At 71.3% G+C, this 55,892-nt stretch carries 57 protein-coding genes and 1 tRNA gene (1 of these 58 cut by a window edge); 27 read left to right on the top strand and 31 right to left on the bottom strand.

Going from position 1 to position 55,892, the window contains the following annotated elements; all coding sequences use genetic code 11:
- Positions 1-544: 544 nt before the first annotated feature.
- Positions 545-1,111, bottom strand: a complete 567-nt coding sequence (locus tag Q9R26_RS13115; RefSeq protein WP_145954455.1) for a hypothetical protein — start codon at positions 1,109-1,111, stop codon at positions 545-547.
- A 439-nt stretch (positions 1,112-1,550) separates the two neighbouring features.
- On the opposite strand from Q9R26_RS13115, the gene Q9R26_RS13110 reads away from it, so the two are divergent.
- Positions 1,551-2,453, top strand: a complete 903-nt coding sequence (locus Q9R26_RS13110; protein WP_111042540.1) for a hypothetical protein — start codon at positions 1,551-1,553, stop codon at positions 2,451-2,453.
- A 5-nt stretch (positions 2,454-2,458) separates the two neighbouring features.
- Here the strand turns inward: Q9R26_RS13110 and Q9R26_RS13105 are convergent, their stop codons facing one another.
- On the bottom strand, positions 2,459-3,028 hold the full coding sequence (locus Q9R26_RS13105) for a helicase associated domain-containing protein (RefSeq protein ID WP_079238205.1): 570 nt from the start codon (positions 3,026-3,028) through the stop codon (positions 2,459-2,461).
- Positions 3,029-3,572: 544 nt separating this feature from the next.
- Between Q9R26_RS13105 and Q9R26_RS13100 the strand changes: the two genes are divergently transcribed.
- Together Q9R26_RS13100 and Q9R26_RS13095 are read left to right on the top strand one after the other, a co-directional pair.
- Positions 3,573-4,382 carry a hypothetical protein gene (locus tag Q9R26_RS13100; RefSeq protein WP_111042539.1) on the top strand — a complete coding sequence of 270 codons (810 nt, stop codon included), beginning with the start codon at positions 3,573-3,575 and terminating at the stop codon, positions 4,380-4,382.
- Positions 4,379-6,202, top strand: a complete 1,824-nt coding sequence (locus tag Q9R26_RS13095) for a hypothetical protein (RefSeq protein ID WP_145954453.1) — start codon at positions 4,379-4,381, stop codon at positions 6,200-6,202. The genes Q9R26_RS13100 and Q9R26_RS13095 overlap by 4 nt, the downstream gene beginning before the upstream one ends.
- Before the next feature lie 240 nt (positions 6,203-6,442).
- Here Q9R26_RS13095 and Q9R26_RS13090 read toward each other — a convergent pair.
- A tRNA-Gln gene (locus tag Q9R26_RS13090) sits at positions 6,443-6,514 on the bottom strand.
- Positions 6,515-6,593: 79 nt separating this feature from the next.
- On the opposite strand from Q9R26_RS13090, the gene Q9R26_RS13085 reads away from it, so the two are divergent.
- A complete protein-coding gene (locus Q9R26_RS13085; RefSeq protein WP_182066176.1) occupies positions 6,594-7,088 on the top strand; it encodes a MarR family winged helix-turn-helix transcriptional regulator in 495 nt (164 codons plus the stop codon).
- A 47-nt stretch (positions 7,089-7,135) separates the two neighbouring features.
- Positions 7,136-7,612 carry a VOC family protein gene (locus Q9R26_RS13080; protein WP_311227520.1) on the top strand — a complete coding sequence of 159 codons (477 nt, stop codon included), beginning with the start codon at positions 7,136-7,138 and terminating at the stop codon, positions 7,610-7,612.
- 6 nt (positions 7,613-7,618) lie between these two features.
- Here Q9R26_RS13080 and Q9R26_RS13075 read toward each other — a convergent pair whose 3' ends face one another.
- From Q9R26_RS13075 to glp, 8 genes are all read right to left on the bottom strand, one after another.
- A complete protein-coding gene (locus Q9R26_RS13075) occupies positions 7,619-9,466 on the bottom strand; it encodes an ABC-F family ATP-binding cassette domain-containing protein (protein ID WP_311227519.1) in 1,848 nt (615 codons plus the stop codon).
- Between the two features lie 178 nt (positions 9,467-9,644).
- Positions 9,645-10,319, bottom strand: coding sequence for a hypothetical protein (locus Q9R26_RS13070; protein WP_209133192.1), 675 nt, complete (start codon positions 10,317-10,319; stop codon positions 9,645-9,647).
- A gap of 2 nt (positions 10,320-10,321) precedes the next feature.
- Positions 10,322-10,720, bottom strand: a complete 399-nt coding sequence (locus tag Q9R26_RS13065) for a PLDc N-terminal domain-containing protein (protein WP_182066172.1) — start codon at positions 10,718-10,720, stop codon at positions 10,322-10,324.
- Positions 10,717-11,394 (bottom strand): hypothetical protein, encoded by a 678-nt coding sequence (locus tag Q9R26_RS13060; RefSeq protein WP_311227518.1) that lies wholly within the window; start codon positions 11,392-11,394, stop codon positions 10,717-10,719. Before Q9R26_RS13060 ends, Q9R26_RS13065 begins: the two co-directional genes overlap by 4 nt.
- Positions 11,391-11,831, bottom strand: a complete 441-nt coding sequence (locus Q9R26_RS13055) for a molybdenum cofactor biosynthesis protein MoaE (RefSeq protein ID WP_259580482.1) — start codon at positions 11,829-11,831, stop codon at positions 11,391-11,393. Before Q9R26_RS13055 ends, Q9R26_RS13060 begins: the two co-directional genes overlap by 4 nt.
- Complete coding sequence (locus Q9R26_RS13050; protein WP_311227517.1) at positions 11,828-12,340, bottom strand: molybdopterin-binding protein; 513 nt, start codon at positions 12,338-12,340, stop codon at positions 11,828-11,830. The genes Q9R26_RS13055 and Q9R26_RS13050 overlap by 4 nt, the downstream gene beginning before the upstream one ends.
- Positions 12,337-12,825, bottom strand: a complete 489-nt coding sequence (moaC, locus tag Q9R26_RS13045) for a cyclic pyranopterin monophosphate synthase MoaC (protein WP_311227516.1) — start codon at positions 12,823-12,825, stop codon at positions 12,337-12,339. The genes Q9R26_RS13050 and moaC overlap by 4 nt, the downstream gene beginning before the upstream one ends.
- Positions 12,822-14,054, bottom strand: a complete 1,233-nt coding sequence (gene glp / locus Q9R26_RS13040; RefSeq protein ID WP_311227515.1) for a gephyrin-like molybdotransferase Glp — start codon at positions 14,052-14,054, stop codon at positions 12,822-12,824. Before glp ends, moaC begins: the two co-directional genes overlap by 4 nt.
- Positions 14,055-14,160: 106 nt before the next feature.
- On the opposite strand from glp, the gene Q9R26_RS13035 reads away from it, so the two are divergent.
- The 8 genes from Q9R26_RS13035 (at position 14,161) to Q9R26_RS13000 (ending at position 23,352) form a co-directional block, all read left to right on the top strand.
- Positions 14,161-15,078, top strand: a complete 918-nt coding sequence (locus Q9R26_RS13035; protein WP_311227514.1) for an MTAP family purine nucleoside phosphorylase — start codon at positions 14,161-14,163, stop codon at positions 15,076-15,078.
- Entirely contained in the window at positions 15,075-16,145 is a 1,071-nt protein-coding gene (locus Q9R26_RS13030; protein ID WP_182066165.1) for an NAD(P)-dependent oxidoreductase, read from the top strand. Before Q9R26_RS13035 ends, Q9R26_RS13030 begins: the two co-directional genes overlap by 4 nt.
- A 384-nt stretch (positions 16,146-16,529) precedes the next feature.
- Positions 16,530-17,279, top strand: coding sequence for a glycosyltransferase family 2 protein (locus Q9R26_RS13025; RefSeq protein WP_311227513.1), 750 nt, complete (start codon positions 16,530-16,532; stop codon positions 17,277-17,279).
- Positions 17,276-17,941: a DUF2064 domain-containing protein gene (locus Q9R26_RS13020; RefSeq protein ID WP_311227512.1), complete on the top strand. Its 666-nt coding sequence runs from the start codon at positions 17,276-17,278 to the stop codon at positions 17,939-17,941. The genes Q9R26_RS13025 and Q9R26_RS13020 overlap by 4 nt, the downstream gene beginning before the upstream one ends.
- Positions 17,938-18,600, top strand: coding sequence for a bifunctional 2-polyprenyl-6-hydroxyphenol methylase/3-demethylubiquinol 3-O-methyltransferase UbiG (locus Q9R26_RS13015; protein WP_071406012.1), 663 nt, complete (start codon positions 17,938-17,940; stop codon positions 18,598-18,600). The genes Q9R26_RS13020 and Q9R26_RS13015 overlap by 4 nt, the downstream gene beginning before the upstream one ends.
- Before the next feature lie 126 nt (positions 18,601-18,726).
- Positions 18,727-18,972, top strand: coding sequence for a hypothetical protein (locus Q9R26_RS13010; RefSeq protein WP_209133177.1), 246 nt, complete (start codon positions 18,727-18,729; stop codon positions 18,970-18,972).
- Positions 18,973-19,116: 144 nt separating this feature from the next.
- The gene (pgm, locus tag Q9R26_RS13005; protein WP_209133176.1) at positions 19,117-20,736 is read left to right on the top strand and encodes a phosphoglucomutase (alpha-D-glucose-1,6-bisphosphate-dependent); all 1,620 of its coding nucleotides are present in this window, start codon (positions 19,117-19,119) and stop codon (positions 20,734-20,736) included.
- 222 nt (positions 20,737-20,958) lie between these two features.
- Positions 20,959-23,352, top strand: a complete 2,394-nt coding sequence (locus tag Q9R26_RS13000; RefSeq protein ID WP_311227511.1) for an MDR family MFS transporter — start codon at positions 20,959-20,961, stop codon at positions 23,350-23,352.
- A 106-nt stretch (positions 23,353-23,458) separates the two neighbouring features.
- On the opposite strand, the gene Q9R26_RS12995 is transcribed toward Q9R26_RS13000, so the two are convergent.
- Entirely contained in the window at positions 23,459-23,965 is a 507-nt protein-coding gene (locus Q9R26_RS12995) for a hypothetical protein (protein WP_311227510.1), read from the bottom strand.
- A gap of 79 nt (positions 23,966-24,044) precedes the next feature.
- Positions 24,045-24,938: a site-specific DNA-methyltransferase gene (locus Q9R26_RS12990; protein WP_182066158.1), complete on the bottom strand. Its 894-nt coding sequence runs from the start codon at positions 24,936-24,938 to the stop codon at positions 24,045-24,047.
- A 93-nt stretch (positions 24,939-25,031) separates the two neighbouring features.
- On the opposite strand from Q9R26_RS12990, the gene Q9R26_RS12985 reads away from it, so the two are divergent.
- Positions 25,032-25,322 (top strand): GNAT family N-acetyltransferase, encoded by a 291-nt coding sequence (locus Q9R26_RS12985; RefSeq protein WP_027465074.1) that lies wholly within the window; start codon positions 25,032-25,034, stop codon positions 25,320-25,322.
- Positions 25,323-25,359: 37 nt separating this feature from the next.
- Here Q9R26_RS12985 and Q9R26_RS12980 read toward each other — a convergent pair whose 3' ends face one another.
- The 3 genes from Q9R26_RS12980 to Q9R26_RS12970 all read right to left on the bottom strand — a co-directional run bounded on the left by Q9R26_RS12980 (position 25,360) and on the right by Q9R26_RS12970 (position 27,907).
- Positions 25,360-25,689: a hypothetical protein gene (locus Q9R26_RS12980; protein WP_182066156.1), complete on the bottom strand. Its 330-nt coding sequence runs from the start codon at positions 25,687-25,689 to the stop codon at positions 25,360-25,362.
- Positions 25,690-25,856: 167 nt separating this feature from the next.
- Complete coding sequence (locus Q9R26_RS12975; RefSeq protein WP_259580467.1) at positions 25,857-26,906, bottom strand: biotin/lipoate A/B protein ligase family protein; 1,050 nt, start codon at positions 26,904-26,906, stop codon at positions 25,857-25,859.
- A 131-nt stretch (positions 26,907-27,037) separates the two neighbouring features.
- Positions 27,038-27,907, bottom strand: coding sequence for an alpha/beta hydrolase (locus tag Q9R26_RS12970; RefSeq protein ID WP_182066154.1), 870 nt, complete (start codon positions 27,905-27,907; stop codon positions 27,038-27,040).
- A gap of 87 nt (positions 27,908-27,994) precedes the next feature.
- Between Q9R26_RS12970 and Q9R26_RS12965 the strand changes: the two genes are divergently transcribed.
- Genes Q9R26_RS12965 through Q9R26_RS12955 form a run of 3 tightly spaced genes read left to right on the top strand, consistent with a single transcriptional unit; the run spans position 27,995 to position 30,437 of the window.
- Complete coding sequence (locus Q9R26_RS12965; RefSeq protein WP_209133172.1) at positions 27,995-29,155, top strand: inorganic phosphate transporter; 1,161 nt, start codon at positions 27,995-27,997, stop codon at positions 29,153-29,155.
- An 11-nt stretch (positions 29,156-29,166) separates the two neighbouring features.
- On the top strand, positions 29,167-29,436 hold the full coding sequence (locus Q9R26_RS12960) for a hypothetical protein (protein ID WP_311227509.1): 270 nt from the start codon (positions 29,167-29,169) through the stop codon (positions 29,434-29,436).
- Between the two features lie 59 nt (positions 29,437-29,495).
- On the top strand, positions 29,496-30,437 hold the full coding sequence (locus tag Q9R26_RS12955) for an acetamidase/formamidase family protein (RefSeq protein WP_311227508.1): 942 nt from the start codon (positions 29,496-29,498) through the stop codon (positions 30,435-30,437).
- 180 nt (positions 30,438-30,617) lie between these two features.
- On the opposite strand, the gene Q9R26_RS12950 is transcribed toward Q9R26_RS12955, so the two are convergent.
- The gene (locus tag Q9R26_RS12950; RefSeq protein ID WP_311227507.1) at positions 30,618-31,370 is read right to left on the bottom strand and encodes an SDR family NAD(P)-dependent oxidoreductase; all 753 of its coding nucleotides are present in this window, start codon (positions 31,368-31,370) and stop codon (positions 30,618-30,620) included.
- A gap of 95 nt (positions 31,371-31,465) precedes the next feature.
- On the opposite strand from Q9R26_RS12950, the gene Q9R26_RS12945 reads away from it, so the two are divergent.
- Complete coding sequence (locus Q9R26_RS12945; protein ID WP_182066149.1) at positions 31,466-31,876, top strand: MarR family winged helix-turn-helix transcriptional regulator; 411 nt, start codon at positions 31,466-31,468, stop codon at positions 31,874-31,876.
- Between the two features lie 5 nt (positions 31,877-31,881).
- Positions 31,882-33,210, top strand: coding sequence for an MFS transporter (locus tag Q9R26_RS12940; RefSeq protein ID WP_396136830.1), 1,329 nt, complete (start codon positions 31,882-31,884; stop codon positions 33,208-33,210).
- Between the two features lie 194 nt (positions 33,211-33,404).
- Here the strand turns inward: Q9R26_RS12940 and Q9R26_RS12935 are convergent, their stop codons facing one another.
- On the bottom strand, positions 33,405-34,298 hold the full coding sequence (locus Q9R26_RS12935; protein WP_311227505.1) for an alpha-E domain-containing protein: 894 nt from the start codon (positions 34,296-34,298) through the stop codon (positions 33,405-33,407).
- A 132-nt stretch (positions 34,299-34,430) separates the two neighbouring features.
- Here Q9R26_RS12935 and Q9R26_RS12930 point away from each other — a divergent pair, with 132 nt between their 5' ends.
- Both Q9R26_RS12930 and Q9R26_RS12925 read left to right on the top strand, forming a co-directional pair.
- The gene (locus tag Q9R26_RS12930; protein ID WP_311227504.1) at positions 34,431-34,949 is read left to right on the top strand and encodes a MarR family transcriptional regulator; all 519 of its coding nucleotides are present in this window, start codon (positions 34,431-34,433) and stop codon (positions 34,947-34,949) included.
- Between the two features lie 10 nt (positions 34,950-34,959).
- Positions 34,960-35,163: a hypothetical protein gene (locus tag Q9R26_RS12925; protein WP_311227503.1), complete on the top strand. Its 204-nt coding sequence runs from the start codon at positions 34,960-34,962 to the stop codon at positions 35,161-35,163.
- Positions 35,164-35,285: 122 nt separating this feature from the next.
- Here Q9R26_RS12925 and Q9R26_RS12920 read toward each other — a convergent pair whose 3' ends face one another.
- From Q9R26_RS12920 to Q9R26_RS12895, 6 genes are all read right to left on the bottom strand, one after another.
- Entirely contained in the window at positions 35,286-36,122 is an 837-nt protein-coding gene (locus Q9R26_RS12920; RefSeq protein WP_311227542.1) for an NAD(P)-dependent oxidoreductase, read from the bottom strand.
- Between the two features lie 73 nt (positions 36,123-36,195).
- Positions 36,196-36,816, bottom strand: a complete 621-nt coding sequence (locus Q9R26_RS12915; RefSeq protein WP_311227502.1) for a M23 family metallopeptidase — start codon at positions 36,814-36,816, stop codon at positions 36,196-36,198.
- A gap of 337 nt (positions 36,817-37,153) precedes the next feature.
- Positions 37,154-37,510, bottom strand: a complete 357-nt coding sequence (locus Q9R26_RS12910; RefSeq protein ID WP_182066143.1) for a hypothetical protein — start codon at positions 37,508-37,510, stop codon at positions 37,154-37,156.
- Between the two features lie 135 nt (positions 37,511-37,645).
- Positions 37,646-38,392, bottom strand: a complete 747-nt coding sequence (locus tag Q9R26_RS12905; RefSeq protein ID WP_209133158.1) for a 1-acyl-sn-glycerol-3-phosphate acyltransferase — start codon at positions 38,390-38,392, stop codon at positions 37,646-37,648.
- Between the two features lie 86 nt (positions 38,393-38,478).
- On the bottom strand, positions 38,479-40,347 hold the full coding sequence (gene recQ, locus Q9R26_RS12900) for a DNA helicase RecQ (protein ID WP_311227501.1): 1,869 nt from the start codon (positions 40,345-40,347) through the stop codon (positions 38,479-38,481).
- Positions 40,348-40,399: 52 nt separating this feature from the next.
- The gene (locus tag Q9R26_RS12895; protein WP_311227500.1) at positions 40,400-41,518 is read right to left on the bottom strand and encodes a type II CAAX endopeptidase family protein; all 1,119 of its coding nucleotides are present in this window, start codon (positions 41,516-41,518) and stop codon (positions 40,400-40,402) included.
- Between the two features lie 36 nt (positions 41,519-41,554).
- Between Q9R26_RS12895 and Q9R26_RS12890 the strand changes: the two genes are divergently transcribed.
- On the top strand, positions 41,555-42,478 hold the full coding sequence (locus tag Q9R26_RS12890; protein ID WP_259580446.1) for an EamA family transporter: 924 nt from the start codon (positions 41,555-41,557) through the stop codon (positions 42,476-42,478).
- Between the two features lie 259 nt (positions 42,479-42,737).
- On the opposite strand, the gene Q9R26_RS12885 is transcribed toward Q9R26_RS12890, so the two are convergent.
- Entirely contained in the window at positions 42,738-43,175 is a 438-nt protein-coding gene (locus tag Q9R26_RS12885) for a GNAT family acetyltransferase (RefSeq protein WP_311227499.1), read from the bottom strand.
- A gap of 94 nt (positions 43,176-43,269) precedes the next feature.
- Between Q9R26_RS12885 and Q9R26_RS12880 the strand changes: the two genes are divergently transcribed.
- Entirely contained in the window at positions 43,270-44,079 is an 810-nt protein-coding gene (locus tag Q9R26_RS12880; protein ID WP_259580444.1) for a class E sortase, read from the top strand.
- A complete protein-coding gene (locus Q9R26_RS12875; RefSeq protein ID WP_156463787.1) occupies positions 44,076-44,252 on the top strand; it encodes a hypothetical protein in 177 nt (58 codons plus the stop codon). Before Q9R26_RS12880 ends, Q9R26_RS12875 begins: the two co-directional genes overlap by 4 nt.
- 11 nt (positions 44,253-44,263) lie before the next feature.
- Here the strand turns inward: Q9R26_RS12875 and Q9R26_RS12870 are convergent, their stop codons facing one another.
- The 4 genes from Q9R26_RS12870 to Q9R26_RS12855 form a co-directional block, all read right to left on the bottom strand.
- Positions 44,264-47,266, bottom strand: coding sequence for an SMC family ATPase (locus Q9R26_RS12870; RefSeq protein ID WP_311227498.1), 3,003 nt, complete (start codon positions 47,264-47,266; stop codon positions 44,264-44,266).
- A complete protein-coding gene (locus Q9R26_RS12865; RefSeq protein WP_311227497.1) occupies positions 47,266-48,429 on the bottom strand; it encodes an exonuclease SbcCD subunit D in 1,164 nt (387 codons plus the stop codon). The genes Q9R26_RS12870 and Q9R26_RS12865 overlap by 1 nt, the downstream gene beginning before the upstream one ends.
- A gap of 71 nt (positions 48,430-48,500) precedes the next feature.
- Positions 48,501-49,688, bottom strand: a complete 1,188-nt coding sequence (locus tag Q9R26_RS12860) for a S24/S26 family peptidase (RefSeq protein ID WP_311227496.1) — start codon at positions 49,686-49,688, stop codon at positions 48,501-48,503.
- A 69-nt stretch (positions 49,689-49,757) separates the two neighbouring features.
- Positions 49,758-50,357: a hypothetical protein gene (locus Q9R26_RS12855; protein WP_311227495.1), complete on the bottom strand. Its 600-nt coding sequence runs from the start codon at positions 50,355-50,357 to the stop codon at positions 49,758-49,760.
- A 208-nt stretch (positions 50,358-50,565) separates the two neighbouring features.
- Here Q9R26_RS12855 and Q9R26_RS12850 point away from each other — a divergent pair, with 208 nt between their 5' ends.
- Both Q9R26_RS12850 and Q9R26_RS12845 read left to right on the top strand, forming a co-directional pair.
- The gene (locus Q9R26_RS12850) at positions 50,566-51,144 is read left to right on the top strand and encodes a MarR family transcriptional regulator (protein ID WP_311227494.1); all 579 of its coding nucleotides are present in this window, start codon (positions 50,566-50,568) and stop codon (positions 51,142-51,144) included.
- A gap of 36 nt (positions 51,145-51,180) precedes the next feature.
- A complete protein-coding gene (locus tag Q9R26_RS12845) occupies positions 51,181-51,690 on the top strand; it encodes a mycothiol transferase (RefSeq protein ID WP_182066133.1) in 510 nt (169 codons plus the stop codon).
- A 143-nt stretch (positions 51,691-51,833) separates the two neighbouring features.
- Here the strand turns inward: Q9R26_RS12845 and Q9R26_RS12840 are convergent, their stop codons facing one another.
- Positions 51,834-53,903 carry a DEAD/DEAH box helicase gene (locus Q9R26_RS12840; protein ID WP_311227493.1) on the bottom strand — a complete coding sequence of 690 codons (2,070 nt, stop codon included), beginning with the start codon at positions 53,901-53,903 and terminating at the stop codon, positions 51,834-51,836.
- Between the two features lie 268 nt (positions 53,904-54,171).
- Positions 54,172-55,026: a PPK2 family polyphosphate kinase gene (locus Q9R26_RS12835; RefSeq protein WP_262136943.1), complete on the bottom strand. Its 855-nt coding sequence runs from the start codon at positions 55,024-55,026 to the stop codon at positions 54,172-54,174.
- 152 nt (positions 55,027-55,178) lie between these two features.
- On the opposite strand from Q9R26_RS12835, the gene Q9R26_RS12830 reads away from it, so the two are divergent.
- Positions 55,179-55,892, top strand: partial view of an alpha/beta hydrolase gene (locus Q9R26_RS12830; protein ID WP_182067204.1) — the 5' portion only. 303 nt of this gene lie beyond the right edge of the window; 714 of the gene's 1,017 nt are visible here — the first part of the coding sequence; the start codon lies at positions 55,179-55,181; its stop codon lies off the right edge, out of view.

Here is a 55,892-nt window from a genome sequence, read left to right as displayed (position 1 = left end):
TGCACCGTGAGAAGCGCGGGATCTGGGCTGCGCGCGTCCGGTAGCCGATCGGCTAGTGAGACGGTCCGCCGCCTGTCGTGCGACTGCTCAGAACGCCCTCGACGATCCAGCACACCAGGCCGATCACGATCAGCGCACTACCGATCCAGATCGGGGTGGGGCGGCCACACTCCCGTGGGCTTCTAGGCAGATCAGCGGCTGCCATTTCCGCCGCCGGCCGACAGCACTCGCCGAGCCGCGGAAGCCTTGGCGGCAGACAAACAAGGAGCGGAACAGACAGTTTGAGGCACTTCGAGACACTTTCGCTCCCCTCTTCACAACAACAACAACCCTGCCTTCTGCCGCAAGCCGACGAACCGCGAGAACATCCCGTGGAACGCCATCGCGATGGTGTGGGTTGGGCCGACAGATCGCTCTGCCCGCAGCCGATTCGGGTAGCCGCTCCCCCGCTGGCGGCAGGTTGCAAGCCTCGCCGTCGCTCACGACGAGCCCGGTGCTGACACGTTGAGGCGAACGAGTAGTGGGGCTGCGGTCGACGGCGCAGCTAGCGGGTCTCCGCGCTGCGCGGGGTCCGCTTCCGTCCGGTGGTCGTCCCTGCCGGGCGGTTCCGCCACTGGCCTTCCTCTGACTTCTTCTTTGACCGCGGTGCCGAGCGGTGAGATGTGAGGGCGCAGTTGGGGCAGCCGGTCGCGTATTTGGAGGTGTGGTTGTCTGGGCGGACTGAGAATGCTCCGTGTTCGCTACAGTTCACGGTCACGTCGGTTCGCGCGTCCAAGTACACGACATCGGTGTAGTCGTACCGGTCGCCGTGCGTGGCCAGAGCCTTCGCAACGAATCGCTCGCGACGAATCTCCGCCTGAGCGTTGAACCCTTTGCAGTCTCGGCAACCCTGGCCACGCTGTGGGCCCCAGGGCGTTTCGCGGACTCGGCGGTGCTCGCGCGGGGTCTGCTCGAAGGGCCCATGGTCGGGGCAGATGATGGTGACCTTGGTGTCGCCGTTGACGTAGCCGAGCGGAACGTGCGCGTAGTCGTATCGGCCGTCGTGCAGCTTCGTCGCGAAGTCGATGAACTCGGCGGCTCGTTCTTCACGGGTAGCGGTGCGGTAATCCAAGGGGTCCTCCAGGAGTCGTTGTCCTGGAGCTATGCCGGCACGCCCGAACCAGCTGGGGAAGTTGGCTAGGAGCGGTCCTTGAGGGCCGTGTCGGTCTACTTCTCGGCGTTCCTCACGTCAGGGTCCGGCCGTCGGGCATAGCCGTGGCATGCCTTCGCTCCCTGCCGCCGTTCGAGCGGCGCTCCGCTCACCTCGTTCTACCGAGCACCGCGTCGTGCCGCACCAGGAGACCGTCACGTCTGCGACTGCCCTGGGGCGGCCGATGGGCGCCGCCTTCGGTCGTCCGTTCCCACGTCGAGGTCTCGTCGAGCACTGCTCGCACGTCCAATGTTGGGAACCCGAGCCGCTCATCCTCGGGGACTCAACGCTCGGGGCCCGAAGCTCGAACGCAGACAAGGGGACGCTTGTCCCGCAGCTTCGCCCAGAACCCCTCCACGCGATGCGGAAGTACCGGAACCAGTCGGTTCCCGCCGACCGGTGGGCCAACATCGAGCCGTTCGTACTGGACGCTGTCGCGCTCGTCGCACCCGCGTGTGCCTACCTTGCTGAGCGGCTGATGGTCGCGGTAACGCCGTACGTTGACTGGGTCGTTCACGTCAACGGGATGCAGAAGGTCGCGAACGTGTTCCACCCGGTGCTAATCCGCCGGTACATCTCCCGCGACGACCTAAACCTCAAGGACAAGACGCTCCGCGACTACCGCTCCTTCCTGCTCCGGATCTCGGAGGTCGTCCTCCCCGAAGAGGGTCCGATCGAGTTTGCGCCGTTGAACGGGCAGTCTGTCACTGCCCCGTACACCGACCTCGAAATGAACCTGCTCGAGACCTGGGCGCTTGGGCAGTCGACGGCACTGCGACGTCGAGGTGCTGGCGCAGTCCTCGCCCTGGGAGCAGGTGCTGGGCTTGACCCGTGGGAGATGCAGCAACTGCGGCGGAGCGACGTGCGCGTTGACCGTGACGGAGCGCTCGTCGACGTCCAGGGCGGAAGGCTGAGGTCGGTACCTGTGCTCGAACGATGGGAACAGCTCCTCATCGACTCCCTCGCGGACGTGCCGGACGACGCATGGGTGCTTGGCGGGGAGGACAGAAAGGCGACCTACAACTTCGTCACGCCGTTCATCAACCACACCGACTTCGGCAACGAGCCGAAGCCAGTCCCCACGCGAATGCGCGCTACGTGGATCACTACGCAGCTCGCTGGCGGCACGCACGTCGGGGAGCTCATGGCTGCCGGCGGACTGCGCAAGCCGGAGCACTTGGTCACGTCTCTGCGGCACATTCCGACGATGGACGCTTCCGAGCATCGTCGACGGATCCTCGCTGAGGCTCGCGAAGTTCGGTAACGCCGTCAGAGGACCCGGAACCGTGCTGCCCGGAGCTGCTGTTCGCGTTCGGGCAGCAGGCGGCCGCGGGCGTGCTGGGCGCGTTGCTGGGCGACCCACCGTCCGATCGTCACCTCGGCAGGGTCGGTCGCGCGACGACGCGGCGGTCGCTGATGATTGACCCAGAACTGCTGGTGCGCGGCGAGCATCGCGGACCACTGAGCGTCCCGGGGGTTCCATGCGAAGCCCGGCACCGCTTCAAGTCGTCGAACCTGGTACGAGCAGTAGCCGCCCGCAGCGCCGATCTGCCGGAAGTACGTAAGGGTGTCAACGAGGGTCTGTTCGGCGGTCGCAGGGCGGGGACGGGTCGAGTCGGCGCGGGGCATCCGTCCGTGCTTGTCGACGAAGTCGTCGAGGTCGTGCACTCGGTCGGTCCAGCGTCGTACGAAGGATTCAACCTCGACGGAGTCATCGGTGTCGGCGAGGTAGAACGCGACGCCGCGCCGTTGGTCGAGGGTGAGCGTCAGGGCTGGCTGCGTTGCGTGGTCGGAGTACTCGGCGTGGAGCGCTGCGAGCGCCGTGGTCGGGGTGGGCATGTGGTCCTCTCCGAGGCCGGCGGTCGGCCTCGGAGGGGGTATGCGCGGAACGGGCGTGATCTTGGAGGACGCGCGGGTCGCGGACGAGCGGGGTCCGCAAACAGGACCAATCCGGACGCGAAGATCACTACGTTTTCTGAGTCCCCGAAGCAGAGAGCCGCCCGGATCGCATGCACATCGCGAGCGTCACGCGTACGACGCCGACGTCACCGTCGTATGCGCGGGCAAGCGGCGACACGCCCGGCAGGGCGCGTCCGTTCGCATCGGCGGCGGTACCCACTGATCCGCGCAGTCATGGGGATCGGCAGGCAGCGAGATCAGAATCTGGAGCGCTTTCCCACAGCTCATCTCACTGCGTCTGCATAGGGCGGGCATGTATCGCCAGATCCTCCGCTCGTTGCGTCAGTACATTGCCGCGATGCTCCGTGCCGTCCTGTCGTTCCTCAGGCGCGGAGGAACACCGGTGAAGTACGTCCCGACGTTCGCGGAGGACAGGTGGAGCGTTGTCCGGGCCTTCGTTGTCAGCGCAGTGGCTGACGCGGCAGTGTCCATTGCTCAGCCCGCCGACCGGCTCATCGTTGTCGCGGCACCGTTCGTCGACTGGGTCATCAACGTCAGCGGATACCCGGCGAAGACCGCCGTCGTCTTCCACCCCGTCATCATCCGGCGCTACATCACCCGGACCGACGTCACCTGGTCGGACACCACGCGTCGCACGTACCGGTCCGCTCTGATGCGCATGTCCGAGGTCCTCGTCGGCGAGGTGCCGCTGGAGTTCGCGCCGACGGCTCCGCAGAACACCGCAGCACCGTACGACGACCTCGACCTGCACCTCCTTGAGAGCTGGGCGACGGGCCAGTCGACCGCGGCACGACGGCGCAGCGCCGGCGTCGTCCTCGCGCTCTGCGCTGGAGCGGGGCTCAAAGCGAACGAGCTCCTCCAGGTCCGCCGCCGCGACATCGTCGCTGACGCCGAGGGTGTCCTCGTCACCGTCTCGGCGGGAGCCCGGACCGTTCCGCTCCTGGCCCGATTTGAGACGCTCCTGCTCAACTCCATTGCCGAGGTCGAGCCGGAGCACTGGGTATTCGGGTCGCCGAAGCGGGTCAAGCACGGCATCAGTACGCTCACCACGTTCCTCTACGACACCGACCGCGGCAACGAACCAGGTCCCGTCACCACCCGCATGCGGAACACCTGGCTCATCACCCACCTCATCGCCCGCACCGACATGCGCGCTCTCATGACCGCCGCCGGCGTCACGAAGTTCGAACACCTCGACCAACTCGTCGCCCATGTCCCGGCACTGGACACCGACTCCTACCGCAGCCAGCTCCGCGCGGAGGTGGCACGATGACCGCGCCGCTTCCCAAGCACCACGACTACGAAGATGCTGAGCGATTCATGCTCGAAGCCTTCGGTGTGCCTATGGGGAAGTACATGCGCGTCGGCGAAGTGGTTCCACTCGAACTCGCTGTCCACGAGGCGGTTCTCCTGTTCAGCCGCGCACCGATTGAAGAACGAGTGCTGGAGTGGCGGCGTGAGGAACGTCGCTCGAATCGAGGACGTCGCGCACTCTTCTCAGAAGCAAGCCTTCTGAAGTTGATGTTCGTGACGATGCGAGCTCGACGAAGCGTCAGCATCAAGAAGATGACCGAAGTCGCGATGTCCTTGACCGTTCGGCAACGCGAAGCCGTTGGCATCCTTCATTTCTCTCCGCACCAGGCTACGCAGTACCGCCGCCTCTGGGAGGCGATCCAGCGCCTGCGAACCCTCACTGACCGACACCCCGGCAAGCGGGGCGAGCGAACGCTGAAGAAGGACTACGACCTCCTCGTCGCGAGTCGAGAGCGTAAGCAGATGGCCAAACGGCACGCGCGAATGCTCGAGCTCACGAACCTCCTCATTGACGGCTCGGTCAACTTCCTGCCGAGGGACGTCCGCCGACGGTTCAAGGGCGCTGTCGCCATCGACGCCACCTTTGCGGAGGTCTCCGGCAGCCAGAAGGGTGACAAGACAATCGGCCCGAACGATACGGTTTCGGTGAACTTCGACTGCGGGTGGTACACGCGCGATGGCGATCACGACGGGTCCGGAGTCAAGAAGAGCAAGCGCAAGTTCGGCTGGGAGGTCGAGTTCGCGGTCATGACTCGCGACCCTGCTGAAAGCGACTTCACATACCCGCTCCTGTTCCTCGCGACCAGCGGGCACAAGCCGGGCAAGACTCGCGGACACGGGCTGCATCTCTACAACTCGATGCGCTCGCGCGGAATCGACGTCAAGACACTCATCGGCGACCGCGCGTACTTCCCTGGCGCCCGAGTTCAGGACCTCCAAGGGCCGCTCGCGAAAGCTGGCGTCAAGGTCGTTATGGACTACAAGACGACCGAACTCGGCATCCAGGCGTCCTACAACAGCAAAGACGGCCGTCACAAGCTCATCATGGTGGGCGGCAACTGGTACATGGCATGCATGCCCTCAACCCTCGTCTTCCTCGAACAAACTCACCAGGCACGACTTGCCGCCATTGAAGAGTTACCGAAAGAAGCGCAAAGCGCCGCTCGCGCTGAGGCCGAGGCACTCGCGACGAAGCGTCGGAACTCGCGCAGCAAGTACCATCTGAAGCCGCGCAGCAACTTCGACCAGACGGGCGCCCGGCAGTACACCTATCCCACGTTCAAGAGCGATGAGGTCGAGTTCGATCCCGAATCCGGCGAAGTCGTGGAACTCAAAGTGCCTGGGAAGACCGTCAAGGTCCCGGGCAACCTCAGCAATCGCCCGGGTGTGTTGAATCAGCGCCACCTGAAGTACCACCAGGAGTTCGAGTACGGTTCCGACGAGCAGCGTGCCTGGTTCGGCCAGCGCAACAATGTCGAGAACGGCAACTCGCGCCTCAAAGACGCCGATCGCGAAGCCCTCGGAGTGGCTATGAAGCGTCGCGTCCGCGGACCCTGGTTTGTCGAGCTCGCTGCCGCATTCGCAGCTGCAAGCGCAAACCTCGCTCGCATCATCGAGTGGCTGAAGGAGCGACTGAGCCTCGCGCCCATCAACCGCATGAACAACACCAGCCCCGCCCTGTTCGAGGCCGGCCTGAGCACCCTGACCCTCGACGAGCACGACTCTCGAAACGGCTTCAACGCAATCGCGCAGCTACCAGAGTTCCAACTACTGGACTGACGAGCCCGCGCCTCCAAACTTCATAGACCCTGAACTCCCCCTCGCCACGTCCGGCAGGGGGTATTCGTCGTTCCTCGAAGCGAACGCAGACCAAGGCACGCGTCGCGGTACGCTCCCCAGCGGTCGTCGGGACAGGACGAGCGACCCTGGGAGCGGAGCTGAGCGCGGTTTTCCACCTCGGCCTGCTGTCACGCCCGAATATTCCGACTGAGATCGCCGAAAACTCCGAACACCCCCCCGCTCCGCCTCCAGGATTCGAACCCGGACCTAACGGCACCAAAGGCCGTCGTGCTGCCATTACACCAAGGCGGAACGCACCCGCAGGTGCTCCTCCATCCTCCCACGACCGACGAGGCTGGCTGTCCGCTCCGGGTTCGGCCAAGATGGAGGGATGCCGCATGAGGACGAGGTCGATCGCATCGTCGCGGCGTGGGGTCGTGAGCGCGCCGACCTCGACTTCGGCCCGCTCGAGGTGCTGTCCCGGGTGGATCGGCTCGCCCGACACCTGGACCGCGCCCGGCGGACGGCGTTCGACGCGAGCGACATGGAACCGTGGGAGTTCGACGTGCTGTCCGCCCTGCGGCGCGCGGGTGAACCGTACGAGCTGAGCCCGAAGACCCTGCTGCAGCAGACCCTGGTGTCGAGCGGCACGATGACGAACCGGGTGGACCGCCTGGCAGCCCGGGGCTTCGTGGGGCGGCGGACCGACCCGAAGGACGGCCGCGGCATCCTCGTCTCGCTGACGAGCAAGGGTCGGGTGGCCGTGGACGCGGCGATCGCGGACCTGTTGTCTGCCGAGCGGGACATCCTGTCGGGGGTGTCCGCCGAAGAGCAGGGCCAGTTGGCCGGGCTGCTCCGCCGACTCATCCTGGGTCTCGGGGACTGACCGAAAGCGTGGCACGGGCCGAGCGGCCCCGGCGTAGCGTGCGGCGCATGCACGCCATCACCCTCGCCGTCGCCGACGTCGCACGATCGGCCGAGTTCTACCGCGCGCTGCTCGGCATCGAGGGCAGCGGCGTCATCGGGACCGAGTACCCCGCCACCGAGACGCAGGCCGGCGGCACCACGGCGATGTTCACCCTCGACGACGGGCTGATCGTCAGCGTCTACGGCCGAGACGACATGACGAAGGACTCCGGCGTGCAGCTGGCCACGGCACCGAGCAGCACGATCGGGCACTTCACGAGCGGTCAGGCCGAGGCCGAGGCGTTCCTCGAACGGGCGCAGGCAGCCGGCGCCACCATGCTCGAGCCGCCGTACACGCGCCCGTGGGGCATGTGGTCCGGCTTCTTCCAGGACCCGGACGGGCACCTGTGGGAGGTCGTGGCGAACCCCGGCGGCGGGGCGCCCCAGGACGCAACACCGACGGACGCAAGCCAGGACGCGGTCGACCCCGCGTCCGTCGAGTAGACCGGCTCAGACCCCGAGCAGCTCCGCGACCTCGAGCCAGCGCTCCTCGAGCTGCTCGACCTCGGCCTCGAGCGCACCGAGCTTCGACTGCAATTCGCCGAGTCCGGCGTAGTCGGACTGGTCGTGCGTCGCGAACTGGTCGAGCAACTTCTTGCGGTCCGCGCCGACCTTCGCGATCTTCCGGTCGAGCGCCGACATCTCCTTCTCGGCCGTGCGCCGGTCCGCGCCCGACAGGGCGGACGCACCAGCGGCAGTGGACCCGGCCACGGCACCGGCCGAGCCGGTCCCGCCGACGGTGTCGGGCCTCCCGGCAGACGCGGCGGCAGCCGCAGAGGCGGTCCCGCCACCGGTGCCGGCCTCGCGCAGCCGCATGTACTCGTCGACGCCCCCGGGCAGGTGGCGCAGGTGCCCGCCGAGCACGGCGTACTGCTGGTCGGTGACGCGCTCGAGCAGGTACCGGTCGTGGCTGACGACCAGCAGGGTGCCGGGCCAGGTGTCGAGCAGGTCCTCCATCGCGGCGAGCATGTCGGTGTCGAGGTCGTTGGTGGGCTCGTCGAGGATGAGCACGTTCGGCTCGTCGAGCAGGATGAGCATGAGCTGCAGGCGCCGCTTCTGCCCACCGGACAGGTCCTTGACCGGCGTGGAGAGCTGCTCCGAGGTGAAGCCGAGCCGCTCGAGCAGCTGCGACGGCGTCATCTCCTTGCCGTCGGCGACGTAGCTCGTCTTCTTGCGCGCCACGACCTCGCGCACGCGGTCGTCGGCGAACTGCTGCAGGTCGGCGAGCTGCTGGTCGAGCACCGCGACCTGCACGGTCTTGCCGGTCTTCACCCGCCCGCTCGTCGGCTGCAGCCGACCCGAGACCAGGTTGAGGAGCGTCGACTTGCCGGCGCCGTTCGGGCCGAGGATGCCAGTCCGCTCCCCCGGGGCGATGCGCCACTCGATGCGGTCGAGGATCTGCGTGCCGTCGAACGAGACGCTCACGTCGAGCAGGTCGACGACGTCCTTGCCGAGGCGTGCGGTCGCCGTCCGGGACAGCGCGACCGTGTCGCGGATGGGCGGGACGTCGTCGATCAGGGCGTTCGCCGCGTCGATGCGGAACTTCGGCTTGCTCGTGCGGGCAGGGGCGCCGCGGCGCAGCCACGCGAGCTCCTTGCGGGCCAGGTTCTGCCGGCGCTGCTCGATCGTGGCCGCCTGCCGGTCACGCTCGACGCGCTGCAGGATGTACGCGGCGTAGCCGCCCTCGAAGGGGTCGACGACCCCGTCGTGGACCTCCCACGTGTCGGTCGACACGGCATCGAGGAACCACCGGTCGTGCGTCACGACGACCATGCCGCCCTGGTTCGACGACCAGCGACGGTTGATGTGCCCGGCGAGCCACTCGATGCCCTCGACGTCCAGGTGGTTGGTCGGCTCGTCCAGGAACAGGACGTCCCAGTCGCCGACCAGCAGCCGCGCGAGCGCAACACGACGACGCTGCCCACCGGACAGGTCGTCGACGCTGACGTCCCACGGGATGTCCGAGACCAGACCGCCGATGATGTCGCGGATCTTCGGGTCGCCGGCCCACTCGTGCTCCTCGAGGTCGCCGACGACGGTGCTGCCGACGGTCGCGCCCTCGGGCAGGATGTCGCGCTGGTCCAGGTAGCCGATCGTCAGGCCGCGGCGGTGCGTGACGCGGCCGCCGTCCGGCTCGAGGCGCTGCGACAGCAGTGCGAGGAGAGTCGACTTGCCGTCGCCGTTCCGACCGACCACGCCGATCCGGTCACCCTCGTCGATGCCGAGGGTGACGTTGTCGAAGACGACCTTGGTGGGGAACTCGAGATGCAGGTTCTCGGCGCCGAGGAGATGTGCCACGCGTCAAGGGTAGGTGGCGCGGCGGGGTGGTGGGTGCGGGGCGGGTGGTCGGGGGCGTGCGCGCTTGTTCGAGTGGTGCGAGGTTGCCCGCTCGGTGCGAGCCTGGAGCGGCACACGGAACGCGCAACCTCGCACCAGCCGACGGACCGCGCACGGTGCGATGGCCTGGAGGCCCGGGTCAGCTCGCGGGGGCTGGCTCGGCTCCTGCGCGGGGCTCGGTCTCCTGCAGGAACGCTCGCCACTGCTTCCGCTTGCTGACGGTCCAGAGCAGCATCGCGAGGAAGAACACGGTGAGGAGCGCGTACAGCAGCCCGAACATCGTCGCCCAGTTGAGCAGGAACTGCGCGAACGCGAACGGCGTCCATCCGAGGGCGAGCCAGAACGTCGATGTCGATTGACCGAGCCGACGGCCGGCGAGTGCGACGAGCGCGGTCCGGTGCTGCGGATCGGCGGGCTGCTGCCCACGAGCCATGCGCTCGATCCGTCGGCGGACGGCACGAGGAAGCCCGAGCATCGGGTCGGACAGCGCGCTCTGGAACTGTCCACCGCCTCGGACGGTTGCGGTGACCCAGCAGACCGGGCCAACGATCATGAGCGGGACGATGACGAAGAACGCCCAGTCCGGCAGGCCACTTCCGGTCGAGGGCAGCTCGAAGCGCGGCAGGTGTTCGGCGCTCAGCCACCCGGCTGCAACCGCGGCGACGACGGCCAGCACGATCCAGATGACCCGCCGGACCATCGAACGGCGGACACGCGGTCCGACTGGCGCCCCCGCGAGACGGTCCTCCACCTGCTGCCAGGTCTCCTCGGAGACCGTGGCTCCGGCGAACTCATGCGGGGCCGGCGTGGACACGATCAGCTCGCGGGGGCGGTGTCGCCCTCGCCCGCGGCTTCCTTCGCGCGCTTCAGGCGGGCCTGCGCCTCCCAGTACTCGATCTCGCGCTCGAGCTCGGCGAGCTCCTGCTCGGTGCCGGTCACGCGCTTCGTGCCGTGGGCGCTGCGGGCCTCGCCGAGGGTGGCGTAGCGGTCCTCGTGGCGGGTGGGCTCGATGTAGCGACCGTGGTTCCGTTCGCCCGGAGCCCAGTCGTGCCCGATGGCGAACCAGACGATGCTGCCGACGACGGGGACCAGGATCACGAGGATCACCCACGCGATCTTCGGCAGGCCGCGGATCTGGTCATCCGTCTTCGTCAGGATGTCGATCAGGGCGAAGACCAACAGGATGACGGTGATCCCGGGCAGCAAGACGCTCATGTTCGCGATTCTATGGATCCGCTTGGAGTCTCGCCATTCCCCGAACGAGCGTCGTGGTTGCGAAGGTGCACAGGGTGGGCGTCGAGGTACCGACGGGCGAGCACGACGGAACGTGCCGTCAAGGCGAACTGCCCCGCGGCGGCGATGCCACCCGCCAGGTAGACGGGCCAGAACGTGAACCCGGAGAACGCAACCGCCGCCCAAACGACGACGAGCCCCACGGTCAGCTGGAGGCCGGTGCCGTCGGCGAGTTCGACGGCTCGAGCTCGAACGATCGCCAGCCGGTCGGCGGGGGCAGCGCGCCGCCCGGTCGCAGCCGCGGTCACCGCGCGCTGCTCGTGTTGCTGCAACGGCGCGAGCACCGGCGCAGGACGAGCTGCCACCCCGTTCCGTCTCCGGCGGATGCCGACCTGCACGGCTTCACCGAGACCGGCCCCGAAACCCAGTGCGGCGACCGCCGCCGAGAGTGCGAAGCGCGCGTCGGAGCCGGCGGGCAGGACGATCGCCCCGACGCCGAGCACGACCAACACCAGCACGATCGCCAGGACGAACCAACGGACCTGCAGGAGCGCACCCGGGGGCTTCGCCGAGACGGCGCGAGCGCGGTCCTCGGACTCGGTCCACCGGCGTTCCACCGCTGTCAGTTCGGCGTTGGACCGTTCGGCAGATGTCACAGCGCCGCGACCCACTCGTCCGTCCCGTCGGTGAACCGCTGGTGCTTCCAGATCGGCACGCGCTCCTTCACCCGGTCGACCAGGGCACCGCACGCGGCGAACGCCTGCGCACGGTGCGACGACGACACCGCTGCGGCGAGCGCGACGTCCCCGATGCCGAGCGCCCCGACCCGGTGCAGCACGGCGATCCGGACGTCGGGGTGGTCCTCGGCGATGGTCCGGGCGACCTCGGCGATGACCTCGCCGGCGCTGGGGTGCCGCTCGTAGTCGAGCGCGGTGACGCCCTTGCCACCGTCGTGGTCGCGGACGACGCCGGCGAAGGTCACCACGGCGCCGTCCTGCTCGGTGGCCACCACGGCTGCGACCTCGTCGACGCTGATGTCGCGGTCGACGACGTCAGCGAGCACGACCCGTGCGGCGGCCTCGGTGACGCTCACGAGGCGCTCCGCCGGGCGTGGCCTTCGCCGTGCACCTGCGCGAGCACGTGTTCGACCAGCCCGTCGAGCACGGCCAGCCCGTCCGCCACCCCGCCGCGCGACCCGGGCAGGGTGACGATCAGGGATCCGCCGCTGCTGATGCCGGCGATGCCGCGGCTCAACAGTGCGGTCGGACCGGCGCCCACGAGCCCGCGACGACGGATCTCTTCGAGGAGACCAGGTAACTCCAGGTCGATGAGGGGCGCGACGGCCTCGGGCGTCCGGTCGGTCGGGGTGACGCCGGTGCCCCCGGTCGTGATGACGATCCGGGCCCCGGCCAGCAGTTCGGCGGTGACGGTCTCGGTGATCGCCCCGCCGTCGGGGACGATCACGGGCTCGGCGACGGTGAAGTCCCGCTCTCGCAGCCAGTCGGCGATGACGGGTCCGGTGCGGTCGAGCGCGGCGTCGGCGGCGGCCTGCGTGGACACCACGACGACGGCCGCCCGGCCCCTGGTCGGCTCGGCGGTCATCGGTTGCTCCAGTCCCCGGAGCGTCCGCCGTGCTTCTCGAGCACGCGGACGTCCGTGATCACGGCCGCTCGGTCGACGGCCTTCACCATGTCGTACACCGTCAGGGCGGCGACGCTCGCCCCGGTCAGGGCTTCCATCTCGACGCCCGTGCGCGAGGTCGTGCGGACCGACACCTCGATCAGCACGCGGTCGTCGGCGCCGGTGATGTCGACCTGCACGCCGGCGATCGGCAGCGGGTGACACAGCGGGATCAGGTCGGAGGTCTTCTTCACCGCCATGATCGCGGCGATGCGGGCGGTGCCGACGACCTCGCCCTTGGGCAGCGAGCCGTCGAGGATGCGTGCGACGACGTCGGGGCGGGTGACGACGGTGGCGGTGGCGGTCGCCGAGCGGTCGGTGACGTCCTTCGCGGAGACGTCGACCATGTGCGCGCTGCCGTCCGCGCGGACGTGCGACAGCTGGTCGGAGGCGGACGGGTCGGTCATCGGAGGCTCCAGACGGTCAAGGGGTCGCCGGGTTCGACGGCGTCGACCCCCACGGGGACGTGCACCAGGTGGGTGGCGGCGGCGTAGTGCACGAGCAGGTGCGAGCTCGGCCCACCGACGAAGTGCACGGCGCCGTCCTGCACCCGGCCGCGGCGGATCTGGTGCTTGCCGGCGGGTGAGCCGGCAGCGGACGCCGCCGGCAGGACCTGCGTGGGGCGGTCCGGCGTGAGCCCGACGGCGGCGGCGAGCAGGGGGCGCAGGAACACCTCGAACGAGACGAGCGCCGACACCGGGTTGCCGGGGAAGGACACGACCGGTACGGCGCGACCGTCTCCGAACACGACGCTGCCGAATGCCTGCGGCCCACCGGGCTGCATCGCGACCGGCGTCACCGCGAGCCCGCGGGGTCCGAGTGCCTGTCGCACGACCTCGTACGCCCCCGCACTGATGCCCCCGGTGGTCAGCACGAGGTCGGCCCAGTCCCCCACGGCCGCATCGAGCGCGCGGTCGAAGGCGGCGACGTCGTCGGGCACCCGGACGGCACGCGGGTCCGCACCGACCTGCGCCAGGGCCGCGCGCAGCGCGATGCCGTTCGCGTCACCGATGGTCGCCGCGTCCGTGTCGGCGCCCTGCAGCTCCGAGCCGGTCGACACGACGAGGACCCGCAGCGGTCGGCGCACCGACACGGTCGTCACCCCCGCAGAGGCCAGCGCCCCGAGCAGCGCCGGCGTGACCGGGGAGCCGGCCGGAGCGAGCTCGGCACCGGTGGGCAGGTCGCTGCCGGTAACCCGCACGAAGGTGCCCGCGGTCAGGTCGGCGGGCACCGTCACCCGCGGCAACTCCAGCGCCGCCGGGAACGCACCGGGCTCGGTCGCCTCGACGGGGAACACCGCGTCGGCACCGGTGGGGATCCGCGCACCGGTCATGATCGGCGCGGCGGTGCCGGATTCGAGCGGTTCGGGCACCACGCCGGCCGGCACCGGTCCGACGACCCGGACCTGCTGCCCGGCCTCGGCGACCCGCACGGCGAACCCGTCCATCTGGCTGTTGTCGAAGGGCGGCAGCGGAACGGGCGACGCGACGGGAGCAGCGAGCACGCGGTGCGCGGATCCGACACGCGCACCCGCACCCACGAGCTCGTCGAGCGACAGTTCTTCCGCTCCGAGGCCTGCCACCACCGGCGCGAGCAACGCCGCCAGGTCGTCGCGGTGCTGACCGATCGTTCGCACAGGTGCCTCCGAACAGGGGTTGGCGGCGCCGCTCCCGGTTCGCCCGGTGGCGCCGTCACTAGCGTATCCAGCGCGCAGCCCGCGCCGACGACCAACCGGAGGACCTGTGGAGAACGACGAAGCCGTGACGATCGGTGTCATCGGAGGCTCCGGCCTCTACCAGCTGTTCGAGGAGGGCACCGCCGACGAGCTCGACGTCCCGACCCCGTTCGGCCCGACGTCGAGCCCGATCAGCATCGGCACGATGGCCGGACGACGGGTCGCGTTCCTGACCCGCCACGGCCGTGAGCACTCCGTCGCCCCGCACCGCATCAACCACCGTGCGAACGTCTGGGCGCTCCGTTCGCTCGGCGTCCGCGCGGTCGTGTCCTCGAGCGCCGTCGGCGGCCTGCATCCCGACTACGCCCCGGGCACCTTCGTCGTGACCGACCAGCTCATCGATCGCACCTGGGGCCGCGCCGACACGTTCTTCGAGGACGACGTGCAGCACCTGTCCTTCGCCGACCCGTTCGACCCGACGCTCCGCCGCGCGGCGATCGACGCCGTCGCCGGGCTCGACGTGCCGTTCCGTCCGACCGGCACGTGCGTCGTCATCCAGGGCCCCCGCTTCTCGACGCGCGCCGAGTCCGTCTGGCTCCGCCAGGCCGGAGGCCACACCATCAACATGACGATGACGCCCGAGGTCCCGCTCGCCGCCGAACTCGGCATCGCCACGGTCAACCTGTCGTTCGTCACCGACGCCGACGCCGGCCTGGCCCCGACCGAGGACGAGGCCGCAGCCGCTGCAGCAGCCAGCAGTCCCGACGTCGACGACGCCGGAGCCGTCGTCACCCACGCCCTCGTCATGGAACGCCTCGCCCGCGCAAACGAGGTCATCGTCCGCGCCATCGGCCGGATCGTCGCCGCCGTCCCCGCCGACTTCACCCCGCGCGAACTCGTCCCGACCAGCGCGAGCGCCAGCATCATGCAGGCCCGGCCCACCGCCGATGCCACCGCCAACGCCACCGCGGGTGTCACCGCATGAGCCGCCTCCTCGTCACCGGCGGCGCGGGCTTCATCGGCTCCGCGATCGTCCGCCGCGCCCTGGCCGACGGCCACGAGGTCCGCGTCCTCGACTCCCTGCGCGACGACGTGCACGGCGACCCCGCCGAGGTCGTCCACGCCCACCAGCAGCAGGGCATCGCGTTCGTGCACGGCGACGTCCGCGACCGGGTCGCCCTCGACGCCGCCCTCGACGGCATCGACGTCGTGTGCCACCAGGCCGCCAAGGTCGGCCTCGGCGTGGACTTCCAGGACGCCCCCGACTACGTCTCGTCGAACGACGCCGGCACCGCCCACGTCCTCGCCGGCATGGACCGGCACGACATCGGCCGGCTCGTCGTCGCCAGCTCGATGGTCGTCTACGGCGAGGGTGCGTACACCACCGCCTCCGGCGAACCCACCCGTCCGCCGGCCCGCCGCCGCGAGGACCTCGACGCCGGCCGCTTCGACCCGATCGGCCCCGACGGTCAGCCCCTGCTGCCCGGCTTGATCGACGAGTCGGCCGCACTCGACCCCCGCAACGTGTACGCGCAGACGAAGGTCGCGCAGGAGCACCTCGCCTCGAGCTGGGCACGCGCCACGGGCGGTCGCGCGATCGCGCTCCGCTACCACAACGTGTACGGACCGGGCATGCCGGCGAACACCCCCTACGCCGGTGTCGCGTCCCTGTTCCGCTCCGCGCTGGCCCGCGGCGAGGCACCCCGCGTCTTCGAGGACGGCGCCCAGCGACGCGACTTCGTGCACGTCGACGACGTCGCCGGCGCGAACGCTGCCTCCATCGCGGCGACCGCCGACCTGCCGTCGGACACGTTCCGCGCGTACAACGTCGGCTCCGGCACCGTGCACACCATCGGCGACATGGCCGCCGCCATCGCCGGCCCCGACGGCCCGCAGCCGGTCGTCACGGGCGAGTACCGTCTGGGCGACGTCCGCCACGTCACGGCGAGTTCGGCACGCATCGCCGCCGAGCTCGGCTGGCACGCCGAGGTCGACTTCGAGGCCGGCATGCGCGACTTCGCGACGGCTCCGCTCCGCAGCGCCGTCCGCTAGCCGGAACGCGTGCGCGAGCGGCGCACCGCAGGCCGTGCCTGAGAACGCGGCCAGCCACCGGACGGGAGGCCCGTGACGGCCCCGCCCCGCGCCTCCCGTCCGGAGTCCCCGCCCCCACGTCCCCGCGGGACGCCGCCGTGTCGGAACCACGCCCCCTGGTGCGCGAGACGCCGCCGTACTCGGCGGCGTCTCGACGACACGACGGCGTCCTGGGACCCCCAGGACGCGATACCCGCGTACCCCTGTCCCCCGTTCTGGGGACCGGACGCGCGTCGAGCGCGCTGAACGACCAGGACCCGGCAGTTTCCTGTACCCCGCAGCGCGTCGTCGTGTTGTGTCGAGTGCATGCCAGGACAGACCCGTCGATCCGACCGACCGCACCGAATGACGGACATGACTGTCGACGTGATCCTGCCGTGCCTCGACGAGGCGGATGCCCTGCCGAAGGTCATCGCGCGCCTCCCCACGGGCTACCGGGCGATCGTCGTCGACAACGGGTCGACCGACGGATCGGCCGACGTCGCCCGCGCCCACGGTGCCCTGGTGGTGACGGAACCCGTCAAGGGGTTCGGGTCGGCCTGTGCCGCCGGGGTCGCCGCGGCGACCGCCGACTTCGTCGCGTTCTGCGACGCCGACGCCTCGATGGACCCCGCCGAGCTCCCGCCCCTGGTCGACCGCGTGGCCAGTGGCCGCGTGGACCTGGCACTCGGCCGTCGCGTCCCGACCGGCCGCGGTGCGTGGGCCCCGCACGCGCGCTTCGCGAACCGCGTCCTCGCCGTCCTCATGCACCGCGCGACCGGCTACCGCCTGCGCGACCTCGGCCCGATGCGCGTGATGCGCCGCGAGGACCTCGTCTCCCTCGACCTGCGCGACCGCCGCAGCGGCTACCCGCTCGAGATGGTCCTGGCCGCCCACGCCGCCGGATGGCGCGTCGACGAGTCCGACATCGGGTACGCGCAGCGCATCGGCGACAGCAAGGTCACCGGCACACTCCGCGGCACGATCAACGCGGTGCGGGACATGTCCCGTCTGCTCCGTGCCTACCGCCGGGAGGCCCGTGTCCGGGTCGTCGCACCGGGACCGCTCCGCCAGGCGTCCGAGTCCACCCCCGTGGTCGAGGAGGTCCGCTCGTGACCGCCACCCACGTCCACGTCGGCGACGCTGCACGCGCTGACGTCACCGTCGCCGTCGTGGCGAAGGAGTGCCTGCCCGGCAAGGTGAAGACCCGCCTGACGCCAGCGCTCTCCCCCGAGGGCGCAGCACGCGTCGCGTCCGCGAGCCTCGCCGACACCCTGGCGACCGTCCGCGCACTGCCAGCGGCCCGTCGGGTCCTGTTCTTCGACGGCGACGTCGTACCGGCGTCGGCCGAGGGGTTCGAGGTGCTGCACCAGCCCGGTGGCGGCCTCGACGAGCGCCTCGGGTTCCTGTTCGACGCCGTCGACGGCCCGCTGCTGCTCGTTGGCATGGACACCCCGCAGGTGTCCACCGCGGACCTCGCACCGGTGTTCGAGGACGCCGGGCGCGATGCCTGGTTCGGCCCGGCCGAGGACGGCGGCTTCTGGTCGCTCTACCTGCGACAGCCCACCGGCGACCTGCTGCGCGGCGTCCCGATGTCGCGCGACGACACCGGAGCCGTGCAGCTCGCACGCCTGACCGACGCCGGACTCGACGTGGGCGTGCTCGGGGAGATGCTCGACGTCGACACGATCCCGGACGCCGAGCGGGTCGCCGACCTCGCACCCGACTCCGACTTCACCCGGGCACTCCGTGCCGAGACCGTGGGGAGCACCCGATGACCATGCACGCACCCGTCTCGTTCGGTGCCGGCGGCGGCGAGCCGTACGCCCGCGCCCTGCGCACCGACGGCCACCTGCGCCTGACCGATGCCGACCGTCCCGACGCCGTCACCACGATGGACGTCGGTCGCTGGAGTGCCGCCGCCGACCGTGTCGACCGCTCGCTGCTCGACGACGTCGACGGCGGTGTCATCGACATCGGCTGCGGCCCGGGCCGGATGCTCGTCGCCGCACGGTCGCGGGGCATCCCGGCGCTCGGCGTGGACGTCTCCGCCGAGGCAGTCGCCATCGCACAGCGCTCCGGCGGCACGGCGCTGCAGGGTTCCGTGTTCGACGCCGTGCCCGACGAGGGCCACTGGGACACCGCGCTCGTGATCGACGGCAACATCGGCATCGGCGGCGACCCCACCGCGCTGCTCGCCCGCTGCCGTGAGATCGTGCGCGCCGGTGGCCGGGTCATCGTCGAGACGAACCCCGAGGTCACGGCTGACCGGGTGTACACCGCCCGGGTGGTCGACGCCGACGGCAACGAGAGCGCCGGGTTCCCCTGGGCCGAGGTCGGCCTCGACGCCCTGCACCGGCACGCGGCGGAAGCCGGGTTGGTCGCGCGGCAGAGCTGGACGGCCGAGGGCCGGAACTTCTGCGAGCTGCTCGCCTGACCTTCCGAAACGCGTTTGTTTTGCATGATGCAAGAAAGACGCGTAGGGTGGTGGTCATCCAGCCGACGGCGTCGCGGTCGCCGGCTCGGTGACCTGCGGACCTCGGCACGACGACGAGGAGCACCCATGCAGAACCGTCAGAACCCCCTGGGCGGCGCCTACGTGACCGGCCTCGAGACGCGCGCCGAGCTCGGCGCCTTCACGGGCGACGCGACCCGCAGCCCGATCGGCAGCTACACGGGCACCGGCGTCGGCCGAGCAGTCGGCCGCTTCGTCGACACGCAGTTCCGCCGCCCCGGCACCGCGACGTCCTCGACGCGCACCGTGACCGGCTCGTTCCGCACGGCGACGGGTTCGTTCCGCACCGCCTGAGGCATCCGCCTCCACAGACCGCGAGCGGCCGTCCACCCCGGGGGTCCCCCCTCAACCCGGGTGGGGCGGCCGCTCGCTCGCGTTCCCCCGCCCCCGGTGCACTTCCCCCGAACGCGCCAGGGCGGCCGATGCCAGGATGGACACATGAACGACCGTGCCGGCACCCCAGCGACCGCAGACGACCTCGTCGACCTCGACGAGCTCCTCGCCGCGTACCACGACCGAGTCCCCGACGTCTCGGTCCCCGAGCAGAAGGTCGTGTTCGGCACGTCCGGACACCGCGGGTCGTCGCTCGACACCGCCTTCAACGACACCCACATCGCCGCCATCACCCAGGCGATCGTGGAGTACCGCCGCGACCAGGGCACCGACGGGCCGCTCTTCATCGGCCGCGACACCCACGCGCTCTCGGCCCCCGCCGAACAGACCGCACTGCAGGTCCTCGCCGCCAACGGCGTGCGCGTGCTCGCCGACAGCGCGGACGGCTTCGTGCCGACGCCCGCACTGAGCCACGCGATCATCCGCTACAACCGCGCCGGCAACCCGGACACGGCCGACGGCATCGTCATCACGCCGAGCCACAACCCGCCCCGCGACGGTGGCTTCAAGTACAACCCGCCCCACGGTGGTCCCGCCGACAGCGACGCCACGAGCTGGATCGCGAACCGGGCGAACGCGATCATCGAGGGCGGCAACGCCGAGGTGCAGCGCACCGAGGACGCCGAGCCCGAGCGCTACGACTTCCTGAACACGTACGTCGCCGACCTCGAGAACATCATCGACATCGCGGCGATCAAGCGTGCCGGCGTGAAGATCGGCGCCGACCCGCTCGGTGGCGCCTCGCTGCCGTACTGGAACGCCATCCGCGACCACTACGGCCTCGACCTGACCGTCGTGAACCCCGAGGTCGACCCCACGTGGGCGTTCATGACGCTCGACTGGGACGGCAAGATCCGGATGGACCCGTCGAGCCCCTCGGCGATGGCCTCGGTGCTCGCGCGCAAGGACGACTTCGACGTCCTGACCGGCAACGACGCCGACTCCGACCGGCACGGCATCGTCACGCCCGACGGCGGGCTGATGAACCCGAACCACTACCTCGCGGTCGCGATCGAGTACCTCTACGCGCACCGACCCGAGTGGCGCGACGACGCCGCGATCGGCAAGACCCTGGTGTCGTCGAGCATCATCGACCGCGTCGCCGAGTCCCTGGGCCGTCGCCTGTGGGAGGTCCCGGTCGGCTTCAAGTGGTTCGTCCCCGGCCTGATCGACGGCTCCGTGGCCTTCGGCGGCGAGGAATCCGCGGGTGCGTCGTTCCTGCGCACCGACGGCACCGCGTGGACCACCGACAAGGACGGCATCATCCTGGCGCTCCTGGCGTCCGAGATCGTCGCCGTCACCGGTAAGACCCCGTCCCAGCTCTACGCCGAGCTGACCGAGCGCTTCGGCGCCCCGGTCTACCAGCGCGTCGACGCCGCGGCCTCGAAGGAGCAGAAGGCGCGCCTCGGCAAGCTCGACGGCGACGCCATCACCGCGGACACCCTGGCCGGTGACCCGATCACCGCGAAGCTGTCGAAGGCCCCGGGCAACGACGCAGCCGTCGGCGGCGTGAAGGTCGTCACCGACAAGGCGTGGTTCGCCGCGCGCCCGTCGGGCACCGAGGACGTCTACAAGATCTACGCGGAGAGCTTCGTCGGGCAGGAGCACCTCGAGCAGGTGCAGCGCGAGGCCAAGGAGATCGTCGACGCAGCACTGGGCGCGTAGCGCCCTCGTCGGACGGGCTGCGGGTCTCGGACACCGCAGCCCGTTCGACGGAACCGAGCCGGGCCTCCAGGCCGTGTGCCGCCGGGGTGAACCGGGCGTACCGTGACTGCCGATCCACTCAGGAAGCGGTCTCGGCGCGACCGAGCACTTGCGGCAGTTGTAACTTTGCAGGCAGCGCAAAAATCGTTCTGCCAGCGCATCGGTACCCGGGAGACCCTGCTCATGACCCAGACGGCGACCGCACCCGCGGCCCCCACCACGGCGTCCAACGTCGTGATGAACCACCGACAGATCCTGTTGGTGATCTACGGCCTGATGGCCGGCATGTTCCTCGGTGCCCTCGACCAGACGATCGTCGGCACCGCGATCCGCACCATCGGTGACGACCTGCACGGACTCGACCAGCAGGCCTGGGTCACCACCGGGTACCTCATCGCGTCGACGGTGACGACCCCGATCTACGGCAAGCTCTCCGACATCTTCGGTCGCCGTCCGCTCTTCATCACCGCGATCGGCATCTTCATCGTCGGCTCGTTCGCGGCGTCGTTCTCCGACTCGATGCTCATGCTCGCCGGCTTCCGCGCCTTGCAGGGCCTGGGTGCCGGTGGTCTGATGTCCCTGCCGCTGGCGATCATGGGCGACATGCTCGCCCCTCGCGAGCGGGCGAAGTACCAGGGCTACTTCCTGGCGGTCTTCGGCATCTCGTCCGTCATCGGGCCGCTCGTCGGTGGTGTCTTCGCCGGCGCGGACCAGCTGCTGTTCATCGCCGGCTGGCGCTGGGTGTTCCTGATCAACGTGCCGATCGGCATCATCGCCCTGTTCATGGTGCTGACGTTCCTGCACCTGCCGAAGTTCGGCGACCGCGGCAAGCCCCGCATCGACTGGTGGGGCGCGACGCTCGTCATCGTCACGCTCGTGCCGCTGCTGCTCATCGCCGAGCAGGGCCGCGAGTGGGGCTGGGACTCCCCCGCCGCCTTCGCCTGCTACGCCATCGGCGCCCTCGGCCTGATCGCGTTCATCATCGTCGAGCGGGCCATGGGCGACGACGCGATCCTGCCGATGAAGCTCTTCGGATCGCGGGTGTTCTCGATGTCCGCGATCCTGTCCGTGCTCGTCGGCTTCGGCATGTTCGGCGCGATGCTGACGATCCCGCTGTACCTGCAGATCGTCAAGGGCGTGACCCCGACCGAGTCCGGGTTCGCCATGCTGCCCATGGTGCTCGGTCTGATGATCTCGTCGATCGCCTCCGGCCAGATCATCTCCCGCACCGGCAACTACCAGGTCTTCCCGATCACCGGCACGGCGTTCACGGCCGTCGGCTTCACGGTCCTGACGTTCCTGACCGCCGACCGACCCCTGTGGTTCCTGATGCTCGGCATGTTCGGCATCGGGCTCGGACTCGGGCAGCTCATGCAGACGCTGACCCTGGCCGCGCAGAACTCGGTCTCGCCGCGGGACATCGGTGTCGCCACGAGCGCCGCGACGTTCTTCCGGCAGATCGGCGGCACGATGGGCACCGCCGTCCTGCTCTCCGTGCTGTTCACCCTGATGCCGACGAACATCAGCGCCGCCATGCAGAACGAGTCCGACCTGAAGAGCGCGCTGAACGCCGCGATGACCCCGTCGGTCGCGAACGCGTCGAAGAACCAGGGCGTGATGGACGAGATCTGGACGAAGATCGTCGACCCGGTGCAGCAGAACGTGCAGGACGGTCTCGACCAGGGCACCGCGCAGGCGAAGCAGGCCGCGGATGCTGCCGTGACCAAGCAGGTGACGGCAGCCGTGCAGCGGCAGGTCGCCGTGGGCACGGTCCCCGCCGCCGCAGCGGACACGATCATCGCCCAGCAGGTCGACGACGCGAAGCCCGCGGCCGAGCAGCAGGCGCTCGAGACGGCGGCCACGAAGGCGAACGCCTCGGTCGTCGACGGGAAGCTGCAGATCGACTACTCGGACGAGGCGCAGCGGCAGAACGTCGTCGACCAGGTCGCCCCGACGCTCATCAAGCAGCTCAAGAGCGGCGACTCGGCCGCGAGCTCGTCCACCGACTCGGCGACGAGCGACACGTCGTTCCTGAACGGGGCGGACCCCCGGCTCAGCCGTCCGTTCCTGGTCGGGTTCAGCGACTCGGCCGTCCGCGTGTACTACGTCGGCCTCGCGGTGATCCTGCTCGCGTTCGTGCTGACCTGGTTCTTCCGGGTGCCGCCGCTGCGCAAGACGTCGGCGCTGCAGGAGCAGGCGGACGCCGCGCGGACCGCTGCCGGTGCGGAGTCGGACGGGAGTGCCGCCGCAGCCGCTGGCGCCGCGGCACCCGGGGCTGGTCCGGTGCCGACGGGGTCGTCCTCCGCCGACGTGCCGCGTTCGCCCGACGTGCCGACCTCGCCGGACGTGCAGCCTCGGTCCGCCCGGGCCGCCGGAGCATCGGACGTCTCGGTGCTGCCGAGCGGGGTCGACGACACCCGCGCTCCGCTGCCGAACGCCACGACGCACGGTGCGCACTCGGCGGCAGCGCCGGTCGACGAACCCCCGACGACGACCGGTGCGATCCGGACCAGGGCCGCCCATGCGGCTGCGGACCCGGACGCGGAACACCCGCACGGGCGGCACTCGGCGGAGTAGTGCGCGGGCGGGCTGGTCTGTCCGCACGCCGGCGCTCGTGATGCGCGCCTGCTCACGACGTTCCACGCGTCGAACGACTCGTGGAACGTCGTGAACGGAGCGGACGCTAGGAGCGCTCTCGCTCGCGCATCTCGACGTAGTCACCGGCAGCGCACGCCGAGGTACCGCTGACCGTGTCGCCCCCGCCGAGGTCGGAGGACTGGAAACCGATGTTCGCCACGCCGTCCCCCTTGCCGTCGACACCGCTGTAGGACCCGTCGGCATCGGAGAACCGCTTCGTGTCGAGTCCGCGCTCGCCCCACAGCTTCTCGACCGTTCGGATCCCCTGCTCGACGTCGCCGCGATCGGCACGGGACTTGATGTACGTGTAGTTCACGCCCTCGCCGACGCCGCGCTCGTCCTCGCACGTGCCGAGCCGCGGCCCTTCCTCGACCTGCCACGTCCCGCCGAGCGCGTCGGTCGTGTCGTTGACGAGCTGCTGGATGCTGCGCTTCGCATCCGCCGGCTCCTGGGTCGGTTGGTTCTGCATCCGTCCTCCAGAACAGCCGGCGGTTGCGCCGACGATCGCGATCGTGGTCACGGTGACTGCGATCCACTGCTTCAGAGCGGTCATCGGTGTCAGTTCTCCATTGAGTCGTCGGGGCGTCGGGTCATCGGGTCGAAGGAGCCGTTGCCGTTCGGGGTGGCGTGCCTCAGACGGCCGGCGCCGCGTCCCCCGATGCCGACCCCGCCCCGGCTGCCGCCACCTCGAACGACGCCCCCGGCAACCGCTTCCGCATCACGTCGATCGCCGCAGGGTTGTCGTCCACCAGCACGTACCGTCGGCCCAACGCTTGTGCCACGGCACCCGTGGTCCCGCTGCCCGCGAAGAAGTCGAGGACCCAGTCCCCCTCGCGTGACGACGCCTGCACGATCCGCCGCAGCACGCCCTCGGGCTTCTGCGTCGGGTAGCCGGTCTTCTCGCGGCCCGTCGGCGAGACGATCGTGTGCCACCAGACGTCGGTGGGCAGCTTGCCGCGCTCGCGCTTCTCGGGGGTGACGAGCCCCGGCGCCATGTACGGCTCGCGGTCGACGGCCTCGGAGTCGAACCAGTACCGCGACGGGTCCTTCACGTAGACCAGGATCGTGTCGTGCTTGGTGGGCCAGCGCGTCTTGGACTTGGCACCGAAGTCGTAGGCCCAGACGATCTCGTTCAGGAACGACTCGCGGCCGAACAGCGCGTCGAGCAGCACCTTCGCGTAGTGCGACTCGCGGTAATCGAGGTGCAGGTACAGCGTGCCGTCGGCGGCGAGCAGCCGCCAGGCCTCGATGAGTCGGGGTTCGAGGAACGACCAGTAGTCCTCGAATCGGTCGTCGAAGCGCATCAGGTCGCCGCGCACCCGTTCGTAGGTCCGGCCGTGGAACCCCATCACGGGGCCGTCGGCCTTCGGTACGGCGGAGGTCGCGTGCCGACGCTGGTACCGGCCGGTGTTGAACGGCGGGTCCAGGTACACCAGCGTGAAGGAGCCGTCCGGGTACGCGGGGACCACGTCGAGGGCGTCGCCGAGGACGACGCGGTCCGGGCCTCGGTCGTCTCCCCTGCGCACGGACCCATTGTCGCGCACCGCGCAGGCCTGCAGCGCGCGGCGCAGGCGTCCAACACAGACCGCACGCCCAGCCCCAGGCGTACGGTCGAGTGCATGGCAGCAGCACCCGAGGTCCGCAACGACACCGACAAGCAGCAGTACTCCCTGATCGAGGACGGCGAGGTCATCGGTCTCGCTGCGTACGAGATCGACGGCGACGAGATCCGCTTCGTGCACACCGAGGTCGATCCCGAGCACCGCGGTGGTGGGCACGCGTCGATCCTGGTGCAGCACGCCCTCGACGACGTTCGCGCGAGTTCGTCGCGCCGGGTCGTCGCGCAGTGCAGCTACGTGCACGCGTGGATCGAGCGGCACCCGGACTACCAGGAGCTCACGACCCGCTGACGCGAGCGACGCACAGACGGGCGCGACGCCCGTCCGCTCAGTACGACCGGTCGTGCGTCCCCGCGCGGGCCTCGTGCCGCCCGGCGGTCCGCACCGTCGGCACCCGGATGAGCACACTGCCGCTGAGCAGGTCGTGGTCGTGATCCGCCGGTGACGGGGCCTGTTCCGGCAGGCGCGCCTGCCGTTCGTACTCGGCCTGCGTCTCGTGCCGGGTCGGCGCGAACACCTCGTCCAGCATTCCGCCCATGCCTCCGGATCCGCCGCTCCGCTGGGACTTGTTCGACAGGTCGATCCACCCCATGCGATCGGCGATCCACACCACGACGGCCACGGCGGCCACCGCCCCCAGGAAGATCAACCAGTTCACGGCAGCGACGCTACGTGGGCTGCGCGGTGAGCGGATCAGCCGCGCGGGGGATTCTCATCATCCACACGTCTGGTTCATGAGGTCGAGGCGCACACTCGACAGCAGCGGCGGCCGGGACGTCCCCCCTCAGCTCCGGCCGCCGCGTCCACCGTCGATCGGGCGCAGGCTCACGGCACCCGCTCGAGCCACTCCTTCGTCGCGAACTTCGTCCGCACGAGCTCCTGTGCCTTCTCACGCTCGGCATCGGTGACCGCGCCGGGAGTCGCCCCGTAGAGCCGGGTGAAGGTGCCGATCAGCCGCTCGATGATCTCGGCGCGGGACAGCCCCGTCTGCGAGCGCAGCGGGTCGACGCGCTTCGCGGCGCTGGTGGTGCCCTTGTCGCTCATCTTCTCGCGCCCGATCCGCAGCACCTGCACCATCTTCTCGCCGTCCATGTCGTAGCTCATGGTGGCGTGGTGCAGCAGCGACCCGGTACCGAGGCGCTTCTGTGCGGCCCCGCCGATCTTGCCCTTGGTCGAGGTGATGTCGTTGAGGGGCTGGTAGTACGCCTCGATGCCGAGCGACTTGAGCGCCTCGATCACCCATTCGTCGAGGAACGCGTACGAGTCGGCGAACGTCATGCCCTGCACCAGGTCGGACGGCACGTAGAGCGAGTACGAGATGACGGCCCCGGCGTCCATGAACATCGCGCCCCCGCCGGAGATGCGTCGGACCACCTGCACGCCGTACTTCTCGGCGCCGGCGGGGTCGACCTCGTTCTTCAGCGACTGGAACGAGCCGATCACGACGGCCGGCTGGTCCCACTCCCAGATGCGGAGCGTCGGACCGCGGCGGCCGGCGCCGACCTCTTCGGTCAGCACCTGGTCGAGCGCGAGGTGCTCGTTCGGGCTGATCGGCCCCTCGTGCACGATCTGCCAGTCGTGGTCGCGCCAGGTCGAGGCCCGCGACAGCGCACGGCGCACCGCGACGCCGACGGACTCGGGCGTGAAGCCGAGCAGCACGGCATCGGTCGGCAGGGCCGCCCGCACCGCTGCGGCGATGCCCGCGGCGTCGGTGGTGGCGGGGAGCCCGTTCACGGCCGCGTCGATGAGCGGCAGCGCGTCGTCGGGTTCCAGGAAGAAGTCACCCGCCAGGCGGAACTGCTGGATCGTGCCGTCGACGACCTCGAGGTCGACGACGACCAGCTTGCCTCCGGGCACCTTGTACTCACCGTGCATGCCGCAACCCTATTCCGGACGGCCGACGGCCCGGCAGTGAGTCGGCCCGGTGACGGCCTGGAGGCGCGTGGCGGCGCCGCCACGGGCCTCCAGTCCGTCACCGGTCGCGTCGCAGGACCCGGCGAGCGCCCTCAGCGTGTGGTCACCCGGTCGAGCCACGCGACCAGGTCGCCGATGACCTCGGCGCGGTTCGTCTCGTTGTAGACCTCGTGCCGGGCGCCGTCGTACACCTGCACGGTCACGTCGGACAGCCGGCCGCGTCGGCGGTACGCCTGCGCCAGACGCTCGATCGAACGCGGGCCTCCGAGGGTGTCGTCGGAGCCGACCTGCAGCAGCATCGGCAGGTCGTGCGGGATCCCCCGCCGCGGCACACCGAGCAGCCGGAGGGTGTCGGCGAGCCCGAACAGTCCGATGACGTCGGCCTCGACCGCCAGGGGGTCGAGCGCCATCGCGTCGATGATCTTGCGGTCGCGGGTGAGCCACTCGTACTTGGTGGGCCCGGACCCTGCGTGCCGGGCGTTGAGGTCGCCGCTGTTCATCCAACCGGGCAGCCGGTAGGCGCTCGCGGACAGGACGACGCCGTCGTAGCGGTCCGACGAGGTGTTCACGATCCGCTGCGCCATGAGTGACCCCCATGAGTGACCGAGCAGCACGAGCGGCAGCCCGGGTTCGTCGGCCCGCGCGACCGCGCTCATCTGCTCGACCGCGGCGATCGCAGCGCGCAGGCCGCCGGGGCCGAGCCGACCGAGCTTGGCGTGGTCGCCGTCCCACTGGGCCAGCCCGGTACGTCCGTGCCCGCGGTGGTCGTTGGCGTGCACGGTGTACCCGGCGCGCACCAGGTCCTGCGCGAGCGGTTCGTAGCGGAGCCCGTGTTCCCCGACGCCGTGCGCGATCTGCACGACGCCCTTCGGCCGCGCCGCACGCCAGGTCGAGTAGACGATCTCGACGCCGTGGGCGTCGGTGAACGAGGCGTCGCCGCGAGCGGCGGAGAAGGTTGGCACACCCGCATCTTCGCAGACGCGCTCCATCCCGGACCTGTTCACCCGGCGTTCACGCAGCGGGTTCCGGGCGGGCATACCGTCCTGCGCATGGACGTCATCGTCATCGTCACGCTGGTGATCGTCGTGGCCCTCGTGTTCGACTTCACGAACGGGTTCCACGACACCGCGAACGCCATGGCCACGTCGGTCGCCACGGGAGCGCTCAAGCCCCGGACCGCCGTGCTCATCTCCGCCGTGCTCAACGTGGTCGGCGCGTTCCTGTCCACCGAGGTCGCCAAGACCGTCTCGCAGGGCATCATCCGCGAGGGGCAGGACGGCATCCACATCTCCCCGACGATGATCTTCGCGGGACTCGTCGGCGCGGTGCTGTGGAACCTGGCGACGTGGTACCTCGGGCTGCCGTCGTCGTCCACCCACGCGCTGTTCGGTGGGCTCATCGGCGCCTCGATCATCGGGGCGGGGCTGAACTCGATCAGCTGGGCGACGGTGGTGTCGAAGGTCGTGCTGCCGGCGCTGCTCTCCCCGGTCATCGCCGGGGTGATCGCCCTGGTCGCGACGTACCTGGCGTACGTGCTCACGAAGAACGCGACGACCCACGGTGCCGCGACCGGGTTCCGGCACGGACAGACGATCTCGGCGTCGCTGGTGTCGCTCGCGCACGGCACGAACGACGCGCAGAAGACGATGGGCGTCATCACGCTGACCCTCATCGCCGCGAACTACCAGGCCGCCGGCACCGGTCCGGCGCTCTGGGTGATCCTGGCCTGCGGGCTCGCGATCGGCCTCGGCACCTACATGGGCGGCTGGCGGATCATGCAGACCGTCGGCAAGAAGATCTCCGACGTGCAGTCGCCGCAGGGCTTCGCCGCCGAGACGAGCTCCGCCGCGACGATCCTCATCTCGTCGCACCTGGGCTTCGCGCTCTCGACGACCCACGTGACGAGCGGCGCGGTCGTCGGCTCGGGCCTCGGTAAGAAGCTCGCCGACGTGCACTGGTCGGTCGTCGGCCGCATCGTCGTCGCGTGGGTGATCACGCTGCCGGCCGCTGCGGTGGTCGGGGCGCTCGCGACCTGGCTCGCGTCGACCTCGGTGTTCGGGCTGGTGCTCGTCGCGGTCCTCGCCCTGGCCGGCGGGCTCACCTTCCTCCTCCTCGCCAAGCGCAAGCCGATCTCGCACGAGGACATCACGACCGGCGCTGCAGGGCCGGCCGAGCAGACCGAGCCGCAGCCGACCGGCGCGACGAACTGAGGGGAACGACGATGGACATCGACTTCACCGCGATCGGCACGGTCGCCGGCGTCGGCTTCGTGGCCGCCGTGGGCCTGGTGCTCGTGTACACGCTCGGCCTCCGGCTGCTCGGCACGGGGCAGCCGGACGACGCGGGCGGCGAGCGCACGCAGTACTCCGACGAGACCCCGCGCTCCGGGCACACCCCGCCGGCGGCACTGGCGGGAGCCGTGGCGTGCTTCGCGCTGTGCACCGCCGCCGTGCTGGCCGGCATCTGGCTCACGATCCCCCAGTTCCACTGAGGACGTTCCTTCCCAGAACACCCGGAACCGCCAGAACCGCCCCCTGGGATGATCGAGCGGTGACCACCCACCACCTCGACGCCACGGTCGACTCCGCCGTCGACGTCTTCACCGCCGAACGCCAGCCGGTCCTGACCGTGGAGCCGGGCGACACGGTGACCGTCCGCACCCTGAGCGCCGCGGGCTACACGGAACGCCAGCCGGGCCCGGGCCTGGACGCCCCGACTCTGATCGACCCGCGCCGAGGCCACTGCCTGGTCGGGCCGATCGCCGTCGCGGGCGCTCGTCCGGGGATGGTCCTGGCGGTGCACTTCGACGACCTGGTGCCCGACGACTGGGGCTACACGGCCTCGGGCGGGGTCGACTCCCCGGTGAACCGCGCACTCGGCCTGACCGACCCGGCGTCGCGCGGCCCGCTCCTCTGGGACATCGACGTGGCTGCCCGGGTGGCTGTCAACCAGCTCGGCCTCGGGGTGCGGACGGCACCGTTCCTCGGCGTCGTCGGCGTCCCACCGGAGGCCACCGGGGAGCACTCGACGATCCCGCCCCGCACGGTCGGCGGCGGCAACGTCGACTGCCGCGAGCTGATCGCCGGCTCGACCCTGTACCTGCCCGTGACGGTGCCGGACGCCCTGCTCCACGTCGGGGACGGGCACGCGGCTCAGGGCGACGGCGAGGTCTCCGGCACGGCGGTCGAGTGCGGCATGACGACGACGATGACCCTGACGCTCCTCGACCAGGCCCCGGTCGAGGGCGTGCACGCCGACACTCCCGCGGGTCGCGTCACCTTCGGCTTCGACGCCGACCTCAACCTCGCGACGGCCACGGCACTCGACCGGATGGTCGACTGGATCGCCGGGATGCACGGGATCGGCCGCGCCGAGGCCCTCGCGATGGCGAGCGTGGCGGTGAGCATGCGCATCACGCAGGTCGCGAACCGCACGTGGGGCGTGCACGCCCTGCTCCCGCACGACGCGATCCTGACGGACCCGCGGCTCTGAAGGCCGGGAGGCCCGCCCAGCGCGAGCCGACCGACGCACGCTGGGTGGGCCTCCCGTCCGACGTTCCTTCCCATCGCACCAGCGCTGGAAAGCGGAAACGGGCGTACCTGGTCGGAAGAACCGACCAGGTACGCCCGTTTCGACCAGGTACGCCCGGAACGACGCGGTGCACCCGAGCCGTCAGTGGGCGGAGTAGCCGCCGTCCACCAGGTGGTAGCTGCCCGTGATGAACGAGGCCTTGTCGCTCAGCAGGAACAGCACGAGCGCGGCGACCTCGGCGTCGGTGCCGAGCCGCTTCGAGGCGTGCTCGTCCTCGAGCGCCGCGATGGCCTCGGGCGAGAGCGACCCGCGGAGCAGCGGGGTGTCGATGAACCCGGGGCCCACGGCGTTCGTGCGGACGCCCTGCGACGAGTACTCCAGTGCGGCGACCTTGGTCAGCCCGGCGAGCGCGTGCTTCGAAGCGACGTAGGCCGCGTTCTGGGCCATGCCGACCGTGCCGAGCACCGACGCCATGTTCACGATCGCGCCACCACCGGCAGCCACCATCGCGGGGATCTCGTAGCGCAGCCCGTAGAAGACGCCGTCGAGGTCGACCGCACGGACGCGGTCCCAGGCGGCGACGTCGTACTCGCCGATGGGCTGCGGTGCTGCGCCGATGCCGGCGTTGTTCACGGCCAGGTGCAGCGCGCCGAACGTGTCGACCGCGAACTGCACCATGCGCTCGTTGTCCGCGGCGACCGCGGAGTTCGCCTCGAACGCGCGGGCGGTGCCACCGGCCTCGACGATCGACGCGGCGACGCGCTCGGCGCCCGCCAGGTTGATGTCGGCGACGACCACCGTGGCGCCCGCCGCGGCGAGCTCCTTCGCGACGGACTCGCCGATGCCGCTGCCACCACCGGTGACGACGGCGACCTTGCCCTCGAACTCGGACATGTTCTCCTTCTCTCTCGGCAACACGTGTTGTCTAAGAGCACGGTACACCCGAAATCAAGTTCGTTCGCTGAACTAATGAGATAGGCTGACGACCGATGACCGACGCCACCGACCTCCGCACCGCGGTGAACCGGCTGTCCCGCACACTCCGTGCCCAGAAGGCCGACTCGAGCGTCACGGACGCGCAGTTCTCCGCCCTCGCGCGACTCCACCGCGACGGCGCCATGACCCTGGCCGACCTGAGCCGACAGGACGGCGTCACACCGCCCTCGATGACGAAGACCATCGCGGTGCTGGTCGAGCGGGGTCTGGTGTCGAAGTGCGGGCACGGCGACGACCGCCGCAAGGTGCTGCTCGGTGCGACGCCCGCCGGAGCGGCCTTCGTCGAGGAGACCCGACGCCGCCGCGACGGCTGGCTCAGCCCGCGACTCGCAGCGCTCACGGCCGACGAGCGGAGCACCCTCGCCGACGCCACCGAGATCATGAGGAGGCTGGCCCAGCAGTGACCGCCATGTTCCGCTCCCTCGCCGGACGCAACTACCGCATCTGGTTCGCCGGGGCCCTGGTGTCGAACGTCGGCACCTGGATGCAGCGCACCGCCCAGGACTGGATCGTGCTGACCCAGCTCTCCGACGACGACGCCGTCGCGGTGGGCATCACGATGGCCCTGCAGTTCGGCCCCCAGCTGCTGCTCCTGCCGCTCACCGGGCTCGCCGCCGACCGGTTCGACCGCCGGAAGATGCTCATGGTCACCCAGGGCCTGATGGGGCTGCTCGGGCTGGGACTCGGCGTCATGGTCCTGACCCACACCGCCACCCTGCTCGCGCTGTACGGCTTCGCCCTGGCACTCGGCATCGTCGCCGCGTTCGACGCCCCGATCCGGCAGGCCTTCGTCTCCGACGTCGTGCAGGGCGAGGACGTCTCGAACGCCGTCGCCCTGAACTCCGCGTCGTTCAACGCCGCGCGCCTGATCGGCCCCGCGGTCGCCGGTGTGCTCATCGCGGCGATCGGGTCCGGCTGGGTGTTCGTCATCAACGCCGGGTCGTTCCTGGCCGTCCTCGTCGCACTCCGGTTCGTCGACCCCGCCCAGCTCGCCGAACGGGTCCGGGCGGGCCGAGGGAAGGGGCAGATCGTCGCCGGCTTCCGGTACGTCCGCACCCGGCCGGACATCGTCGTCGTGCTCTGCATGATCTTCGTCGTCGGCACGTTCGGCGTGAACTTCCCGATCTTCACCTCGACGATGGCGCGGGTCGAGTTCCACCAGGGCGCCGGCGAGTTCGGGCTGCTCAACTCGGTGATGGCCATCGGCTCCGTGCTCGGTGCGCTGCTGTCCGCCCGCCGGGACAAGCCGCGGATGCGCACCCTCGTGCTCGCCGCCGGCGGGTTCGGGCTCGCGTGCACCGCGGCCGCCCTCGCCCCGACGTACTGGACCTTCGCGATCGTCCTGGTGTTCGTCGGGCTCGCGTCCCTGACCTTCATGACCACGGCGAACGCCCTGGTGCAGACCACGACGAAGCCCGCGATGCGTGGCCGCGTGATGGCGCTGTACATGGCGATCTTCGCGGGCGGCACCCCCATCGGCGCCCCGCTCGTCGGTGCCGTCGCCGACGCCTTCGGCCCGCGCTGGGCGATCGTCGTCGGCGCGGCGTCGGGCTTCGTCGCACTCGGGATCGCGCTCGTCTGGCTCGTCCGGTACCAGCGGATCCGGCTGCGCTACGACGCCGACTCGCGGCTGCACCTGGCGATCACGCACGCCGTGCCGGTGGTCGGCTCGCGCGCGGCGCTCCGCCGCGAGCTGGAACGCGACGAGGCGCTCGCCGACCGGTCCAGCGCCGTCTGACGGACAGGCGGGTCGCCCTGCCCGTCGGCCGACGGCCGGTGACGCACCGCCCGTCGGACGGGAGGCCCGCACCGGCGCCGCCACGGGCCTCCCGTCCGACGTCACCCGGACACACGGCCGCGGTCGCGCCGCGCGGACCGACCCGGTCCCCACACACGCGCCGACCCGGCTCCGGACACGCGCGCCGGGCGGGCTCAGAGCACGGGCGCGGACGACGCGAAGACGCGCTCGTCGAGGGCCGCGGCGACCCGGTCGGCAGCCACCGCCAGCCGGAGCCCGACGTCGCCCGCCACGGCGAGCGCCGACTCTTCCGGGATCCCGTCGAGCAGGGCGCGGACCTCGTCGAACCCGGCGACCTCGTCCGCGACGCAGGCCGGCGCGACGTCGGCCAGGCACTCGGCCGCGCGGTACACCGTGAAGCGCAACGACCGCGGGCTGTGCGCGTCGAGGAGCAGGAAGGCGGCGGCGTCGGACGGCACCGGTGGGTGGTCACGGCCACGCAGGAAGGCCTCGCCCGCGCCGCACGCCCGGAGCGCCGCCGTCCACGAGGTGACCGCGTCCGGCTCGAGCAGCCGCGACGCCAGCAGCCGTGCCGTGGAGGCGCAGCGGGTGAGCGAGCGCCCGAGGGTGAAGAACTCCCACACCTCGTCACGGCTGGCGTCCCCCTCGACCACCCCGATGGCGAGGGCACTGCGCTCCCGCACCCAACCGAGGAACTCGTGCGCACGGTCCGGGGCGATCTTCCGGGGCATCCGCGACCGCGTGACGTCGAGGCAGTCCCAGAGCTCGCTCGAGACGACCTCGCGGGCACGGCGTGCGTGGTCGCGGGCAACGGCGACCGCGGCGGCGATGGACGCGGGTTCGTGCCGGTCGAGCGCGAGGGCGTCGACGGTGGCGGCGCGGTCCGGGTCGTTCGCAGGGCCGGTGGTCCCGATGACGCTGCGGAGCTCGGTGGACACGAGTCGGTCGTCGTCGAGCGTGCCTGGTTCGCGGCGGGCGACGTAGACGTCGAGCAACCGTGCGACGACGTCGGTGCGCTCCACCGCGCTCCCCACGTGGAAGACGTTCCCCGCGAGGCGACTCAGCACGGCTGCTCCTGCATGTCCAGAACCTAACGAGCCGGCGTTGCCGGGGTGTTACAGAACCGCGTCACGGGTGTTGCAGGTGTCCCGTCTCCGCGCTCGCTAGACAATCTAACTAGAGCGTCTAGCATTGGGGGCATGACGTCCGAGGTGATGACCAGCACCGCGGGGTACTGGTACGAGGACTCCGCGGTCTCCGCCGTGGACGTCCTCAACGCCCTGCGGCGGTACCGAACGGCCGAGAGCGCTGCCCAGCGCCGAGCGCGCGAGGCACTGGGGATCGGCGAGAACGCGCTGCTGGCGCTCCGGTTCCTGATCGACGCCGAGCACGACGGCCGCACCGTCAACGCGAAGGACCTCGCCGAGCGGCTCGAGATCACGGCAGCGTCGACATCGGCGCTCGTCGACCGGCTCGTCCGCAGCGGCCACGTCGAACGGCACGCCGACCCGAACGACCGCCGTGGTGTGATCCTCACCGCCACCGGCACCTCGATGCGGCACGCACTTCGGGTCATCGAGGAGCTCGACGCACGCGCGCTCGAGGTCACCGAGCACCTGCCGAGCAACGAGATGGCGGTCGTCGTGGACTTCCTGGACGAGATGGTCCGCGTCGTGGACGAGCTCGACACCGGGTCGGACGACGCCGGTCGCGCGTAACCTGGACCGCATGGACCCTCGCGGCGAGCACCACCCCGAGGACGACATGCCGTTCGCCGAACTCGACTCGCGGGCCCGCGCAGACGCCGCACTCCGACGCATCCAGGCCGGGTCCGACCCGGCTCGTGAGGCGTTCGACCTCGCCAACACCATGAACGACGAGGCCGTGGGGCGGATCACGAAGCGCCTCCGACAGGTGTTCCGCCGGGGCTGATCGCTCGGCCGGCCCGTGCGTGTTCCTGCGCATGCGCCCGTGCGTGTGGCTGTGCCTGTGCGTGTGCGTGTGCCTGTGCGTGCGCCTGCGCCTGCGCCTGCGCCTGTGCCTGTGCCTGTGCGTCAGAACGCGGTGCCGACCGCGGCGATGTCGTCACGCCCGTGCCCGGCCGCACTGGCATCGGCGTAGACCCGCCCGAGTGCCTCGAGCAGCGTGGTGGCCACCCCCGCCGTCCGGGCGGCATCGGTGATGAGCCCGATGTCCTTCCGCAGGCCGTCGAGTGCGAACTGGGCGGGGAACTCACCGGCGATCATCGCAGCGCCCTTGGTGTGGGCGTAGGCGGAGTCGCTCGCGCTGCCCTCGATGGCCTGCAGGAACAGCGCGGGGTCGAGCCCGAGCGCCGCCGCGAGGGCCAGCGACTGCCCGGTCGCCGCGGTGATCGAGGCGATCCAGGCGTTCGCGGCGAGCTTGAGTGCGGTGCCGTCGCCGACGTGGTCGCCGGCGCGGACGGTCTTCGCGCCGATCGCGTCGAGCACGGGGTCGACGCGGTCGAGCAGGTCCGCCGGGCCGGCCGCGAGCATCGTGAGCTTGCCCTGTTCGGCGGGGGCCTTCGTGCCGAGCATCATCGCCTCGACCAGGGTGATGCCGTACTGCTCGGCCAGTTGCAGGACCGTCGCGGTGCCGTCGACCCCGATCGTCGAGGCCTGCACCCACACGGCGTCGGTCGGGGCGTCGCCGGCGGCCCGCTCGAGGACGTCGACGACCGCGTCGGTGTCGAACAGGGTGAGCAGGACGACCTCGGCGTGCTCGACGGCGCTGCCCGGGTCGCTCGCCACCGTCGCGCCGCGGTCACCCAGGGGCGAGGCCTTGTCGGCACTGCGGTTCCAGACCGTCACCTCGTGGCCGTCGCGGAGCAGTGATCCCGCCACGCCGGCACCCATCGCACCCGTCCCCAACACCGTCACTCGCACGTGCGTCTCCGTCCTGGCGCGACAGCGTGCCGCGACCGCTCCGACGCTACGCCCGGCGCCGTCAGAGGAGCCCGCGAGCCTGCAGCCACGCGGCCGGGTCGATCGGGGTGCCGGCCACGATGACCTCGAAGTGCAGGTGGGCGCCGGTCGAGACGCCCGTGTTGCCGACGGCCCCGAGGCGCTCCCCCGCGCGGAGGACCTGTCCGGGGCGGACGTCGATCGCCGACAGGTGCCCGTACTGCGTCGCGATGCCGTCGGCGTGCTGCAGGAGGACCTGGTTGCCGTAGCCACCGAGCACACCCGCCGAGACGACCCGCCCGGGCAGCGCGGCGACGACCGGGGTCCCGATGTCCGCCGCGAAGTCGACCCCCTGGTGGTTCGAGGAGCAGGCCGCGCAGCCGACGACCCAGCGGGAGCCGAAGGCACCGGCCTCGGGGATCGCACCGGCCGTGGGGCGGACGGCTCCACCGGCCGGGGCCGCGCCGCCGGGGACCCGGAGCGCCGCAGCAGCACGACCGACCGAGAAGTCGTCGCGGCCGGCGGTCGGCCCGGTCGAAGCGTCGGCGACGAAGTGCTGCACATCAGCGGTTGCCGACGTGGGTTCCGGAGCGGCCGGAGCAGCGAAGGCGGTCTGCGGGGAGCCGACCGCGACGAACATGCACGTGACCGCGGTCACCGCCACGGAGGGCAGGGTCCGCCGGGCGGGGATCCGGAAGGACGCGGGGCGGCGACGTGCGGGAGCGACAGGCTGTGCGGGAGCAGCCGACTCCGTGGGCCGGGCGGGGTGCGCGGGCCGGATGGGCTGTGCAGGCCGGATGCGTCGCATCGGCCGGGTGGAAGCCGGGGTGGCGGGAGGGGGCACCGTCACCCCGGCGGCTCGGAGCGGCCCCGGCTGTGCAGCGTGCCGTGCACGGCGCGGCAGGGGCGCGAGCGGTCGGTCGGCGGCGCGGCGCTCGGCGCCGCGTGGGCGTCGGGGCAAGCCATCGTCGAGGGTCGTCATCGTGCGGCGCCCGGCCCGGTCAGACGCGGACGACGCCGTCACGGGCGATCCGGTCGAGCTCGCCCACAACGGCGTCGACGACCGCGCGGGTGATCGCGTCGGCGACGGTCTCGACCAGGACGAGGTGCTCGGGACGGATCGTGACCTCGGTCACGAGAGCCGACGCCACCCGCACCGGGATCTCGTCGATCGCGGCGACGAGCGCGGCCGGCACCAGCGTGGAGTCACCCGGTCGGACGGGCGCGGACATCGGCGAGGTCGGCACCGGGGTCACGACGGCGATCGCCGGCGACGGGGTGGAGTGCGCGGTGGAATGCGGGGCGTCGGCCTGATCGCGACGCTGGGCGATGGAGTCGAAGAGCGGGGTGGAGGACATGCTGCGGACGGTCCGATCTGGATGTCGTGGCTGGTCGTTCTCGGGCGACCGGCGATGGCGGCGTGCCGAGCGGCACGTCCGCCATTCAACCATCGATATTTCAGATGTGCAATAGTGACCGGACAGTGGCGGAGATCAGTCGGGGTCGACGGCGGCAGCGGTCGGGTCGTCCGGCTGCAGCGCACGACGGACCCGCTCGACGATCGTCGCGGGTGGGTTGTTGTAGGCGTTCGCCGGCTCCTGGCCGCTGAGCTCCTGGATCGCCGCCATCACCGCATCGGTCGCATGGCGCCGAGCACGGCCGGACGACGCCTCGCCGAAGGACGACAGGTCGATCGGCTGCCCGAATTCGATCGTCACGCGGGCGAGCTTCGGCAGCCGGGAGCCGACCGGCTGCACGTCCTCGGTGCCGGAGAGCGCGACGGGCACCACGGGGGCACCGCTCGTCAACGCCAGCCACGCCACTCCCGTGCGGCCCTTGTAGATCCGGCCGTCGAGCGAGCGCGTGCCCTCCGGGTAGATCGCGAACGCCTCGCCCTCCTGCAAGCGTGCCAGCCCGAGGTCGAGGGCCTGCTGGGCCGCCGCACCCGCGCCACGCTCGACCCCGATGGCGCCGATGCCACCGAAGAACGCCCGCGAGACGGCTCCCTTGAGACCCGAGCCCGTGAAGTACTCCTGCTTCGCCAGGAACGACACCTTGCGCGGCGCCATGAGCGTGATCGCGGGCGAGTCGATGAACGAGCGGTGGTTGCTCGCGAGGATCACCGGGCCGCGCTTCGGGACGTTCCGACGACCGATGATCTTCGGGCGCCACAGCAACCGGGCGAGCGGGGTCACCACCGCGCGACTGAGCACGGTGGCGAACTTCGTCGAACCGGACACCGGACCTCCTCGTGGTGACGAGCTACCGAGTGTAATCAGGCGACGGAGGGTACATGCCCGGAACGGCATGGATTGGTGGCAGGGCGTCAGTCGGCCGCGGCGACGACGTCGAGGACCGCGCGCCCGTACCGCTCGAGCTTCGCCGCGCCGACCCCGGAGATCTCGCCGAGCTGGTCGACGTCGGCGGGTCGGACGGCGGAGATGCCCCGGAGCGTCGCGTCGTTGAAGACCACGTACGCGGGGACGCCCTGCTCGCGGGCCTCGGCTGCACGCCAGGCGCGAAGGGCCTCGAACAGGCCGACGGCTTCCTGCGGCATGTCGGTGACGACCGTCCGTCGACCGCTGCGTCCGGCCCGCGGCGCCTTGACCGGGTCGCGACGCATCCGCACCTGCACCTTGCCGGTCAGGACCTCGGCGCTCGTGGGACTGAGGACGACCGTGCCGAAGCCGTCGCCCGACACCGCCGCGTAGCCCTGGGCCAGCACCTGTCGTGCGACCGCGCGCCACTCGCCCTCGGACAGGTCGGCACCGATGCCGAAGGTCGCCAGGGTGTCGTGCTGCAGCTCCTGCACGCGGGGCGAACGCTTGCCGATCAGGATGTCGACCAGGTGCGAGACGCCGTACCGCTGGCGGCGCTCGCGCTCGAGCCGCACGACGGTGGACAGGAGCTTCTGCGCGGGGATCGTGCCGTCCCACGACTCCGGCGGCGCGATGCACGTGTCGCAGTTGCCGCACGGGGAGCTCTCCTGCCCGAAGTACGCGAGCAGCCGCACCCGGCGGCACTCGATCGTCTCGCACAGGCTGAGCATCGCGTCGAGGTGGGCGCTGAGCTGCCGACGGTGCGCGGCGTCGCCCTCGGACTGGTCGATCATCCGCCGCTGCTGCACGACGTCGTTCAGGCCGTACGCGAGCCACGCGGTGGCCGGCAGCCCGTCACGACCCGCACGGCCCGTCTCCTGGTAGTACCCCTCGACCGACTTCGGCAGGTCGAGGTGCGCCACGAACCGGACGTCGGGCTTGTCGATGCCCATGCCGAACGCGATGGTCGCCACCATGACGACGCCGTCCTCGCGCAGGAACGTCGACTGGTTGCGCGCACGCACCCGGGCGTCGAGGCCCGCGTGGTACGGCAGGGCGTTGATCCCCTGCTCGGCCAGGGCGGTCGCGGTGCGCTCGACGGAGTTGCGGGACAGGCAGTACACGATGCCGGCGTCGCCGCTGTGCTCCGTGCGGATGAAGGTGAGCAGCTGCTGCAGCGCGCCGGTCTTCGGCTCGATGCGGTACTGGATGTTCGGCCGGTCGAAGTCGGCGACGAAGTGCGCCGCGTCGTCGAGGCCGAGCCGTGCGGAGATCTCGCGGTGTGTCTGCGGCGTCGCGGTGGCGGTCAGCGCGATGCGCGGCACCGTCGGCCACCGCTCGTGCAGGACGCTCAGCTCGAGGTAGTCCGGGCGGAAGTCGTGGCCCCACTGGGCGACGCAGTGTGCCTCGTCGATGGCGAACAGCGAGACGCGCGCACGGTCGAGGAGCGCACGGGTGGACTCGAGTCGGAGCCGTTCGGGCGCGAGGTAGAGCATGTCGACCTCGCCCTGCACGATCGCCCGCTCGACTCGAGACCGTTCGTCGGGGCCCTGCGTGGAGTTGAGGAACGCGGCGCGCACGCCGTTCGCCGCGAGGGCGTCGACCTGGTCCTGCATCAGGGCGATGAGCGGCGACACCACGACCCCGACGCCGTCGCGGACGAGCGAGGGCACCTGGTAGCACAGTGACTTGCCACCGCCGGTGGGCATGAGCACCAGGGCGTCGCCACCGGCCACCACCTGGTCGATGATGGCCGCCTGCTCACCGCGGAAGTCGTCGTAGCCCCACACGCGGTGCAGCACGTCGAGCGCAGCGGCACGCGGTGCGGACACGGCAGCGGGAGCAGGCACAGCAGCGGGCGCGGGCGTGGTGCTCATGCCACGAGCCTACGGGCGACCGGCGACACCCACCGCACTGTCCACAGTTGGGTCAGCGCGCCTCGCCGTGCTCGGCGCCGTCCGTGCCGGAGTCGGCACGGCGGTCGGAACCGGCCACGTCGTCGGCGCGGGCCGGCGTGGTCGCCCAGCCCGTGCCTCCAGGCCTCGTCCATCGCACCCCGCCCGCCCAGGCCGGGGTCACACCGCGGAACCTGGGTGCCTCGTGCCCGGCGAACCGGCGGTCCAGGCCCCGCCACCACGCCAGGAACTCGACCATGCCCCAGAACGCGAGCGACGTGCCCAGCGTGACGAGCCAGCCCTGCCACGTGCCGTTCGCGTCGGACGAGGTCAGGTCGATCCGCGACCAGCCGGGCGCCTGCAGCACGAAGATCATGATGTTGTTGAACGCGTGCTGCAGGACCGTGGCCTCGAGCCCACCGGTCCGGAGGACGATGATCGCCGCGATCAGGCCGAACGAGCCGACGTCGAGGATGCCCCAGACGTTGTAGCCGTTCGGGATGTGCAGCACCGCGAACACGACCGTCGAGATCGCCACGGCGATGATCGTGCCGGCGCGACGCGGGATCCACGACGCGATCGTCTGCATGAGGAATCCACGGAAGATGTACTCCTCGGCCGCGCCCTGGAACGGGACGAGCAGGACGACGAGGACGATCGTCAGGGTGAGGGTGCCGAGGGAGACCGTCGACTGGCCGATCGCGTCGTGGTTCCACGCCAGGCCCCCGTCGAGGGTGAGCAGGCCGCTCCCCTGCACCCAGAACATGAACGCGGCGATGACGAGCGTCGGCAGCAGGCACCACGCCGTCCAGGCCCACCGGACCCGGAACCGCGTCGACGACAGGATGCCGGCCGGTCCGATCCGCGCGATCTTCACGGCGAGCAGGATCCCCGGCAGCAGGACCACGAGCGACACCAGCGACATCGAGAGCACGACCGGGTCGGTGGGGTCGAGCGCACCGCTCGCCAGGTCGTTCTGCAACTGGATCAGGCCGTCCGCGCCCTGTGCGCGGAGGATCGGAACGAAGTACGCGACCGCGATGACGATCTGCGACACGAGGTACCACCCCGCCAGGAACGCGAGGGCGACGAGCGGCCGCCACCACCTCCAGCGCGCGTCGATCCGGGGCAGGCGCTGGTAGGGAACACTCACGCACCGCAGGGTACCGGGCCGGGCAGGATGGGAGCCGTGCTCACCGTCCTGTTCGGCCTGTCCGGCGCGATCGTCTACGGGTTCGCCGACTTCCTGGGCGGACTCGCCTCGCGCCGCGTCCGACCGGTCGTCGTCACGGCGGTGGCCGCCGCGATCGGGATCCTGCCGCTGCTCGTCGGGCTGGTGGTCCTGGGTGGCGTGTTCTCGTGGCCGGCCGCGGTCTGGGGTGCGGTCGCCGGGCTCTCCGGCGGTGTCGGGGTGCTGCTGCTCTACGCGGCACTCGCGATCGGACCGATGAGCGTGCTCTCCCCCGTCACCGCCGTGTTCGCGGCCGTCGTGCCGGTGCTCGTCGCGGTGCTCCGCGGCACGGTGCTGTCGCCCGTGGCCACCGGCGCGCTCGGGGTCGCCGTCGTCGCGGTGGTCCTGGTCGCGGTGGTCCGGGACGCCTCGGGCACACGGCTCACCGCGCGGGGCGTCGTCGCCGCCGCCGTCGCCGGGTGCGGCTTCGGCGGGATCGTGCTGGCCTACGACATGACGCCGTCCGACTCGGGCATCGCACCCCTCGTGGTCGCGCGGGTGCTGCAGGCGGTGCTGCTGGGTGCGGCGGCGATCGTCGTCGTGCTCCGGACGGGAGGCCCGGTGTCCGCCCCGACGTCGGCCCGCCCCGACGGGGCTGCCGCCGTCCACGAGCCTCGGTCGCGTCGCGCATGGGGTCCGCGGCTGCTGGTCACGGTGGCCGTGTGCGGCGTCTTCGACGCGATGGCGAACGTGTTCATCCAGGCGGGACTGCACAGCAGCGACGACCCGGCGACCCTGCCCGTCGTGAGTGTGCTCAACGCGCTCTACCCGATCGGCACGGTGGTGCTGGCCGGGGTGGTGCTGCGGGAACGGTTGACCGCGCAGCAGTGGATCGGCATCGTGCTGGCGTTCGTCGCGTCGGTGGCGCTGGCGCTGGCGTAGGGCCCGTTCGGGGCTGGCACGGTGCCGGGTCGGGTCGGGTCGGGTCGGGGCGGGGCTGGTCGGGGCTGGTCGGGGCTGGTCGGGGCGGGGCTGGTCGAGGCGGGGCTGGTCGGGGCGGGGTTGGGCCGGTCGGGGGCGGCCACCCCGTGCGAGGTCGACCGCCCGGTGCAGACCTGCAGCACCGCACGAGGCCGCCGACACCGCACCCGATGAGCGAACCCGCACCGTGCCGCCTCGGCCCCGGAGCACGAGGAGGCCCTCAGGCGTCGGGGATGAGGCGCTTGCCGAGCGAGACCGTGCGGTCGTCGGTGTAGCCGAGGGCCGCGTAGAACCCGAGCACCTGCTCGTTGCCCGTCCGCACCTGGAGGTTGAGCTTCGGGCAGCCGAGGTCGGTGAGCAGCCGCTCGAACTCGGCCATCAGGGTGCGACCGAGGCCGGAGCCCTGCAGGTCCGGGCGCACGGCGAGGTAGTTCACCCAGCCGCGGTGCCCGTCGAAGCCTGCCATGCCCGCGGCGACCACGTCGGCGGTGTCGGAACCGTCCGGCTCCGCGACCAGGAAGAGCTCGGGCTGGACCGTCAGCTTGCGAGCGATGTCACGCCGGGGGTCGTTCCAGGGTCGGACGAGGTCGCACGATTCCCACAGGGCGACGACCGCGTCGGTGTCCTCGGTGCGGAACGGGCGGATCCGGTACTCCATGCCCCCACGTTAACGGGGGTGGGGAGAACGTCGTCACCGGCCTGTCGCCGTGATCTGATAGACCTGTCCGACCACCAAGCCGATCAGGAGCCCCGTGACCGCACACGACACCCTCCCGTCGCGCCGCAGCGCACGGGACGACGAAGCCGGTTCGCGGTCCCGGCGTTCCCCGCGCAGACGGCAGACGGTCGGCGGCGCGATCGTGTCGCTCATCGCCGAGTTGCTCATCATCGCGGGCGCCGGCACCGGCCTGTACGTCGTGTGGACGGCGTGGTGGACCGACGTCGTCGCCGTGAACGAGCAGACGAAGCTCGTGCAGGGCCTCGACCAGGTCAAGACGCCGAAGGTCGAGGGCACCGAGCACCGTGGCACCGCACCCGTGCTGGACGAACCGCCGGGGTTGTCGGACGTGTTCGGCACGATGCAGATCCCCCGGTTCGGCAAGGACTACAACCGGCCGATCGGCGAGGGCACGGATCGTGAGCAGGTCCTCAACACCATCGGGCTCGGCCACTACCAGGACACCGCGATGCCCGGAGCACCCGGCAACTTCGCCGTGGCCGGACACCGCGTCACCTACGGCAAGCCGCTCAACCAGATCGCGGAGCTGCAGAAGGGCGACTCGGTCGTGGTCCGGGTCACCGACGCCAAGACGAAGTTCGACGTCTGGTACGTCTACAAGGTCACCGACAGCCAGATCGTCACGCCCGACAAGATCGAGACGATCGCGCCGGTGCCGAACGAGCCGGGCGTGGAACCGACCCCCCAGGACCGCTGGCTCACGCTGACCGCCTGTCACCCGATGTGGTCCGCGGCGGAGCGGTTCGTGACGCACGCGAAGCTCGACTACTGGATGCCCGCGTCCGAGGGCACCCCGAAGGAACTCTCGGAGACCGCCAAGTGATCTTCCCCCTGGTCTGGCGGCTGCTGCCCGGCCCCACCGCCCTGAAGGTGCTCGAGCTGCTCGTGCTCCTCGTCGCCATCGTGTTCGTGCTGTTCCAGTGGGTGTTCCCATGGATCGCGGCGGACATCCTGCCGCCGCCCGACGGCACGGTGGAGTCGACGCCGACCCCGTAGCGTCCCGCCGGTCAGACCGTGGTCGTCACCTGCGACCCGCCGGCCGGGGTGCGTCGCACGGCGATCCGCTCCGGGATCCGCTGCTTGAGTTCCTCGACGTGGCTGACGATCCCGACCTGTCGCCCGCCCGCGGTCAGTCGCGACAACTGCCCGATGACGTCGTCGAGGGTCTCGGGGTCGAGCGTGCCGAACCCCTCGTCGACGAACAGGGTGCCGAGCGAGACCCCGCCGGCCTCGGCCTGCACGACGTCGGCCAGGCCGAGCGCCAGGCACAGCGACACGGTGAACGTCTCGCCGCCCGACAGGCTGCGGGGATCACGGATGGTGTCGGTCGTGTGGTCGTGCACGGCGAGGGCGAGCCCCGTCCGTCGCGACCGTGACCCGGATTCCCGTTCGTCGGAGGTCTCGAGGGTGAACCGTCCGGCGAGCATGCCGCGCAACCGGTCGTTCGCCGCCGCCACGACGTCCTCGAAGCGCCGCATGAGCACGTAGGTGCCGAGCGTGATGCCGGTCGGATTCACCGATGCCACACCGTTCGCGACGTCGGCGAGCCGGACGACGGCGCGGCTGCGGGCCGAGGTCTCCTGCCGCGCGCGGACGGTGCGGTCGACCTCGGTCGCACACTGCTCGACGGCCTCGGCGCGGTGCGCTGCCGTGACCGCGAGCCGGGTGGCCTCGTCGAGCTCGGCCGTGGCGCGGACCCGTTCGGCCTGGGCCGCCGGCAGGTCGAGCTGCTCCGGATCGTCGTCGGCGGCCTGCACCACCGCGGGGTCGTCGAGCCCTGCCCGGACGACGGCGCGTTCGGCCTCGGCTGCGCTGATGCTGCTGCGGAAGCGTGCGACGGTGTCGGGCTCGAGCAGGCCGGCTCGTGCGGCGTCGACGTCTGGGAACGCCTGCTCGTCGAGGACCCGGGCGACCTCGGCGCTGCGCTCGTCGCGTGCGCGGGCCGCGGCTGCCGCGCGGTCGTCGGCCTCGGCGACGGCGCGGAGCACCGTCAGCCGTCCGTCGAGCTCGTCGACCGCGGCCCGGAGCGAGACCGGCGCGCTGTCGCTGTCGCTGGTGTCGTCGCCGTCGAGCAGCGCGCCGAGCCGGTCGATCGCCTCGTGCACAGATCGCAGGTCGGCCTCGAGCCGCTCGGCATCTGCGGCCGCAGTCGTCACGAGCACCGTCCGCCGGGCGTCGAGGTCGTTCCGCTCACGCTCGAGCGCCCTGGTCGCGGTGTCGTGCGCCGTTCGCTCACGCTCGTGGTCCAGCACGAGCGCCGCGGCGTCGTGCGCCGCTCGGACCCGCTCGTCGGCGGCGACCGACATGGCGTCGAGGGCGACCGCGTCGACCGCGCCGACGACGGCGACCAGTCGGAGGTGCTCGGCGCGCTCGACGGCCAGGTCGGCCGCGGCGTCCGCGAGCTGCTGGTCGGCCAGACGCGTGGCGTCGCCCGCGGACTCCACCGCCTGGATCGTCGGGTGGTCGTCCTGCGGCGCGGCCACGGAGGGGTGGACGGTCGACCCGCAGACCGGGCACGGGTCACCGGGGGTCAGCGCGGCTCCGAGCTCTCCGGCGAGCCCGGCGATCCGCCGCTCGCGCAGGGAACGTTCGGCGTCGAGCGCCTCGGTGGCACGACGGCGGGCATCGGCCACGATGCGTTCGGCATCGGCGACGCGATGCTCGGCGCCGTCGCGCGCGGCCAGGTCGGCGCGGAGCGACTGCACCCGGGCGACCTCGTGCGCGGCTGCGTCGGCGTCGGCAGCGGTCGTCGAGGCGGTGCGGGCGGCCTCGACGATCCGGGCTCGTTCCGTCGGCCGGGCTTCGAGCGCGGTGTCGAGGGCGGCGAGGTCGTCGGTGAGCCGCGATGCGGTCGCAGTGGTCTCAGCGATGGCGGTGCGTCGTGCGTCCGCTTCGGCCTCGACCGCGACGACGTGCCGGACGTCGGACAGGGCGTCGGTCAACGTGTCGCGGCGCCGGACGACCTGCCCTGCATCGGCGGCGAGGAGCGCGTGCTGGTCACGCAGCCGGGCCGCTGCCGCGGCGGTGTCGTCTGCCCGCACGGTTGCGGCGTCGAGGCCGTCGGCAACCGCCGCGACCCGGGCGGCGCGCTCGGCCGTCGCGACCGCTGCCCGCGCCTGCTCGATCTGCGGGGCGTCGTCGTCGAGCAGCGCCTGCCGCCGCAGCAGTGCCGCTCGCCGGTCGAGGGCGGCCGCACGAGCCGTCACCGATCGTTCGTGTTCGGTCGCCGCCGTCGCAGCGGCAGCCGCAGCCGCCCGGGCCGCCCCGGCGGCGTCGGCCGTCGCGCGGAGGGACGCCACCGTGCCGGGGACCACGGATTCGTCAGCGTCGGCGAGGCCGGCCGCCTGCGCGAACCGGGCCAGGGCGTCGCGGACGCGGTCGTCGGCCCCCTCGACCTCGGCCTGCACGGCTCGGCGGCGAGCGGCGAGCTCGTCGGCGGTGCGGTCGTAGACCTGGGTACCGAACAGCGACTGCAGGAGCTTCCGGCGGTCTTCCCCCGGGGAGCGGAGGAACCGTGCGAACTCGCCCTGCGGCAGCACCACGGTCTGCAGGAACTGCGCGCGGTCGAGCCCGACGATCCGGGCGATCTCGACCCCGACCTCGGGGATGCGGGACGACATGGGTTCGCCGGCGACGTCGGTGGGCGCCGCGAGCCGGAACAGCTGCACGGACGCCTGCTGCTTCACCGTGCCGGTCCCCCGCTGCTTCGGTCGGTCGTACTGCGGGGTGCGCCGGACCCGGAACACCCCCGCACCGGTCTCGAACACGAGCTCGACGAACGGCTCGACCACGGGGTCGGCGTGCTGGCTGTGCAGCCGGTCGGAGCTGGCATCGGACCCGGCGAGTCCGCCGTACAGGGCGAACACGACGGCGTCGATGATCGTCGACTTGCCGGAACCGGTCGGCCCTTCGAGCAGGAAGACCCCGGACGCGGCCAGCGCCGCGAAGTCGATGGTCACGAGGTCGGGGTACGGCCCGATGGCGCGCAGTTCGAGTCGGTGCAGGTACATCAGCGGTCCCCCTCACGCTGCAGGGCGAGCGCCGCGGCCTCGTACGCCTCGGTGAGCACCGCCCGTTCGTCGTCGTCGGGCAGCCCGCCGGTGGCGAAGGCCACGAAGTCACCGGCGACCTCGACCGGGTCGGACGTCGCGGTGACGGCCCGCGCGGCGGTGGCGGTCGGCCGGTCCGCCGGTTCGTGTGTGATCGCCAGGGCGTGCGGGAAGTGGTCCTTCACGCGGGCGTACATGCGTTCCGGGTGCACGGTGTCGGTCACCGCGACGCGGACCCAGGCAGCGGCATCGGCCCGGAAGTCCCCGGACTCGATGGCGTCGATGCTGCCCCGGACGTCCACGAGCCGCCGCGGCACCGGGGTCGGCACGAGCTCGACGGTGACGGCACCGGCCGCGTCGAGTTCGACGATGGTCACGGACTTCCGCTGGTGCCGCTCGCCGAACGAGAACGCCAGCGGTGACCCGGCGTACCGGACCCGGTCGTCGTCGCCGACGCGTTGCGGGCCGTGCAGGTGTCCGAGGGCGACGTAGTCGAACCCGTCGAACACCGACTCGGCGACGCGGTCGACCCCGCCGACGCGGATGTCCTGCTCGCTGTCGCTCGGGTCGGCGCCCCCGACGAAGGCGTGCGCGACGACGACGCTCCGGGTGCCGGCCCGCGTCTCGAGGTCGGCGCGGACCCGTTCGGTGGCGGCGTGCACGACGGCGTGGTGCGAGCGGGCGAGGGGTTCGTCGGGGACCGCCGCCAGGGCGTACCGCGTGAGGTCGGGGTGCAAGTACGGGATGCCGTACACGGCCACCGGGCCGTCGTCGTCGGTCACGAGCACCGGATCGGCCACGTGTGCGGGCTCGGCGAGGATGCGCACGCGCTGCCCCATCACGCCGGCCCCGAAGCCGAGCCGCGCGGCGGAGTCGTGGTTGCCCGGCGTGAGCACCACCGTCGTGGTCTCGGCGAGGCGCTCCAGCACGCGGGAGAGCATGCGGACGGCGTCCACCGGCGGGATCGCACGGTCGTAGACGTCGCCGGCGATGACGACGAGGTCGACCGCGCGCTCGCGGGCGAGATCGACGAGCCAGTCGGTGAACGCGGCCTGGTGCTCGAGCAGGTCGGCACCCAGCAGTGTGCGGCCGAGGTGCCAGTCGCCGGTGTGCAGGATGCGCATTCGGCCACGGTAACGCCGGCCGGGGACATCCCCGGACACCTCGCGGTGCCCTGTGGACAACCGATCGGGCGTCAGTTCGCGCAGCTCAGGTTCGTGCCGACGAGCGCGGTCTGGATGCGCGTCGTCGCCGTGCTGTCGACGTACCAAGAACCTGCCCAGTTGGTGCGGATCTTCACGGTGACGACCGCACCGAGGGTGAGGATGCCGCTGCCCGTGACCCGGATCGGCGCCGTGCTGCCCGCCGGTCCGGTCGCCGCGATCGTGTTCGCGTTCGTGTTGAGCACCGAGAAGGACGCCGCTGCCGGCCCGTTGTGCGCGAAGCCGATGTTCACCGAGCCGTCACCGTTCGGCGAGCAGGTCAGCGCCGTGGCGGGGGTCGCCGTGCCCGCCGTGAAGGCCGCGGTCGGTGCGACGGTGGTCCGTGACCAAGGAGCCGCGTCCGCCGCTCCAGGCAGCAGGACACTGGCTGCCGCAGCGAGCACGAGCACCGCGGCGCCGCCGCCGACGCGGCGCAGTCGGCGCACGCGACGCGCTCGTCCCCGCAGCGCGCGACGCGTGAGGAAGCTGGACGCAGCGGCCGGGAGGCCCGTGGCGGCGCCGTCCCGCGCCTCCAGGCCGTCGTCGGTACCGGCTGCCGGACCGGCGGCGTGGTCCGGACCCGTCGCGTCGTCCGGACCGGCTGCACCGTCGGTGTCGTCGTCGGCTTCCACGAGTCGCCGGAGCGACCCGTCGATCGTGCAGAGCGCGAGCACCGCGGTCAGGCCGAGCGCGAGCATCGCGACCAGGCCCCACTCCCCCGCGCTGATCCACCGGATCGGGGTGCCGATGAAGGGGATGCGCAGGAAGGCGACGCCGTGCACCGCGGAGCGCTCGATCGGTGTCGAGTCCTGCTGCGGGTTGGCGTCGCCCTTCGTGACCATGGTGCCGCCGGGGCCGTCCTCGACGTAGCGGTGCATGCGCAGGTGGTCCGCCTGGTCCGGGTCGTCGGCGAGCAGAACCTTGCCCGTCGCGATCTCGCCGGAGCCGACCGGACGCGAGACGACCACGTCACCGGGGACGATCCGCGGCTGCATCGAACCGGTCATCACGGTGGTCGGCTGCCAGCCGATGAGCGCCGGCGCGGCCGCCCAGAGCGCGAGGCCGAGCAGCGTCGCGACCACGCCCCGGGCAACGGTGGCGACGACGACGCGCCCCCAGTCGACGGCGTCACGGACCGCTGCGTGCGGTGCGGGACCACCGTGCACTGCGATGCTGCTCATGACTGCCTTCGACCGGGGGCGCGTTGCGGGGCGGGAACGAACGGGGCTGGTTCGGCCCCGGGGCCCGGCTCAGCTGTTCTGGGCCTCCCAGGTGAAGCCGAGGGCTGCGGTGCCGCCCTGCACCGTGTTCGGCGCGGTGCTCGAGACCGTGTAGGTGACGCGGTAGACGCGCGTCTCGGACGCGGTGCCCGTCGGGGACCAGGTGCCGACGCCGGTCGCGTAGTTGGTCGAGGCGGCGCCGAAGCCCGCGACGGTGCCGCTGTAGAGCGACCCGCCCGTGGCGGCCGGGGTGAAGCCGGAGCAGGAGCCGAAGCCGCCGCCGGTGCCCTGCTCGACGGTCAGGTTGACGTTCGCCGCCAGGTCCTTCGTGGTCGAGACGTTCGTGCCGTAGAGCTTCACGGCCGAGGGCAGCGAACCGGTCGACGTCACCGCGATGCAGTTCGCACCGGTCGAGCCGGGCTTCAGGTTGTTCGCCGTGAACAGCGCGGTGTTGTTGTCGTCGTCGGACAGGGCGACACTGCCGGCCGTCCAGTTGTTCGTCGGGTTGACCGTGGTCGAGGAGAAGGCCGCGTACGAGGCCGTCGACACGACGACCCCCGAGGCGACGAGGGCGGCGGGGATGGCGATCCAGGCGGCGAGGCGGGCAGCACGAGGCGTGACACGAGACATGGTTGGACTCCGTGAGGAAGAGATCTGATCGGTGGTTCGGACGGGCCCGCGGTGGTTGGTCGCGCTACGTGCCGAGGTGGTACGACGATCAAGCTACTTTGCGGTCGAGTTGCTCACAAGGGCGAGGACACCCCCCGTGCTGGGGGTATCTTAATGATTGAGATACTTGTTGACTGAGATTCCCACCCCGAACCCGAGACGAGCCCCCATGACGGACACCGACCCGGTCGTCCTCCCCCCGCACACACCCGCCGCCCCCGCAGCACGCGTCGACCCCGTGACCCCGTCGGCGCCGGTGTCGCCCGACGTGACGGCGCTCGACCCGATCGGCGCCGAGGCGGACCCGGACGTCGACCTGTCGCGTCTCCTCACCGCCTTCCGCGTGCTCCAGGTGCAGCACGCGCGCGTCCTGCACCACGAGAGCACGATCCGCGGGCTGCACGACACGGACACCCGCTTCGTGTTCTTCCTCAGCGCCGCCGGTGGCCACGGCGTGACCCCGAAGCAGGCCGGCGAGTACCTCGAACTCACCACCGGTGCGATGACGTCGCTGATCGACCGGCTCGAGAAGCACGGACACCTGGAGCGTCGCCCGAACCCCGAGGACCGCCGGAGCGTGCTGCTGCACCTCACACCGTCGGGCACGGCGGTCGCCCGCGAGGTCGGCGCCGTCTACTCCGACGCGTTCCGGCAGGTCGTCGCACCGTCGGAACGTGCCGCGGTCGCGGCCGCGTTCGAGGGGCTCGGCGCCGCCCTGGAGCGCCACCACCGCAGCACCGCCGTGTGACAGCGGGTGTCACGGCCCCCGCGTAGCGTGAGCGCCATGACCCCCTCTGAACTCCTCATCGAAGCGTTCTCCCGCGTCCCCGAGACGGTCGAGCGGGCCGTCGACGGGCTCTCCGAAGACCAGCTCGCCGCACGCCCGGCCGCCGGGGCGAACACCCTGGCGTGGCTCGCATGGCACATCGCCCGCGGCCAGGACGTGCAGATCGCCGACCTCGCCGGCTCCGAGCAGGTCTGGACGGCGGACGGCTGGTACGACCGGTTCGGCCTGCCGTTCCCTGCCGAGGCGCTCGGCTACGGCATGTCCCGCGACGACGTCGGGCGGGTGCGGGCGTCCGCCGAGCTGCTCACCGGGTACCTGCGCGCCGTGCACGAGCGCACGGTCGCGTACCTCGGCACGCTCGGCCCGGACGACCTCGACCCCGTCGTCGACGACGCGTGGGACCCGCCCGTGACGGCCGGCGCGCGACTCGTGAGCATCCTGGACGACTGCACGCAGCACGCGGGGCAGGCCGGCTTCGTACGCGGGCTGCTGTTCTTCAACCGCTGAAGGCGCGCTGCCGCGCGGCCGCTTCGTGAGCAGGAATGGTCGGGTCCGACTTCGCGACCCGACCATTCCTGCTCACCATGTGACGGACGGGAGGCCCGGTACCAGCTGGTGGGGCCCACCTCCCGTCCGTCGTGTGGTCGCGACTACCGCGCGGCGAGCTCCGACACGATGCCGTCACCGGGTGCGGCCTGCACCAGGTCCGCCTCGATCTCCGCGCGCTCGAGGATGCCCTCGATCTTGCGGATGCGGCCACGCGGGACGATCGTCACGACCGTGCCCTCCTTGCCGGCACGGCCCGTGCGGCCGGAGCGGTGCATGTACGCCTTGTAGTCGTCCGGGGCATCCGCCTGCACGACGAGCGAGACGTCGTCGACGTGGATGCCGCGGGCGGCGACGTCGGTGGCGACGAGCACGTTCACCCGGCCGCTGGTGAGCAGCTGCAGGTTGCGGGTGCGGCGCGACTGGTTCAGGTCGCCGTGGAGCGAGGTCGCGCGGATGCCGGCGTCCTCGAACTGGTCGGCCAGACGCTCGGCGTAGGCACGGGTCCGGGCGAAGACGATGGTCTTGCCGTCGCCGGCGACCAGCTCCTCGAGGAGACGGTCCTTCTCGCGCTGCTCGACCACGAGGACACGGTGGTCGATGGTCGAGGACGCCTGGTCCTCACCCGCGACCTCGTGCACGCTCGGCTCGTGCAGGAACTGCTCGACGAGCGCCGCGACCTGGGTGTCGAGCGTCGCGCTGAACAGCAGCTTCTGCGCGCGGTTGCCCTGCGGGGTGACCTCGGCCGTGGCGGAGAGGATCTCCTGCACCGGCTCGAGGAACCCGAGGTCGCACATGTGGTCGGCCTCGTCGAGCACGGAGATGATGACCTCGCTGAGGTCGAGCTTCCCCTTGTTCATGAGGTCCTGGACGCGGCCGGGGGTGCCGACGATGATGTCGACGCCGCGCTCGAGCGCGCCCTCCTGACGGCCGTAGGGCACGCCGCCGTAGATCTGCGTCGTGAACAGGCCGACCGAACGCGCGATGGGCTGCACCGTGCGGTCGATCTGCAGGGCGAGCTCACGGGTCGGCGCGAGGATGAGCGCACGCGGGGCGCGGCCCATCTTGCGCTTGGTGCCGCCGCCGTGCTCCATGAGCTTCTCGACCAGGGGCGCGCCGAAGGCGATGGTCTTGCCGGAGCCGGTACGGCCACGGCCGAGGACGTCCTTGCCGGCGAGCACGTCGGGGATCGTCGCCGCCTGGATCGGGAACGGGCTCGAGGCGCCGAGCTCCTGCAGGGCGCGGGAGATGTTGCCGCCGATGCCCAGGTCGCCGAAGGTCACGCCCTCGACGTCGGCCGCGATGGTGGCCTCGGCCTGGAGCTTCTCGAGCTTGACGTCGTCGGCCGGCACGAACCCGCCGCGCTCGGGCTCGTCGAACGAGCGGCGCGGGGCACGGTCGGTGCGGTCGTCGCGGTCGTACTTGCGCGGGGCGCGGTCGTCACGGTCGAACTTGCGCGGAGCATCGCGGTCGAACGAGCGACGCGGACGGTCGTCGCTGTCACGACGCGGTGCACGGTCATCGCGGTCGAACGAGCGACGCGGACGGTCGTCGTTGTCACGACGGGGAGCACGGTCGTCACGGTTGAAGCTGCGCGGTGCACGGTCGTCGCGGTCGAACGAGCGACGCGGACGGTCCTCGTTGTCACGACGGGGAGCACGGTCGTCACGGTTGAAGCTGCGCGGTGCACGGTCGTCGCGGTCGAACGAGCGACGCGGACGGTCCTCGTTGTCACGACGGGGAGCACGGTCGTCACGGTCGAAGCTGCGCGGTGCACGGTCGTCACGGTCGAACGAGCGACGCGGACGGTCGTCGTTGTCACGACGGGGAGCACGGTCGTCACGGTCGAAGCGACGGGGAGCACGGTCGTCACGGTTGAAGCTGCGCGGTGCACGGTCGTCACGGTTGAAGCCGCGACCGCCACGGTCGTCGCGGTCGGGGCGACGCTGGCCGCCGCTGTCGCGCGGCTCCCAGTTCGGACGGGCCGGACGCTCGCCCTGCGACGCGCGACCGCGACGCTCCTCGGCGTCCCAGCGCTGCTTCTGGCGCGGCTGCGAAGAGTCGGCGGCGCGGAATCCGCGGTGCTTGCTGCTGCGGGCGGCGGGGGTGCCGTTCGGGTGGCGGACGCGGTCGGAGGCGCGGTTGTCCGCGCCGCCCTTGTTGTACGGGGCCATGGCTGCTTTCTCGGGTGCGCAACGTACCGCAGCGCCCGACAGCGACATCGGCGGGGGCTGCTTGCGGAAAGGGGGTTCATCCCGTCGCGAGTCGACGTGATTCCAGCCCTCGAGCAACACACACCCAGCAGAATTTCCGTGATCACAATGTCACGACGTCGAAGGCCGACCGAGCGAGTCTACGCGAGCCGGCGCCCTGACGCCAGCCCCACGCGGTCCGGTGGCGGCGTACCGGGCGCGGGACGGGCCTCCGGGCCGGTGGTCGCGCTCAGGACTCCGCGAGCCGACGACGCTGCTCGGCGACGTCGAAGTCCGCCTTGGGCCAGGACAGGTGCATGTCCTCCAGCGCCCGGAGCAGGAGCTGCTGCACGGCGAGGCGCGCGTACCACTTGCGGTTCGCGGGAACGACGTACCAGGGCGCCTGCGGGGTGGAAGTGCGGTCGAGGGCGATCTGGTACGCCTGCTGGTAGCGGTCCCAGAGCAGGCGGTCGTCGATGTCGCCCGGGTTGAACTTCCAGTGCTTGTCGGGGCGGTCGAGTCGGTCGCCGAGGCGCTCGCGCTGTTCGTCCTTCGAGATGTGCAGCATCACCTTGACGATGGTCGTGCCGGCCGCGGCGAGCCCGTCCTCGAAGGCGGTGATCGCGCCGTACCGACGTTCGATCTCGTCCGGCGCGGCGAGCCCACGGACCCGCTGGGCGAGCACGTCCTCGTAGTGCGAGCGGTCGAACACGCCGAGCTGCCCGGCCGCGGGCAGCTGCTTCTCGATGCGCCAGAGGAAGTCGTGCTCGCGTTCTTCGGCTGTCGGGGCCCTGAAGCCCGCGTAGTGCACGCCGTTCGGGTCGACCGCTCCGACGACGTGCGAGACGATGCCGCCCTTGCCCGCGGTGTCCATCGCCTGCAGCACGAGCAGCACCCGGCGCTCGTCACCGGCGGTCGAGGCCGCGTACAGGCGTTCCTGCAGGGCGGCGAGGCGGGAGGCTCCGGCAGCGAGGGCCTCGAGGCCGTCGATCTTGCGACCGGGGAAGCCCGGGGTGCCATCGGGGTCGACCTGGTCGAGGCGGAACCCGGGTTCGACGCGGAGCAGTGGTTCGGGATCGGCGTTCCAGGCCTTGCGACTGCTCACGGGTCCTCCTGCGGTGCTCCGGTCGGCGACTGCCGTGCTCATCCTCGCACTGCCCGGTGACGTCGGTGTGGCCGGTCGACGCCGGGAGCGCTGCTCGCGGTTCCTCCGCTCGGGTGACGTGGGCGGCCGCCGGGGCGGCTAGCGTGGACGTGATGAAGTCCGGCCGCCGCTCAGTGCTCGCGCTCGTCGCCGCGGTCGTGGCGCTCGGCGCGATGGCGTCCTGCAGCACGGACCCGGTCGGTGACGAGAACGCCACCGTGACCGCGGACAGCATCATCTACCCGCTGTCGCTGCGGTACCACGGCATCGACGTGGTGGCCGACGTGCCCTACGGCGCCGACCCGTTGCAGCGCCTCGACGTGTGCCTGCCCTCTGACAGCGCCCCCGCGACGACGGCGACGCCCACCGCGACGCCGTCCGCCTCGGCGACCGCCGACCCCGATGCCGAAGCGGTCGAGGCCACCACCGGACGTCCGGCGGTCCTGATGATCCACGGCGGCAGCTGGTCACACGGCGACAAGGCGACGGCCGCGTACCGGTCCGTGTGCAAGTACCTGGCGTCCGAGGGCTTCGTGACGTTCAACGTCGACTACCGCCTGGCACCGACGGATCCGTTCCCGGCCGGGCTCGACGACGTCCGCCGTGCGCTCGACTACGTGTTCCGTCCGGCGACGCTCGAGACCTACGACGTCGACTCCCAGCGCGTGGGTGTGTTCGGCGGGAGCGCCGGCGGCAACCTCGCCGCGATGCTCGCCGTCACCGACCACGACTCCGCCGCGTACGCCGACGGCGACCGGATCCGCGCCGTGGTGGACCTGAGCGGGCCGACGAACCTGACCACCCGGTCCACCGAGCCCGACGGTGTT

The sequence above is a fragment of the Curtobacterium sp. BRB10 genome, assembly GCF_031844325.1.
Taxonomy (GTDB): domain Bacteria; phylum Actinomycetota; class Actinomycetes; order Actinomycetales; family Microbacteriaceae; genus Curtobacterium; species Curtobacterium poinsettiae_A.
The sequence above is the reverse complement of the archived record's forward strand: the minus strand, read 5'-3'. Positions and strand labels throughout refer to the sequence as shown.

Coding starts and splice junctions, on each gene's coding strand:
- Q9R26_RS12930 (WP_311227504.1), top strand. CDS start 34,431: ATGACGTCCGAGGTGATGACCAGCACCGCGGGGTACTGGTACGAGGAC.
- Q9R26_RS12860 (WP_311227496.1), bottom strand. CDS start 49,688: ATGAGCAGCATCGCAGTGCACGGTGGTCCCGCACCGCACGCAGCGGTC.
- Q9R26_RS12975 (WP_259580467.1), bottom strand. CDS start 26,906: ATGCACGGTGAGTACAAGGTGCCCGGAGGCAAGCTGGTCGTCGTCGAC.
- Q9R26_RS12845 (WP_182066133.1), top strand. CDS start 51,181: ATGACCCCCTCTGAACTCCTCATCGAAGCGTTCTCCCGCGTCCCCGAG.
- Q9R26_RS12870 (WP_311227498.1), bottom strand. CDS start 47,266: ATGTACCTGCACCGACTCGAACTGCGCGCCATCGGGCCGTACCCCGAC.
- Q9R26_RS13095 (WP_145954453.1), top strand. CDS start 4,379: ATGACCGCGCCGCTTCCCAAGCACCACGACTACGAAGATGCTGAGCGA.
- Q9R26_RS13000 (WP_311227511.1), top strand. CDS start 20,959: ATGACCCAGACGGCGACCGCACCCGCGGCCCCCACCACGGCGTCCAAC.
- Q9R26_RS12945 (WP_182066149.1), top strand. CDS start 31,466: ATGACCGACGCCACCGACCTCCGCACCGCGGTGAACCGGCTGTCCCGC.
- Q9R26_RS12965 (WP_209133172.1), top strand. CDS start 27,995: ATGGACGTCATCGTCATCGTCACGCTGGTGATCGTCGTGGCCCTCGTG.
- Q9R26_RS12850 (WP_311227494.1), top strand. CDS start 50,566: ATGACGGACACCGACCCGGTCGTCCTCCCCCCGCACACACCCGCCGCC.
- Q9R26_RS13110 (WP_111042540.1), top strand. CDS start 1,551: ATGCGGAAGTACCGGAACCAGTCGGTTCCCGCCGACCGGTGGGCCAAC.
- Q9R26_RS13085 (WP_182066176.1), top strand. CDS start 6,594: ATGCCGCATGAGGACGAGGTCGATCGCATCGTCGCGGCGTGGGGTCGT.
- Q9R26_RS13025 (WP_311227513.1), top strand. CDS start 16,530: ATGACGGACATGACTGTCGACGTGATCCTGCCGTGCCTCGACGAGGCG.
- Q9R26_RS13065 (WP_182066172.1), bottom strand. CDS start 10,720: ATGAGCGTCTTGCTGCCCGGGATCACCGTCATCCTGTTGGTCTTCGCC.
- Q9R26_RS12855 (WP_311227495.1), bottom strand. CDS start 50,357: ATGTCTCGTGTCACGCCTCGTGCTGCCCGCCTCGCCGCCTGGATCGCC.
- Q9R26_RS13050 (WP_311227517.1), bottom strand. CDS start 12,340: ATGACCGCCGAGCCGACCAGGGGCCGGGCGGCCGTCGTCGTGGTGTCC.
- Q9R26_RS13015 (WP_071406012.1), top strand. CDS start 17,938: ATGACCATGCACGCACCCGTCTCGTTCGGTGCCGGCGGCGGCGAGCCG.
- Q9R26_RS12840 (WP_311227493.1), bottom strand. CDS start 53,903: ATGGCCCCGTACAACAAGGGCGGCGCGGACAACCGCGCCTCCGACCGC.
- Q9R26_RS12995 (WP_311227510.1), bottom strand. CDS start 23,965: ATGACCGCTCTGAAGCAGTGGATCGCAGTCACCGTGACCACGATCGCG.
- Q9R26_RS12950 (WP_311227507.1), bottom strand. CDS start 31,370: ATGTCCGAGTTCGAGGGCAAGGTCGCCGTCGTCACCGGTGGTGGCAGC.
- Q9R26_RS12940 (WP_396136830.1), top strand. CDS start 31,882: ATGTTCCGCTCCCTCGCCGGACGCAACTACCGCATCTGGTTCGCCGGG.
- recQ (WP_311227501.1), bottom strand. CDS start 40,347: ATGAGCACCACGCCCGCGCCCGCTGCTGTGCCTGCTCCCGCTGCCGTG.
- Q9R26_RS12960 (WP_311227509.1), top strand. CDS start 29,167: ATGGACATCGACTTCACCGCGATCGGCACGGTCGCCGGCGTCGGCTTC.
- Q9R26_RS12925 (WP_311227503.1), top strand. CDS start 34,960: ATGGACCCTCGCGGCGAGCACCACCCCGAGGACGACATGCCGTTCGCC.
- Q9R26_RS12910 (WP_182066143.1), bottom strand. CDS start 37,510: ATGTCCTCCACCCCGCTCTTCGACTCCATCGCCCAGCGTCGCGATCAG.
- Q9R26_RS12885 (WP_311227499.1), bottom strand. CDS start 43,175: ATGGAGTACCGGATCCGCCCGTTCCGCACCGAGGACACCGACGCGGTC.
- pgm (WP_209133176.1), top strand. CDS start 19,117: ATGAACGACCGTGCCGGCACCCCAGCGACCGCAGACGACCTCGTCGAC.
- Q9R26_RS13010 (WP_209133177.1), top strand. CDS start 18,727: ATGCAGAACCGTCAGAACCCCCTGGGCGGCGCCTACGTGACCGGCCTC.
- moaC (WP_311227516.1), bottom strand. CDS start 12,825: ATGACCGACCCGTCCGCCTCCGACCAGCTGTCGCACGTCCGCGCGGAC.
- Q9R26_RS13080 (WP_311227520.1), top strand. CDS start 7,136: ATGCACGCCATCACCCTCGCCGTCGCCGACGTCGCACGATCGGCCGAG.
- Q9R26_RS12985 (WP_027465074.1), top strand. CDS start 25,032: ATGGCAGCAGCACCCGAGGTCCGCAACGACACCGACAAGCAGCAGTAC.
- Q9R26_RS13105 (WP_079238205.1), bottom strand. CDS start 3,028: ATGCCCACCCCGACCACGGCGCTCGCAGCGCTCCACGCCGAGTACTCC.
- Q9R26_RS12865 (WP_311227497.1), bottom strand. CDS start 48,429: ATGCGCATCCTGCACACCGGCGACTGGCACCTCGGCCGCACACTGCTG.
- Q9R26_RS13030 (WP_182066165.1), top strand. CDS start 15,075: ATGAGCCGCCTCCTCGTCACCGGCGGCGCGGGCTTCATCGGCTCCGCG.